51 protein-coding genes, 1 pseudogene and 1 CRISPR repeat array are annotated in these 55767 nt (G+C 57.5%); of the genes and pseudogenes, 47 read left to right on the forward strand and 5 right to left on the reverse strand.

Translation table 11 applies throughout. From position 1 onward, the window contains the following. Positions 1-55 precede the first annotated feature (55 nt). The 20 genes from F599_RS0108505 to F599_RS0108600 all read left to right on the forward strand — a co-directional run bounded on the left by F599_RS0108505 (position 56) and on the right by F599_RS0108600 (position 23318). Positions 56-619, forward strand: a complete 564-nt coding sequence (locus F599_RS0108505; protein ID WP_019543100.1) for an N-acetylmuramoyl-L-alanine amidase family protein — start codon at positions 56-58, stop codon at positions 617-619. 226 nt (positions 620-845) lie between these two features. After that, positions 846-1139, forward strand: coding sequence for a hypothetical protein (locus tag F599_RS0108510; protein ID WP_019543101.1), 294 nt, complete (start codon positions 846-848; stop codon positions 1137-1139). 396 nt (positions 1140-1535) lie between these two features. Beyond that, a complete protein-coding gene (locus F599_RS0108515; protein ID WP_019543102.1) occupies positions 1536-2504 on the forward strand; it encodes a malate dehydrogenase in 969 nt (322 codons plus the stop codon). 150 nt (positions 2505-2654) lie between these two features. After that, on the forward strand, positions 2655-3161 hold the full coding sequence (tadA, locus tag F599_RS0108520; RefSeq protein WP_019543103.1) for a tRNA adenosine(34) deaminase TadA: 507 nt from the start codon (positions 2655-2657) through the stop codon (positions 3159-3161). A 128-nt stretch (positions 3162-3289) separates the two neighbouring features. Further along, on the forward strand, positions 3290-5107 hold the full coding sequence (typA, locus tag F599_RS0108525; RefSeq protein ID WP_019543104.1) for a translational GTPase TypA: 1818 nt from the start codon (positions 3290-3292) through the stop codon (positions 5105-5107). Positions 5108-5327: 220 nt separating this feature from the next. Next, positions 5328-8198, forward strand: coding sequence for an excinuclease ABC subunit UvrA (gene uvrA / locus F599_RS0108530; RefSeq protein ID WP_019543105.1), 2871 nt, complete (start codon positions 5328-5330; stop codon positions 8196-8198). Between the two features lie 231 nt (positions 8199-8429). Continuing rightward, positions 8430-9143, forward strand: coding sequence for an acyloxyacyl hydrolase (locus F599_RS0108535; RefSeq protein WP_156021979.1), 714 nt, complete (start codon positions 8430-8432; stop codon positions 9141-9143). A 60-nt stretch (positions 9144-9203) separates the two neighbouring features. Next, entirely contained in the window at positions 9204-10223 is a 1020-nt protein-coding gene (gene cas1f / locus F599_RS0108540) for a type I-F CRISPR-associated endonuclease Cas1f (protein ID WP_019543107.1), read from the forward strand. Beyond that, complete coding sequence (cas3f, locus tag F599_RS0108545) at positions 10180-13458, forward strand: type I-F CRISPR-associated helicase Cas3f (RefSeq protein ID WP_019543108.1); 3279 nt, start codon at positions 10180-10182, stop codon at positions 13456-13458. The genes cas1f and cas3f overlap by 44 nt, the downstream gene beginning before the upstream one ends. A gap of 14 nt (positions 13459-13472) precedes the next feature. Beyond that, on the forward strand, positions 13473-14675 hold the full coding sequence (locus tag F599_RS0108550) for a type I-F CRISPR-associated protein Csy1 (RefSeq protein WP_019543109.1): 1203 nt from the start codon (positions 13473-13475) through the stop codon (positions 14673-14675). Further along, on the forward strand, positions 14675-15589 hold the full coding sequence (gene csy2 / locus F599_RS0108555) for a type I-F CRISPR-associated protein Csy2 (protein ID WP_019543110.1): 915 nt from the start codon (positions 14675-14677) through the stop codon (positions 15587-15589). Before F599_RS0108550 ends, csy2 begins: the two co-directional genes overlap by 1 nt. A 50-nt stretch (positions 15590-15639) precedes the next feature. Further along, the gene (csy3, locus tag F599_RS0108560; protein ID WP_019543111.1) at positions 15640-16695 is read left to right on the forward strand and encodes a type I-F CRISPR-associated protein Csy3; all 1056 of its coding nucleotides are present in this window, start codon (positions 15640-15642) and stop codon (positions 16693-16695) included. Further along, a complete protein-coding gene (cas6f, locus tag F599_RS0108565; protein WP_081626365.1) occupies positions 16692-17264 on the forward strand; it encodes a type I-F CRISPR-associated endoribonuclease Cas6/Csy4 in 573 nt (190 codons plus the stop codon). Before csy3 ends, cas6f begins: the two co-directional genes overlap by 4 nt. Before the next feature lie 210 nt (positions 17265-17474). After that, a CRISPR array of direct repeats spans positions 17475-18343; the repeat unit is 29 nt; unit sequence GTGAACCGCCGTGTAGGCGGCTTAGAAAT. A gap of 371 nt (positions 18344-18714) precedes the next feature. Further along, positions 18715-19773 carry a PhoH family protein gene (locus F599_RS13985; protein ID WP_020700551.1) on the forward strand — a complete coding sequence of 353 codons (1059 nt, stop codon included), beginning with the start codon at positions 18715-18717 and terminating at the stop codon, positions 19771-19773. After that, entirely contained in the window at positions 19770-20243 is a 474-nt protein-coding gene (gene ybeY, locus F599_RS0108575; RefSeq protein ID WP_019543114.1) for an rRNA maturation RNase YbeY, read from the forward strand. Before F599_RS13985 ends, ybeY begins: the two co-directional genes overlap by 4 nt. A gap of 4 nt (positions 20244-20247) precedes the next feature. Next, on the forward strand, positions 20248-21150 hold the full coding sequence (era, locus tag F599_RS0108580) for a GTPase Era (protein WP_019543115.1): 903 nt from the start codon (positions 20248-20250) through the stop codon (positions 21148-21150). Further along, positions 21140-21895, forward strand: a complete 756-nt coding sequence (locus tag F599_RS13990; protein ID WP_051081683.1) for a DUF502 domain-containing protein — start codon at positions 21140-21142, stop codon at positions 21893-21895. The genes era and F599_RS13990 overlap by 11 nt, the downstream gene beginning before the upstream one ends. Beyond that, complete coding sequence (gene recO, locus F599_RS0108590) at positions 21895-22626, forward strand: DNA repair protein RecO (protein WP_019543117.1); 732 nt, start codon at positions 21895-21897, stop codon at positions 22624-22626. Before F599_RS13990 ends, recO begins: the two co-directional genes overlap by 1 nt. A gap of 62 nt (positions 22627-22688) precedes the next feature. After that, a complete protein-coding gene (locus F599_RS0108595) occupies positions 22689-22919 on the forward strand; it encodes a DUF4405 domain-containing protein (RefSeq protein WP_019543118.1) in 231 nt (76 codons plus the stop codon). A gap of 108 nt (positions 22920-23027) precedes the next feature. After that, positions 23028-23318, forward strand: a complete 291-nt coding sequence (locus F599_RS0108600; RefSeq protein ID WP_019543119.1) for a hypothetical protein — start codon at positions 23028-23030, stop codon at positions 23316-23318. Positions 23319-23672: 354 nt separating this feature from the next. Here the strand turns inward: F599_RS0108600 and F599_RS0108605 are convergent, their stop codons facing one another. Continuing rightward, positions 23673-25055: a pyruvate carboxylase subunit B gene (locus F599_RS0108605; RefSeq protein WP_019543120.1), complete on the reverse strand. Its 1383-nt coding sequence runs from the start codon at positions 25053-25055 to the stop codon at positions 23673-23675. A 403-nt stretch (positions 25056-25458) separates the two neighbouring features. On the opposite strand from F599_RS0108605, the gene F599_RS0108610 reads away from it, so the two are divergent. The 6 genes from F599_RS0108610 (at position 25459) to arsA (ending at position 31715) form a co-directional block, all read left to right on the forward strand. Further along, on the forward strand, positions 25459-26250 hold the full coding sequence (locus F599_RS0108610) for an electron transfer flavoprotein subunit beta/FixA family protein (protein ID WP_019543121.1): 792 nt from the start codon (positions 25459-25461) through the stop codon (positions 26248-26250). Between the two features lie 18 nt (positions 26251-26268). Then, entirely contained in the window at positions 26269-27468 is a 1200-nt protein-coding gene (locus tag F599_RS0108615) for an electron transfer flavoprotein subunit alpha (RefSeq protein ID WP_019543122.1), read from the forward strand. A gap of 2 nt (positions 27469-27470) precedes the next feature. Beyond that, a complete protein-coding gene (locus tag F599_RS0108620) occupies positions 27471-28871 on the forward strand; it encodes an FAD-binding oxidoreductase (RefSeq protein ID WP_019543123.1) in 1401 nt (466 codons plus the stop codon). Positions 28872-29126: 255 nt separating this feature from the next. Continuing rightward, positions 29127-29444 carry an ArsR/SmtB family transcription factor gene (locus tag F599_RS16180; RefSeq protein WP_019543124.1) on the forward strand — a complete coding sequence of 106 codons (318 nt, stop codon included), beginning with the start codon at positions 29127-29129 and terminating at the stop codon, positions 29442-29444. A gap of 83 nt (positions 29445-29527) precedes the next feature. After that, positions 29528-29992 (forward strand): arsenite efflux transporter metallochaperone ArsD, encoded by a 465-nt coding sequence (gene arsD, locus F599_RS13995; protein WP_019543125.1) that lies wholly within the window; start codon positions 29528-29530, stop codon positions 29990-29992. Then, positions 29979-31715: an arsenical pump-driving ATPase gene (arsA, locus tag F599_RS0108635; RefSeq protein WP_019543126.1), complete on the forward strand. Its 1737-nt coding sequence runs from the start codon at positions 29979-29981 to the stop codon at positions 31713-31715. Before arsD ends, arsA begins: the two co-directional genes overlap by 14 nt. 33 nt (positions 31716-31748) lie before the next feature. On the opposite strand, the gene F599_RS0108640 is transcribed toward arsA, so the two are convergent. Then, complete coding sequence (locus F599_RS0108640; protein ID WP_019543127.1) at positions 31749-32936, reverse strand: MFS transporter; 1188 nt, start codon at positions 32934-32936, stop codon at positions 31749-31751. Positions 32937-33162: 226 nt separating this feature from the next. Between F599_RS0108640 and F599_RS0108645 the strand changes: the two genes are divergently transcribed. The 5 genes from F599_RS0108645 to F599_RS14000 all read left to right on the forward strand — a co-directional run bounded on the left by F599_RS0108645 (position 33163) and on the right by F599_RS14000 (position 37306). Next, the gene (locus F599_RS0108645) at positions 33163-33435 is read left to right on the forward strand and encodes an ACT domain-containing protein (RefSeq protein ID WP_019543128.1); all 273 of its coding nucleotides are present in this window, start codon (positions 33163-33165) and stop codon (positions 33433-33435) included. A 14-nt stretch (positions 33436-33449) separates the two neighbouring features. After that, positions 33450-34811: a PFL family protein gene (locus F599_RS0108650; protein ID WP_019543129.1), complete on the forward strand. Its 1362-nt coding sequence runs from the start codon at positions 33450-33452 to the stop codon at positions 34809-34811. A 1-nt stretch (position 34812) separates the two neighbouring features. Beyond that, entirely contained in the window at positions 34813-35451 is a 639-nt protein-coding gene (gene nth, locus F599_RS0108655; RefSeq protein ID WP_019543130.1) for an endonuclease III, read from the forward strand. 60 nt (positions 35452-35511) lie between these two features. After that, positions 35512-35994: an N-acetyltransferase gene (locus F599_RS0108660; protein ID WP_019543131.1), complete on the forward strand. Its 483-nt coding sequence runs from the start codon at positions 35512-35514 to the stop codon at positions 35992-35994. Between the two features lie 100 nt (positions 35995-36094). Next, positions 36095-37306 (forward strand): DUF438 domain-containing protein, encoded by a 1212-nt coding sequence (locus tag F599_RS14000; protein ID WP_019543132.1) that lies wholly within the window; start codon positions 36095-36097, stop codon positions 37304-37306. A gap of 69 nt (positions 37307-37375) precedes the next feature. Here the strand turns inward: F599_RS14000 and F599_RS0108670 are convergent, their stop codons facing one another. Beyond that, positions 37376-37582 carry a hypothetical protein gene (locus F599_RS0108670; RefSeq protein ID WP_019543133.1) on the reverse strand — a complete coding sequence of 69 codons (207 nt, stop codon included), beginning with the start codon at positions 37580-37582 and terminating at the stop codon, positions 37376-37378. An 831-nt stretch (positions 37583-38413) separates the two neighbouring features. Between F599_RS0108670 and F599_RS14005 the strand changes: the two genes are divergently transcribed. The 5 genes from F599_RS14005 (at position 38414) to trpA (ending at position 43119) form a co-directional block, all read left to right on the forward strand. After that, the gene (locus F599_RS14005) at positions 38414-39094 is read left to right on the forward strand and encodes a hypothetical protein (protein ID WP_019543134.1); all 681 of its coding nucleotides are present in this window, start codon (positions 38414-38416) and stop codon (positions 39092-39094) included. Positions 39095-39640: 546 nt separating this feature from the next. Beyond that, the gene (locus tag F599_RS0108680) at positions 39641-40267 is read left to right on the forward strand and encodes a phosphoribosylanthranilate isomerase (protein WP_019543135.1); all 627 of its coding nucleotides are present in this window, start codon (positions 39641-39643) and stop codon (positions 40265-40267) included. A gap of 9 nt (positions 40268-40276) precedes the next feature. Next, positions 40277-41071, forward strand: a complete 795-nt coding sequence (trpC, locus tag F599_RS0108685) for an indole-3-glycerol phosphate synthase TrpC (protein WP_026327914.1) — start codon at positions 40277-40279, stop codon at positions 41069-41071. A 33-nt stretch (positions 41072-41104) separates the two neighbouring features. Further along, the gene (trpB, locus tag F599_RS0108690; RefSeq protein ID WP_026327915.1) at positions 41105-42292 is read left to right on the forward strand and encodes a tryptophan synthase subunit beta; all 1188 of its coding nucleotides are present in this window, start codon (positions 41105-41107) and stop codon (positions 42290-42292) included. A gap of 26 nt (positions 42293-42318) precedes the next feature. Then, positions 42319-43119, forward strand: a complete 801-nt coding sequence (gene trpA, locus F599_RS0108695) for a tryptophan synthase subunit alpha (protein WP_026327916.1) — start codon at positions 42319-42321, stop codon at positions 43117-43119. Here trpA and F599_RS0108700 read toward each other — a convergent pair. Further along, positions 43070-43639 carry a DNA-deoxyinosine glycosylase gene (locus F599_RS0108700; protein WP_019543139.1) on the reverse strand — a complete coding sequence of 190 codons (570 nt, stop codon included), beginning with the start codon at positions 43637-43639 and terminating at the stop codon, positions 43070-43072. The two genes, trpA and F599_RS0108700, sit on opposite strands and share 50 nt — an antisense overlap. 161 nt (positions 43640-43800) lie before the next feature. Between F599_RS0108700 and trpE the strand changes: the two genes are divergently transcribed. Together trpE and F599_RS0108710 are read left to right on the forward strand one after the other, a co-directional pair. Further along, positions 43801-45300: an anthranilate synthase component I gene (gene trpE / locus F599_RS0108705; RefSeq protein WP_019543140.1), complete on the forward strand. Its 1500-nt coding sequence runs from the start codon at positions 43801-43803 to the stop codon at positions 45298-45300. Next, positions 45281-45850, forward strand: coding sequence for an anthranilate synthase component II (locus F599_RS0108710; RefSeq protein WP_019543141.1), 570 nt, complete (start codon positions 45281-45283; stop codon positions 45848-45850). Before trpE ends, F599_RS0108710 begins: the two co-directional genes overlap by 20 nt. A gap of 113 nt (positions 45851-45963) precedes the next feature. On the opposite strand, the gene F599_RS0108715 is transcribed toward F599_RS0108710, so the two are convergent. Then, a complete protein-coding gene (locus tag F599_RS0108715) occupies positions 45964-46866 on the reverse strand; it encodes a LysR family transcriptional regulator (protein WP_019543142.1) in 903 nt (300 codons plus the stop codon). Between the two features lie 202 nt (positions 46867-47068). On the opposite strand from F599_RS0108715, the gene motA reads away from it, so the two are divergent. From motA to F599_RS16265, 9 genes and pseudogenes are all read left to right on the forward strand, one after another. Beyond that, positions 47069-47842: a flagellar motor stator protein MotA gene (gene motA, locus F599_RS0108720; protein ID WP_026327917.1), complete on the forward strand. Its 774-nt coding sequence runs from the start codon at positions 47069-47071 to the stop codon at positions 47840-47842. A gap of 4 nt (positions 47843-47846) precedes the next feature. Beyond that, positions 47847-48713 carry a flagellar motor protein MotB gene (locus F599_RS0108725; protein ID WP_019543144.1) on the forward strand — a complete coding sequence of 289 codons (867 nt, stop codon included), beginning with the start codon at positions 47847-47849 and terminating at the stop codon, positions 48711-48713. A gap of 216 nt (positions 48714-48929) precedes the next feature. Beyond that, positions 48930-49307: a holo-ACP synthase gene (gene acpS, locus F599_RS0108730; protein WP_019543145.1), complete on the forward strand. Its 378-nt coding sequence runs from the start codon at positions 48930-48932 to the stop codon at positions 49305-49307. Then, positions 49304-50878, forward strand: a complete 1575-nt coding sequence (locus F599_RS0108735; protein ID WP_026327918.1) for a bifunctional ADP-dependent NAD(P)H-hydrate dehydratase/NAD(P)H-hydrate epimerase — start codon at positions 49304-49306, stop codon at positions 50876-50878. Before acpS ends, F599_RS0108735 begins: the two co-directional genes overlap by 4 nt. 203 nt (positions 50879-51081) lie before the next feature. Beyond that, positions 51082-52107 carry a branched-chain amino acid aminotransferase gene (locus F599_RS0108740; RefSeq protein ID WP_019543147.1) on the forward strand — a complete coding sequence of 342 codons (1026 nt, stop codon included), beginning with the start codon at positions 51082-51084 and terminating at the stop codon, positions 52105-52107. Positions 52108-52297: 190 nt separating this feature from the next. Further along, positions 52298-53146: a diadenylate cyclase CdaA gene (gene cdaA / locus F599_RS0108745; protein ID WP_019543148.1), complete on the forward strand. Its 849-nt coding sequence runs from the start codon at positions 52298-52300 to the stop codon at positions 53144-53146. Further along, positions 53143-54078 (forward strand): CdaR family protein, encoded by a 936-nt coding sequence (locus F599_RS0108750; RefSeq protein ID WP_026327919.1) that lies wholly within the window; start codon positions 53143-53145, stop codon positions 54076-54078. The genes cdaA and F599_RS0108750 overlap by 4 nt, the downstream gene beginning before the upstream one ends. A gap of 142 nt (positions 54079-54220) precedes the next feature. Next, positions 54221-55465, forward strand: a complete 1245-nt coding sequence (locus F599_RS0108755) for an aminotransferase class I/II-fold pyridoxal phosphate-dependent enzyme (RefSeq protein WP_019543150.1) — start codon at positions 54221-54223, stop codon at positions 55463-55465. Positions 55466-55596: 131 nt separating this feature from the next. Continuing rightward, positions 55597-55767, forward strand: a pseudogene (locus F599_RS16265) (IS5/IS1182 family transposase); the annotation flags it as partial.

Genomic DNA, 55767 nt, shown 5'->3' on the forward strand with positions numbered 1-55767 from the left:
AGATGGAAAAATCCGTTTACAAGATGTCACCATATCAGAGAAAGGAAGATGTGAAATGAAGGTATTTATTAACCCGGGGCACGACCAGAAGTACGACTCCGGCGCCGTCCATCCGAACAGCGGCCTGCGCGAGTGCGATGTAGCGGCCGAGGTCGGCGCGCTCGTCGTTGACTATCTCGAAGCGGCAGGCTGCGAGTGCCGTATCTTGCAGAGTGACAACCTTGCGGGGGAGTCAGAGTACTCCGACCGCCAGGGGAATACCGTTTGCGGCGAAGCGAACAACTGGGGAGCAGACGTATTCGTAAGCATCCATTGCAATGCTGCGAACTGCGTAGCGCGCGGGACGGAGGTCGAATGCTACGACGCAGACAGCGGCAACAACGGCGCGCAGCTCGCGCAGTGCATTCAATCGCAGATCGTCGATGCGCTAGGCACAACAGATCGTGGCATCAAGAGCCGCCCAGGCCTGCTCGTCCTGCGGCAGACAGATATGCCCGCCGTGCTCGTCGAGATGGCGTTTATCGATAATGATGAGGACGCGGCGCTCTTGACGGGTAAGACGGATGAGTTTGCGCGGGCAATCGCGCGCGGCGTGACAGACTACGAGCAGACGCTTTGATGTGCATCAAAACGTTATAAAATCAAGGGATTTTATAAATTTTGATGCGCAACCGTTATAAAATCAAGGGATTTTATAAACGGGCAGACGCTTTGACGTGCAAATCGACTCGTGCGAAAATCGTACGATTCTAAAAAGCGGCATGAAATTAGACTGATGAATGGGTGTAGTCTAAAAAGCAGCATGAAATTAGACTGAATGTAGGTTTCAGAAAGGATGATTCATTATGAGTAAGTGGACAGATATCAGAGACGGCGCGCTCGACGCGATGAAGCAGGGCGCACTCGATGTCGCCGAGGAGACGAAGCAGCAGTTTCTCACGAACTTTCTCGAGGCGGGCGTGCCAGTCATTGAAGAGTACGCGGCGCAGTTCTCCGCAAAAGTCAGGGAACAGTCAGCAGGCGAAGAGGGATGGTCGAAGATTCGCGACGCCATCGTGATTCCGTTCGCGGTGCAGATCGGACTCTACATCGGCAAGCAAATCTTGCAGACGGTGCAGACGCAGACGGCAGCGGCATAAGGGTTTCATAGTGGTTCGATTCTGATTGCAGAATAGGCGGCGGGGAGAAATCCTTGCCGCCTATTTTTATTTTTGTCTGCATTTTGTCTGCAATAGATACGGATGTCGTAAAAATATGATGAGGTACAAAAGACACTGCTTTCCTTTAATATATGGGCGTTCTAAGTGGTGAAAAGACATTTACGGAGAATATAATAATAGGTAAACTATAATTGCGGTTAATGATAAAATATGAAAATCGCGTTGTTTGTCGTTGATTTTCTGACTATTTTTTGTTATAATCAAGGCGTAGCAAGTCCTAAGTATGTCCCGCAGCGGATGGTATCTGGGACAAGGAGATGAAGCGTTCTCTCGATAGGGATGCGTCGTCTAGTTCATAAGGAGGCTGTTTATATTATGAAGGTAACAGTTGTTGGTGCAGGTAATGTCGGTGCAACGGTCGCGAATGTGCTCGCACAGAAGAACTTCGCGAGCGAGGTCGTCCTCGTCGATATCAAGGAAGGCGTTTCCGAGGGCAAGGCGATGGACATCATGCAGACGGCTCATCTGCTGAACTTCGACACGACGGTCACGGGTGTCACGGCGAAAATCGGCGATGAGGAAGGCTACGCTCCGACGGCTGGCTCCGACGTTGTCGTCGTCACGTCCGGCATGCCGCGCAAGCCGGGCATGAGCCGTGAGGATCTCATCGGCGTCAACGCGAAGATCGTCAAGAGCGTTGTCGACCAGGCCCTCAAGTATTCCCCGAATGCCATCTTCATCATCATCTCGAACCCGATGGACGCTATGACGTTCCTCACGCTGAAGGATTCCAAGCTGCCACGCAACCGCGTCATCGGCCAGGGCGGCATGCTCGACAGCAGCCGTTTCCGTTATTTCCTCAGCAAGGCACTCCAGAAAGCTGGCTATCCGGCTACGCCGACGGACATCGACGGCATGGTCATCGGCGGCCACAGCGACAAGACGATGGTGCCTCTGACGAGCGTTGCAACGTATCGCGGCATCCCTGTCAAGGAGCTCCTCACGAAAGAGCAGCTTGATGAGGCTGTTGCTCAGACGAAGGTCGGCGGCGCTACGCTCACGAAGCTCCTCGGCACCTCCGCTTGGTACGCTCCGGGCGCTGCTGCTGCTGCGATGGTCGAGGCGATCGCGCTCGATGCTAAGAAGCTCATCCCGTGCTGCGTCTACCTCGATGGCGAGTATGGCGAGAAAGACCTCTGCATCGGTGTGCCGGTTCTGCTCGGCAAAGACGGCGCAGAGAAGATCGTCGAGTACAAGCTCGAGGGTGACGAGAAGGCGAAGTTCGACGAGAGCGTCCAGGCTGCGCGCAACACGAACTCCAAGCTCGGCGACGCACTGAAATAAGCGTTTTGCACAAAGTGCAGCTCGGCTGCATGCGATAGAGGGTATCGCAGACACATTTCGTGCCTGCGGTATCGGACAAAGGGAGACCTCGCACGTCATGCGTGCGGGGTCTTTCTGTGTGGATATAGAAAAGGAGACGAGGAGGTATCTATGAAGCAGGAAGATGCGTTCTATATGCGCGCGGCGCTCGCGGAGGCGGTTCAGGCGTATGCGCTCGGCGAAGTCCCCATCGGAGCGGTGCTCGTCGATGAGACGGGAGAGATCGTCGCGCGCGGGCACAACCTGCGCGAGCGCGACCACGACGCGACAGCGCACGCGGAGATGATCGCGATCCGCGCGGCCTGCGAGCGCCTCGGGCGCTGGCGCCTCTCGGGGCTCACGCTCTATGTGACCATCGAGCCGTGTCCGATGTGTGCGGGCGCCATCGTCATGAGCCGCGTGGACCGCGTCGTGTACGGCGGCACGGACTACAAGGCGGGCGCCTGCGAATCGCTCTTCAATATCCCCGGCCATCCCGCGCTCAACCACCATCCGGAGGTGACGGCCGGCGTGCTCGCGGAGGAATGTGCGGGCATCATGAAGCGCTTCTTCCGTGAACGGCGGGCGAGGAAGAAGGCAGCGCAAAAAAATATTGACAAGAGTACCTGCCACGATTAGAATGAATAGTGTTGCTTCATCGAAGTATGGATGAAGCATGGATTGGAAGATTCGGATACCGGTGCGTATCCATTTTTTTTAAGGAACCGCTGATGAGGTTCCTTCCTAGGAGGCAGGTCTTAACAGATATGAGTACGAACGAGAAACTGAGAAACATCGCTATCATCGCGCACGTCGACCACGGCAAGACGACGCTCGTCGATGCCATGCTCAAGCAGAGCCATGTGTTCCGCTCGAACGAGCAGGTGGCGGAGCGCGTCATGGACTCCGGCGACATCGAGCGCGAGCGAGGCATCACGATTCTCTCGAAGAATACGTCCATCATGTACAACGGCATCAAGATCAACATCGTTGATACCCCGGGCCATGCGGACTTCGGCGGCGAGGTCGAGCGCGTGCTCAACATGGTCGACGGCGTGCTGCTGCTCGTCGACGCGTTCGAGGGGCCGATGCCGCAGACGAAGTACGTCCTGCGCAAGGCGCTCGAGCAGAAGCTCAAGCCGATCGTCGTCATCAACAAGATCGACAAGCCGAACCAGCGCGTCGACGATGTCTACGACGAAGTGCTCGAGCTCTTCATGGAGCTCGATGCCGATGACGATCAGCTCGATTTCCCGGTCATCTACGCGACGGCGCGCGACGGCATAGCGAAGTACAAGATGGAGGACGAGAGCGACAACCTCGAGCCGCTCATGGAGACGATCGTCAAGGAGATTCCCGCGCCGCGCGGCGATGCGGACGGCCCGCTCCAGATGATGGTCACGACGCTCGAGGCGGACGACTATGTCGGCCGCGTTGCGGTCGGCCGCGTGAGCCGCGGCAAGGCGCGCCCAAACCAGAACGTCGTGCTCATCAACGGTGACCAGGAGACGCGCGCGAAGATCGGCAAGGTCTTCGTCTATCAGGGCATGCAGCGCGTCGAGGTGCCGGAAGCGCCGATGGGTGAGATCGTGGCGCTCACGGGTCTCGGCGATGTGAGCATCGGCTATACGGTCGCGGACGCAGAGCAGCCGGAGGCGCTGCCGGCCATCCGCATCGACGAGCCGACGCTCTCGATGACGTTCGGTGTCAACACGAGCCCGTTCGCGGGCCGCGAGGGCCAGTTCGTCACGAGCCGTCATCTGCGTGACCGCCTGTTCAAGGAGGTCGAGACGAATGTCGCGATGAAGGTCGAGGAGACGGACTCGCCGGATGTCTTCAAGGTCTCGGGCCGCGGCGAGCTGCATCTCTCCATCCTCATCGAGGAGATGCGCCGCGAGGGCTACGAGCTCCAGGTCGGCAAGCCGGAGGTTGTCTACAAGACCATCAACGGTCAGCTCTGCGAGCCGATCGAGAACCTCACGGTCGAGGTGCCACAGGAGTACATGGGCGCTGTCATGGAGGGCCTCGGCACGCGCAAGGCGGAGCTCACGAACATGACGGAGACGGCGGGCTATATGCGTCTCGAGTTCACGATTCCGGCGCGCGGCCTCATCGGCTTCCGTTCCGAGCTCCTCACGAGTACGAAGGGCAACGGCATCATGAACCATGTGTTCCATGGCTATGCGCCGTACAAGGGCGATATCCCGGGCCGCACGCGCGGCTCGCTCGTGGCGTTCGAGCAGGGCGAGACGACGGGCTATGGCATCTATACGCTGCAGGATCGCGGCACGATGTTCATCTCCCCGGGCCAGCAGGTGTACGAGGGCATGATTGTTGGCGAGAACTCCCGCGAGAACGACATCGACATCAACCCGTGCAAGAAGAAGAACGTCTCGAACATGCGTACGTCCTCCTCGGATGAGGCCATCCGCCTCACGCCGCCGCGCATCCTCTCCCTCGAGCAGGCCATCGAGTACATCAACAACGATGAGCTCGTCGAGGTGACGCCGGAGAACATCCGTCTGCGCAAGGCGATTCTCGACCGCACGATCCGCGGCCGCAATGCAAAGAACGCGCGCAAGTAAATACCAAATACATACGATTTTCCAAGGGCTGTCGGCTGCGGCAGCCCTTTTGTGTTCCGCAGGATGAGCAAGGGGCGCAATCAGAGCGTTCATCCTCTATGCAGCGTTTTTGGTGGTTTATTAATAGCTCCTGCCTATCTGCCAAAAATGTTCTCGGCGCAGAGGGAAATATGGTATGATATTTCTTGAGTTCTGCATGAATAAATGAGAGGAATCTATCATGGAAAACAGTATCAAGATCAAGGGCGCACGCGCCCATAATCTAAAGAATATCAATGTGGAAATCCCGCGCGACAAGCTCGTCGTCATCACGGGGCTTTCCGGCTCGGGGAAATCTTCGCTCGCGTTCGATACGATCTACGCGGAGGGACAGCGTCGCTACGTGGAGTCGCTGTCGTCCTACGCGCGGCAGTTTCTCGGGCAGATGGACAAGCCGGATGTGGACAGCATCGACGGCCTGTCGCCGGCCATCTCCATCGACCAGAAGACGACGAGTCACAATCCGCGCTCGACGGTCGGCACGGTGACGGAGATCTACGACTACCTGCGCCTGCTCTTCGCACGCGCGGGACGGCCGCACTGCCCAAAGTGCGGCAAGCCGATCACGCAGCAGACGGTCGATCAGATGGTCGACCGCATCCTCGCGCTGCCGGAGCGCACGAAGCTGCTCATCATGGCGCAGGTCGTGCGCGGGAAGAAGGGCGAGCATAAGAAGACGCTCGCGCATATCCGTCACGAAGGCTACGTGCGCGTGCGCATCGACGGCGACATCTACGATGTCAATGAGGACATCGTGCTCGAGAAGAATAAGAAACACACCATCGAGGTCGTCGTGGACCGCCTCGTCGTGCGTGAGGGCATTGACACGCGGCTCGCCGACTCGCTCGAGACAGCGCTCAAGCTCGGCGAGGGCGTCGTCTATGTGCAGGTCGTCGGCGGCGAGCTTTTGATGTTCAGCGAGAATTTCGCCTGCGTGGATTGCGGCATCAGTCTGCCGGAGATCACGCCGCGCATGTTTTCTTTCAACAACCCCTACGGTGCCTGCCCTGTCTGCATGGGGCTCGGCAGCCACATGGAGTTCGACGAGGAGCTCGTGCTGCCGGACCCTGCGCTCTCCGTCGCGGCGGGCGTCTTTGCGCCGCTCTCGAAGAACCCGCACTCCTACGCGATGTGCGCCATGAGCTCGCTGCTCAAGGCGGCCGGCTACACGCTGGATACGCCGTGGCAGGACATCGACAAGAAGACGCAGAAAGCGCTGCTCTACGGTTCGGGGGAGACATGCTACAAGTTCGGCTACACGAATATGTTCGGCGAGCGCAAGGAATACAATGTGCCGTTCGAGGGCGTGATGCCGCTGCTCTCGCGCCGCTACCGCGAGACGGACAGCGACGAGATGCGCGAGTCGTATGAGAACTACATGACGCAGATCCCTTGCAAGGCCTGCCATGGTGCGCGCCTGCGCCCGGAGACGCTCGCCGTCACCGTCGGCGGCAAGAACATCTATGAGGTCACGGAGATGAATATCCGCGAAGCGGACGCCTTCCTCGGCAGCGTGGAACTTACGCCGCGTGAGGCGAAGATTGCCGCGCAGATCCTGAAGGAAATCCACGCGCGCCTCACGTTCCTGCTCAACGTCGGGCTCGACTATCTCACGCTTTCACGCGCGGCGGGGACGCTCTCGGGCGGCGAAGCGCAGCGCATCCGGCTTGCCACACAGATCGGCTCGGGGCTCACGGGCGTGCTCTATGTGCTCGATGAGCCGAGCATCGGCCTGCATCAGCGCGACAACAACCGCCTGCTCGCGACGCTCAAGAAACTGCGCGACCTCGGCAATACGCTCATCGTCGTCGAGCATGACGAGGACACCATGCGCGCGGCGGACTGCATCATCGACATCGGCCCGGGCGCGGGCGCGCAGGGCGGCCACGTCGTCGCGCAGGGGACGGCCGAGGAAATCGAGCAGGTGCCTGCATCCATTACGGGCGCCTATCTCTCGCGCCGCCGCTACATCCCCGTGCCCGCGAAGCGGCGGCCCGGCAACGGGAAATTCCTCGAGGTCGTCGGTGCGCAGGAGAACAACCTCAAGAATCTCCGCGTGAAATTCCCGCTCGGCACGCTCACGCTCGTGACCGGCGTCTCAGGCTCCGGCAAATCGACGCTCGTCAATGAGATCCTCTACAAGGGCATCGCCTCGCGCCTCTACCACGCGAAGGGGAAGCCTGGCAAGCACAAGGCCATCCGGGGGCTCGAGAACATCGACAAGATCATCGACATCGACCAGCAGCCCATCGGGCGCACGCCGCGCTCGAACCCCGCGACCTACACGGGCGTATTCGATGCCATCCGCGACCTCTTCAGCCAGACGAGCGAAGCGAAGATGCGCGGCTACAAGGCCGGGCGGTTCAGCTTCAACGTCAAGGGTGGACGCTGCGAGGCATGCCGCGGGGATGGCATCCTCAAGATCGAGATGCACTTCCTGCCGGACGTCTACGTGCCCTGCGAGGTCTGCAAGGGCGCGCGCTACAACCGCGAGACCCTCGAGGTGCGCTACAAGGGAAAGAACATCTCCGAAGTCCTCGACATGACCATCGACGAAGCGGTCGAGTTCTTCAAGAATGTGCCGCGCATCGCGCGCAAGCTCCAGGTCATCCAGGACGTCGGCCTCGGCTACATCAAGCTCGGCCAGAGCGCGACGACGCTCTCCGGCGGCGAGGCGCAGCGCGTCAAGCTCGCGACCGAGCTCTCGCGCCGCTCGACCGGGCGCACGCTCTATATCCTCGATGAGCCGACGACGGGACTGCACACCGCCGACATCCACAAGCTCCTCGACATCCTGCAGCGCCTCGTCGACGGCGGCGATACCGTCGTCGTCATCGAGCACAACCTAGACGTTATCAAGACGGCCGACTACATCATCGACCTCGGCCCCGAGGGCGGCAGCGGCGGCGGCACCATCGTCGCGACCGGCAGGCCGGAGGACATCGTGAAGGTTCCAGCATCCTACACGGGGAAATTCCTCAAGCCGCTGCTCGAGGAGGCAGCGCAGCAGGAAGGGAACAAAGATCACGACGGATCCCTCACGAAGGAATGAAAATCAAGGCTTAGGGAACCACTGATTCATTCAGCACTCCGTCTTCACGCGTCTGCACTGTCCTCTCGCCCTTGACAATCCTCAGCACAAAACGCGATGGAGCGTTTTGCCGCTACGCCTGCGGTTTGTCTCCTAGAGAGATACAATGCATCCACGTAAATCCGGAGTACTTCATTTCATCAGCGGTTCTTTAGACCTGGCACAGAAGTATGGAAAGGAAGCGTTTGCTTTATGAGGAAGAATACAATGCGTATGGCGGGAATCCTGGCAGTGGAGATGCTTTTTGCCACAGGGATGGCAGGTGCGGCGGCTCCCGTGAGCGCAGCAGATCATACGACTGCCGCATCAGGTGCAACAGCGGCCGCAACACCGCAGACGTCCACTGCGCCTGCCGCCGCTGAGGCGGGGGAATCCCAGCAGGTGCCGTCGCAGGAAAAGGAGCAGGCGGCATCGCAGGGAAGAGCGCGTGCCATCGACATCCAGATGGATTATTTCGAGGGGCGCTTTTTCAAGGAACGCAACATCGACCTCTACAACCTCCACGTCTTTTGGCAAAACCGCACGGTGCATCACCTCAAGACCTACTACGGGCTGACTGTTGAGCGCGCCGTCGGCTGCACGACGAAAGACGGCATCTACCGCGACTCCGAGGCCGTCGGCCTCGGCCCGGCCGTCCAGCTGCGCTGGGAGCGCCCGCTCGGCGGAAAATTCACAGGCAGCATCGACGGCACCGGCTCGTTGCTTCTCTACAATCACGCCCATCCCGCCGACGGACGCGCCTACGGCTTCCTCTGGCGCATCGGCCCGCGCCTCACATATCACTATACATCTCGCGATGCCGTCAGCCTCGCCTACATGTTCCATCACTCCTCGAACGGTATGAAGGACCATAACCCCGGCTACAACGGCGTCGGGTTCTCTCTGGGGTACGAGCATCGTTTCTGATGGCTGGGCGACGTAGATCACGCAAGCATGCGTGCGTTCGATGAGAAAGGAGTTTTGTTTATGGTTAGGGAACAAAGGGAATATTTAACGCCGACAGACTTGAAACATATTCTTTTTTCTAAACGTGCGAATCTATATTATCTCGAGAAATGCCGCGTCATGCAGAAAGACGGTCGTGTCCTATATCTGACGCAGGGCAAGAAGGAAAACTGCTATTACAATATCCCCATTGCGAATACGACAACCATTCTGCTGGGGACTGGAACATCAATCACACAAGCGGCTGTGCGGATGCTTTCCGCCGCGGGAGTCTTGATTGGCTTCTGCGGCGGAGGCGGCACGCCGCTTTTTGCTAGCACGGAAATCGAGTGGCTGAGTCCGCAGAATGAATATCGCCCCACTCAGTATGTACAAGGCTGGCTGGCCGGCTGGTGGGAGGAGGACAAGCGGCTTGCCGCGGCGAAAAAGTTCCAGCTTGCGCGGTGTAGTTTTCTCGAAACTGTTTGGAACCGAGATGCCGATCTGGCGGAAAATGGCATCGACGGAGAGGACGAGGCGGTGGAAAGCGCCTTGGAAACGTACCGCCATAATATCCAAAGAGCGCAGGATGTCCAGCATCTGCTTACCCATGAGGCGCATTTCGCCAAATCCCTGTATGCCTATGTAGCGGAAACTATGGATGTAGAGGATTTTGTGCGCAATCCGCGTGGCGGCGATCAGGCCAATAGGAATCTCGATCAGGGGAATTATCTCGCCTATGGTCTGGCGGCTTCGGCCCTCTGGGTACTTGGTATCCCGCATGGCTTTGCGCTCATGCATGGCAAGACGCGGCGCGGCGCGCTGGTATTTGATGTCGCAGATCTCGTGAAAGATACGCTGGTGCTGCCATTTGCCTTTATCGCGGCGAGCGAGGGACTGAGTGGACAGGAATTTCGGGAGATGTGCCTCAACAAGCTTGTCGAGCATAAAGCCTTGGACTATATGTATGAAAAAGTCAAAGCGCAAAGCCTGGCATGGAAGGAGGAAAAGGAACATCATGATGATCCTCATCGTCAGTCAGAGTACGAAGAAGGCAATTAAGACCACGCGCTGGATTCTCGATGCTTTCGCCGAGCGCGTTGGCACGGATGTCTGGCGGACTGTGATTACAGAGGAAGGCCTCCGTCAGGTGAAATCCCTTTTGCGCCAACATGCTACGAAAGATATGGCTGTGGCCTGTCATTGGCTCCGATCCCGGCATCAGAGCGAGCTTCTCTGGATCGTTGGCAACCGCAGTCGCTTCCGTGCAGATGGATGCGTTCCTGTGAATCAGACGGCAAAGGATCCGCGTCATCTCGACTGGGAAAACCAATGGGAGCGCATGCCGTTGCTGCAGGCACTCGTCGGCGTAGCGGGCCTTCTGCATGACTGGGGGAAAGCCAACGACACCTTTCAGGGAAAATTGACCGACAGAAGTGTCACGGATCCATATCGGCATGAGTGGCTTTCTTGCTGCCTGATCCGCGCACTTGTCCAGATGTCTGCTGATACAGGGGAAGATCAGGGATGGCTGGAACTCCTGGAGCAGGAGCATCTGCCGGAAGAAGAGCTGATCGCAGGTGTGACAGCACATCATACGGAAAAGCTGACGGGTCTGCCGCCAGCTGCACGGCTGATCTGCTGGCTCATCCTTTCGCATCACCGTCTGCCCACGCTTGATGAGGAAACAGCCAAAAATTATCGCGGTGCAGAAAAATTGGGGGATGAAGCAATCATATCCCTGCTCGATGCCTCCTGGAGCTATCGGAAGAAAACAGAGGCAGACGCCGTCTCCTTTTCGCATGGTCTGCTGGATGACTCGAAACTCTGGCATGCGAAGCTTCGCAAGTGGTGCAGCCGTTTGCAGGAAAATCTGTCTGCGCTTGAAAAATGCCGCGAGGAGAACGCCTTGCGCCCCTTGATGATTTATGCGCGGCTTTCCCTCATGTTGGGGGACTACACCTGCTCGTCGCAGCCGGCGGCAGCAGAATGGACGGGACAGACACGGCTTTTTGCCAACACATGGCAGGGGCAGAAGAAACAGAAACTGGATGAGCATCTCATCGGCGTTGCCCGCACGGCCGTACATAGTGCCTACGCTCTTCCGCGCCTGCCGCAGGAGGCTGAGCGCGTGCATCATGTTACGGCCCTGCGGCGCAAAAGCCCGAAGCGTTTTGTCTGGCAAGATAGAGCGGCTGCCAGACTGTCCCTGCTGCGGGAGAAGGAGCAGAAAGAGAGTGGCAATGCCCCGCACTGGTTCATCGTGAACATGGCCAGTACTGGCTGCGGTAAGACTTTTGCCAATGCCAAGATCATGCAGGCCATCTCTGAGGACGGCGATTCCCTGCGATATAGTCTGGCCCTCGGACTGCGCACCCTCACTTTACAGACCGGCGATGAGTATCGCCAGCGTGTCCACCTCGAGCCGGATGAGATGGCAGTACTCATTGGCTCTGAGGCGGTAAAGGAATTGCACGTGAAAGAACAAATGCAGGAAGAGCCCAGCCTTCATACTGAGGCGCAGGATTCCCTGGTACAGGGAGAACTCAACGGTATCTTCCCACAACAGGATGAGTTCTTGCAGGTGCTCTTTCCTGCTGGCAGCAGAAAAGAGCGCGCGCTCCTCTATGCGCCGGTTCTCGTATCGACCATTGACCACCTCATGCCGGCGGTAGAATGTACGCGCGGCGGGCGTTATCTTCTGCCCATGCTCCGCCTGCTTTCTACTGACCTCGTCATCGATGAGGTCGACGACTTTGCCGTACCAGACATGTATGCGATTGCGCGTCTCGTGCATCTTTCGGGAATGTTCGGCAGGAACGTGCTGATTTCCTCGGCTACCATTCCGCCTGATCTGGCGCAGGCACTCTTTTCTGCCTATCAGAGCGGTCTTGCCTGTTGGCAGGCCTTTTTCAGGCAGCCCGCGTCGCTTGCCTGCGGTTTCGTCGATGAGTTTTCTGCGCAGGATGCCCTGCTGTCTGCCAGCGGACAGACCTTTGAGATGGTTCAGCAGGGATTCCTCAAAAAGCGCATCAGCCATCTCCAAAAAGTACCTGCCAAGAGGAAGGGCGTTCTCGTTGATTGCGAGGAAGCCGCCAAAAAGGAGAGCGGAAAAGAAAAGCAGGAGGCTTATTTTGCTGCTATCAAAGGGGCAATCCTCTCCCTGCATGAACAGCACGGTTGGAAGGATAAAGAAACGGGCAAAAAAATCTCCATTGGTATGGTGCGGCTGGCAAATATCACGCCATGTGCGGCGCTTGGTAAATATCTGCTCCAGACACCTTTTCCCAAAGATATTGCACCACGCTTCATGGTCTATCACAGTCGGCAGGTTCTGCTCCTGCGCCACGAGCAGGAAGCCTATCTGGACCGGGTACTGAAGCGGAAGGAAAAGGCGGCGACTGAGTACGAGGTCAAAGACCCTATGATGCGGCACTGCATCGATCAGGCGAAAGAAAAGGAACTCATCTTTTTGGTGATTGCCTCGCCGGTCGAGGAACTTGGCCGTGACCATGATTTCGACTGGGCGGTCGTCGAGCCTTCCTCCTACAGGTCCTTTATCCAGCTTTCCGGGCGTGTTTTGCGTCATCGGCAGATTTCTGCAGCGATTCGTCTTCCCAATGTCGCCATTATGAGATATAATTTAAAAGGAATTGAAAATTCGCAGAAAAACTCCTTTGCCCGACCGGGCTATGAGGAGGGAGATTATTTGCTGCATACGCATGATCTCGCCGCACTCGTAGATACGGAAGCACTGGCATCCGGAATCGATGCGGTTCCGCGCATTTGGAAACGTGAGCCACTGCATCCCAAAGACAGTCTCATCGACCTTGAGCAGCAGGTTATGGCTGATTTTCGTAATCTGACGGAGCTCGGCCCGGCTTGCCTTCATGGTTGGCAGCAGGAAGACTGGTGGATGACAGGTCTACCGCAGCGGCTGCATCCCTTCCGCAAGGGGGAGGAGGATTTAGAGCTTTATCTGAGGCTCAACAACAAGAGGATTGTTTTTTACCAAAAGGGAGAGCGGGGAAATCCCGATCAGGAAATAGAAAAAATCTATCGCATCCAGCAGGAGGAAGACCCGCCTTCCGACCGTTTCTGGCTGGCGCGCAGCTATGAAAAGAGCCTCCGTGCGCTGGTCGAGCAGGAGATGGCAGAGGAACTCACCGAGGAAGATCTGAAGCGGGCTGCACGGAAATATGGTGTCATCGCCTATCCGGCGTATTGGGAGAACAGTTCCCGGATTTGCCGCTATTCCGATCAGTTTGGCCTTTATCAGGACAGGCCTGAGATGTAAAGGAGGAAAGATGCATGAGTATATTTCTGGATTTTTTGCAGGAAAAGGCAGACAAGAAGAAAAAAACAAAGGAGGAATGGCTGCAGGCAACGGCCCAAAATGCTGATAAGTGCCTTTTTGCGACACATATCGGTCGCTTTACTCATCCGAGCATTGACACAAAAGTGTCTTTTAGTGCGGGTACCCCATTAGTGCGTGTGACGGGGGTTGTTTCCTCCGCCGGCACCTGCATGGAAAAAGACGTAGCAACTGGGGCAAATTATCTGAGTACGGCGGATCTGGCATCTCTCGTACTGGAAAATGGCAAGACTGTATATGAGAATCTTCAGGAAGACAATCCAAACCTAAAAGACGATTTTTCGGCGCTTGCTGTTGACTATGATGAGATACGGGAAAAACTGCTTCAGATACCTGAGCATCATGTTCCGGAGGCAACCGATAATCGGCTGAAGCAGGTTTATTTCCCTGTTGATGGGGAAGGACAGTATCATCTGCTTTCCGTGCTGCCGCCGTCCAGTCTGACGGCGGAGCTGCAAAAGCGGATCAGGCAGGAGGACACCGCAGCGCGGGAGACCAAGGACAGCAAATCAGAAAATTACGGCCGCCCATATGACTTTGTGGCGGAACGAGTGGAATATAGTGTCGGCGGTACAAAGCCGCAAAACATTTCCCGGCTCAACAACTTACTGCATGGAACATTTTCTGCCTTGCTTTCTCTGCCTCCCCAGTTGAGCTCGGATGCGGTCAGAAAACCCCATCGGGATTTCTTTCAGGAAACGCTTCGGGATCTATACTATGATTCGTCGTTCTCCGATCATATTTTTGCGGTACACGACCTGCTCTTAGTGGATCGGAACAATAAAGATATTCGTCTGACATTGCGCCGACGGGAGGATGAGCTGATCGATGCGGTCATCTGGCAGGCTATGGCACTTCAGCAACTGCCGGGAGGCTGGACTGGAGCAGCAGAGAATCAGCTTCCGAAAGAACAGAAAATTTGGCTCGACCAGGCCTATGAAGAGGAGCGGCAGCAGGGCGGCTGGGAAGATATCATTGCCGGACAGATCGCCAGCTGGCTGTTGCGGGCCTATCGCCGCAAGTGTCAGGACAAGGCTGTGGTACTCGACGATGAAGTATGGAAAAATCTGCGTAAAAATGCCTTGTCGGCATTGCGGGACGATCTCGCAGACAACGCAGGAGAAAGGGGAATGATCTGATGAGCAGACAATATATCCTGCTCCCGCATATCGTCGTCCATAACGCCAATGCCATGAGCAGCACCTATACGGTCGGCTTTCCCGCTATGACAGCCTGGCTCGGCGCGTTTCACAGGATGGAGCGTGAGTTGAGGCGGAAAGACTGTCCAGCCTTGCGAATTACCGGCGTGGCCGTTGCCTGTGAGCACTTTCATCTGCAGCAGTATCAAAAAAATAAATTTGCGCCGATCAATTTGGCTATGACGGCCAATCCACTAAAAAAGAGTAAAAAAACAGGAGCCTATGAACGTCCGCCTTTTATCGCTGAAGCTCGCTGCGACATAAGGGTATCCTTTATCTTGAGGACAGAAGGGATAGAAGCAGAACAGTCGGATGATCTGAAAGAACGGATGCTTTCCCTTTTGGCGAGGCAGAAGCTGGCCGGCGGTGATATTGTATCCTTGCCAGAGAAGAAGCAGATACAGATGAAGCATCTGGAGGGCAGTGCAGAGGAGAGGAAGTTTATGCGGCGTCTCATGCCGGGCTTTGTCCTTGTTGAGCGAAAGGATCTTTTTGAAGCTTTAGAAGGCGATGATCTCGACAAACTGCTGACGGCGGTTTCTCTCCACGCTGAGCCTGTTTTAGATGAAACAACCGGCAAGATTGAAAAGTGGATGTATAGAAAGAACCTCGCGCAGGGCTGGGTGGTGCCGATTGCCGTTGGCTATCGGGATCTCTCCGGGGATAAGGCTCTGCACGTTGCAAATCAGCGCGATCCGCAGACAGAGCATCATTTCGTCGAACCTCTGGTCACCTTAGGAGAGTTCAAAATGCCCTACCGCTTTGAGCGGATCGAGGAGATTCTCTGGACCTATCACTATGGTCAGAGCCGCGGGCTCTATGAATGTGTCAATGACATATCAAAGGAAAGCTGAGTTCATCCGTGCTTCCCTGCGTATCAAGTAAAATAAAAGGAGAAATTATCATGGCAAAAGCAAAAAACAACATTCCTTCCGTACTGGCTTTCGAGAAAAAACTCGTCCCCTCAGATGGCTTTTTCTATGGCACGACTTGGGAGAATCGTCTGGACGCCGCCAGCAGCCGTCCTCTTTCCCTGGTAGAAAAGGCCGTGCGTGGCACGATTTCCAACCGCCTTTCTGCGAAGGACGCCGATCCGGCTAAACTCAATGCTAAGATGGAAGTGCCGAACTTGCAGCGCGTGGATTCCTGTGCCCTTGGTATGGAGCAGGATACGTTGCGCCTTTCCTTCACGCTCAAGGTCCTGAGCGGCATCGCGCATCCATCGGCATGCAATTTGCCGGAGTTCCAGGAAAGCTACGAAAAGACTGTCAAGGCCTATATGGAGCAGTACGGCTTTCGCGAAATTGCCCACCGCTATGCCATCAACCTGGCCAACGGCCGTTATCTTTGGCGCAATCGTCTGAGCGCGGAAGAAATCGAGGTTCATGTCACAGACGATGTGCATACATGGATCTTTTCCGCCTATGACTTTCCATGGAAAGATTTTGAGGAAGACGATCTTACGGATGAAGAAAAGCAAGGCGTCAAAGAGCTTGCGGCAGAGATTGCTGATGCTCTGTGCGGCAAAAAGAGCAGTGCCTTCTTCCACATCGATGCCTATGCTCGGGTAGGGGAAGGGCAGGAAGTTTATCCCAGTCAGGAACTCGTACTCGATACTAACAGCCGGAAAAATGAAAAGGGGAAAAAGAGCAAGATCCTTTATCAGGTGGACGGCATCGCGGCCATGCACAGCCAGAAGATTGGCAATGCCCTGCGCACCATTGATACCTGGTATCCTGCCTATGAGAAAAAACTCGGTCCGATTGCGGTCGAACCGTATGGTGCCGTGACTAGCCGGAGTCAAGCGTTCCGTACTTCAAAAGAAAAGGCTGATTTCTATACCCTGTTCGATTCGTATGCTTTGGGGAATCAGCTTTCCACCGAAGAAGATGAACACTACGTCATGGCCATGCTCGTGCGCGGCGGTGTCTTTGGACAAGGGTCAAAGGAGAATGAATGATGAAATATTATCAAGAGCTGACTCTGCTGCCAGACTCCGAAATACCTCTCTTTGCCCTTTGGAGCAAAGTCTATGAAACTGTCCACATCGCTTTGGCGGAAGACGGCAGCGGCGAGATAGGCATCTCTTTTCCGGATTATGGAGATACGGCGTTCCCTTTGGGAGATAAAATAAGGATCATTGCTTTCTCGGCGGAAACTTTGGAACAGCTGCAGTTGAAAAAGAAGCTGAACCGGTTGCAGGATTACTTGCACATGAAAAGCGTCAAACCGGTGCCAGAGAAAAAAGTCCATTCCTATGCCAGTTACAGCCGCTGGCACAAAGAGAATACGAAAGAGCAGAAAGTGCGCCGCTACCTGAAGCGCCACAGCGATGTGACTGAAAAGGAGGCAAGGGACCTGTTCCCAGGGAATCAATACGGCAAGGAACCGCCGTTTGTCCAGATGAAGAGTTGCTCTAACCATCACCGCTATCAACTATATATCAAAAGAACGGAGAAGCAAGAAGAGGTGAATGGTCTGTATACTACCTTTGGTTTGTCCATGGATGCGACGGTCCCTGAGTGGTAAAATACCAAAATTTTTTAGGTAGTAGGAAGCCCGTGAAATATAGAGGCTTGTCAACGATGAAAAATTTTTGGTAAAATAAAAAGGTCGGTTGCAATACCCTGTAATGATGGGCTTTTTTGCTTGTGTATATGCAGTGAACAGCCGTGTAGAGTGAACCGCCGATTACTGTTACCTCTAGGTACATCTGCTGTTCGTGAACCGCCGTGTAGGGTGAACCGCCGTGTAGGCGGCTTAGAAAATTATACCACGTTTTCAGTCAGCCATCGATTAGTGAACCGCCGTGTAGGCGGCTTAGAAAATTGCATACATTGCCTTTCTGTATGCAACCCTGTGAACCGCCGTGTAGGCGGCTTAGAAAATGCCGTCGATATTGTCTGCCGCTTCGCCGTGGTGAACCGCCGTGTAGGCGGCTTAGAAAAGAAACAGGTTCAGAACTTCGAGTGGTACGTTGTGAACCGCCGTGTAGGCGGCTTAGAAAAGCATCCCGGGCGGAAAGCCCAATCGCCGAACGTGAACCGCCGTGTAGGCGGCTTAGAAATTTCGCGTGATCTTCCACAAACTCGCCGTTCTGTGAACCGCCGTGTAGGCGGCTTAGAAATAAAGGATGTAGCCGAGTATCTTGAGTACGAGGTGAACCGCCGTGTAGGCGGCTTAGAAATTCGCCGCCTTAGTCACTTCCTGCGGCTTCCCGTGAACCGCCGTGTAGGCGGCTTAGAAAGTCTGGACGGCCTGCACGACACGGAACTTGATGTGAACCGCCGTGTAGGCGGCTTAGAAAGCAACGAGTGCAGAATTTGATAGCCATGATAAGTGAACCGCCGTGTAGGCGGCTTAGAAATTCAGCACTGCGGCGCGCTTGCTCTCTTCCGCGTGAACCGCCGTGTAGGCGGCTTAGAAATGTGAGACTTGTACGGCGTGATGTCCTCCCACGTGAACCGCCGTGTAGGCGGCTTAGAAATGTCAAGCAAGCGGCAAAGAAAGCCGCAAGCAGTGAACCGCCGTGTAGGCGGCTTAGAAATATCATGGGAAACGCCCTTTTTCTTTCGCCTAGTGAACCGCCGTGTAGGCGGCTTAGAAATGCGACATCTCCTCCTCGGCGTAGAGAAAGAGGTGAACCGCTCGAAAAGCGTCCAGGCGTGAACGGTGAGTTTCCTCGGCGTAGAGAAAGAGGTGAACCGCCGTGTAGGCGGCTTAAAAAAGGGAGAACTTCCTTCGTACGACATCCTGCGTCGTAAAAGTCAGGAAGCTCTCCATCGGCCTTTGCTGTAATAGAACTCTTGACATGCGTCATGGACCGACAGGGAATTTTTATGTCTCGTGTAGGTTCACCATGCATATGTGAAAACCAACCTCTGTAAGTCTGTCCGTATTCTTGCACACATAGCAGAAACGGTTTATAATTCCATATAGTAGTTTCTTTCCTATATGTTGCGTGAAGGTGGTTTGTTTTTTGCGAGAGAAAGAGCCTGTGGAGAAGGTCATTTATTTTGAGGATCAGAAGGAAGCGTACAGTCTGCTCGGGGGGCGGGATGAGTTCATCCGCGTCTTTCAGGAGAATTTCGATTGTCAGATGGTGAGCCGGGGAGACAGGCTCGAGATTCTCGGCGCGCCGGAGGAGGCGGGGGCTGCCGCGCATGTGCTCGAGGAGCTCCAGTATCTCTATCGGCAGGGAACGCAGATTACGATGCATGAGGTACGCTATGGCATCCAGCTGGAGAAGCGGGGCGAGGGGGAGGCGCTGCACAAGCTCTTTAGCGACACCATCCTCGTGACGGCCAAGGGACGTCATGTGCGGCCGAAGACGCTCGGCCAGCGCGTCTATCTCGAGGCCATTCGCAGGAACAGTATCACGTTTGGCATCGGGCCGGCGGGCACGGGCAAGACGTATCTCGCCGTCGTCATGGCGGTGGCGGCGCTGCGCACGAAGGAAGTCAACAAGATCATCCTCACGCGCCCGGCGGTCGAGGCAGGGGAGCGGCTAGGCTTCCTCCCCGGCGACCTGCAGGATAAGGTGGATCCGTATCTGCGCCCGCTCTACGATGCGCTTCAGGATATCCTCGGGCTCGACATGTACCAGAAATTCATGGCGCGCGGCATCATCGAGATTGCGCCGCTTGCCTATATGCGCGGACGTACGCTCGAGGATGCTTTCATCATCCTCGATGAGGCGCAGAATACGACGGATAAGCAGATGAAGATGTTCCTCACGCGTCTCGGCTTCGGCTCGCGCATGGTCGTCACAGGCGATCTCGGTCAGGTGGATCTGCCGCGCGGCGTGACGAGCGGCCTGCGGCAGGCGAGCGAGATCTTGGATGGCGTCGAGGGCATCGGCATCGTGCGCCTCGCGCCGCTCGATGTGATCCGTCATGATGTCGTCACGCGCATTGTCAAGGCGTACGGCGCCTATGAGGAGCAGCAGAAAAAGCAGCGCGAGCAGCGTCAGGCGAGGCGGCGACGCCAGTATGGCGAGCGGGCGGAGGCTGCGGCAGAAAGCGAGGTGAAGGCATGAAGGTCATCATCAGCAATTATCCGGAGGAGCTCAGCTTCCCGACGGAGATCGAGGAGAATGTGCGGGCAGCTGCCGAGAAGGTCGGGGAGCTCTACGGCGTCGAGAACGGCGAGGTCAGCGTGACGCTCACGAACAACGACTACATCCACCAGCTCAACCGAAAGTATCGGCAGATTGACCGGCCGACGGACGTGCTGTCCTTTGCGCTCAACGAGAGCGAGGAGCCTGACATCGAGAATGGGCCGGATATCAACGTGCTAGGGGATATCATTCTTTCCGTCGAGCGTGCCGAGGAACAGGCGGCGGACTATGGGCACAGCCTGCGGCGGGAGATCGCCTTCCTGACAGTGCACGGCATGCTGCATCTCCTGGGCTACGATCATATGGAGGAGGCGGATCGCCTCGAGATGGAGAAGGAACAGCGCTACGTCATGGAGCAGCTGGGCATCTCAAGAAATGAAGGAGCGTGATGCTATGAAAGAGAAACAGCATAAATCGGGATTCATCGCCGTCATCGGTCGGCCGAACGTCGGCAAATCGACACTCATCAACAGCCTGATCGGGCAGAAGATCGCCATCATGAGCGACAAGCCGCAGACGACGCGCAACAGGATTCTCTGCATTCTCACGCGGCCAGAGGCGCAGATTGTCTTTCTCGATACGCCGGGCATCCACAAGCCGAAGCACAAGCTCGGCGAGTATATGGTCAAGGCCGCCGAGGGCACGCTCAAGGAGGTCGACGCCATCTTCTTCGTCGTCGATGCCACGGAGAAGATGGGGCCGGGGGAATATTATATTCTCGAGCGCCTGCAGGCGACGGCAAAGCCGGTCATCCTCGTCGTCAACAAGCTCGACCTCATCGAGAAGGAGCAGGTGCTGCCCATCATTTCTCATTATACCGACAAGTATCCCTTTGTCGGTGTCGTGCCCATCTCGGCGAAAGAAGAGACGAACCTCGACGCGCTCATCGAGGAAGTGGAGAAATACCTGCCCGAGGGGCCGCAGTACTATCCGGAGGACATGGTCACGGATCAGCCGGAGCGGCTCATCGTCGCGGAGCTCGTGCGCGAGAAGGCGCTCCAGCTCACGCGCGACGAGGTCCCGCATGCCATCGCCGTCGACGTCGACGAGATGAAGGCGCGGGACAACGGCGACACCTACATCCGCGCGACCATCTATGTCGAGCGCGATTCGCAGAAGGGTATCCTCATCGGCGCGAAGGGCTCCATGCTCAAGGAGATCGGCAAGCTCGCGCGCGCGGACATCGAGATGCTCCTCGGCACGCGCGTCTTCCTCGACCTCTGGGTCAAGGTGAAAAAGGACTGGCGCGACCGTGACAGTGTCTTGAGAGGGTTTGGGTTCGGCAATGAACAATGAGAAACGCAGGGCATTGCGGCGGGTGATATCCCGCCGCTTCATCAATGGCCTGATTCTGCTCGTTCCCATCGCGATCACGCTTTTCGTCGTAGCGGAGACGCTGCAGTTCACGGAAGGCGTGCTGGGGAAGCACCTCCCGTTCTATTTCCCCGGCATGGGCATCATCACGCTCGTCCTGTTCATCTACTTTGTCGGCTGGCTCTCTTCCTACTGGTTCATGCGGCGCTGCATCCGCATGGGCGAGCGCCTGCTCGGGAAGATTCCCGTCGTGAAATTCATCTACAACAGCGTCAAGCATCTTTCGACGGCTGTCTTCGAGTCGAACAGCATGTTCGACCGCGTCGTGCTCGTCCCCTTTCATCAGTCAAAGGCGCTCGGTTTCATCATGGCGGATGTGCCGCAGGCGCTCAAGGAGAAGCTCGGCGATGACTATGTCTGCGTCTTCGTCCCTTGGAGTCTCAACATGACCTCGGGAACGAATCTCTTCGTCAAGGAGAGCGATGTCATCTACCTCGATATCAGCAGCGAATCCGCACTGCAATATATGCTCACAGCTGGGGCCGTCATGCCAAAGAAGATCGGGCAGCCTCCTCTGTCGCAGCGGGATAATGGGGAGCAGATTTCTTTGGAGAATCACGGCGCGCAGGATGAGAAAGAGAGCAATAAGCAGACCGCGCCGGAGCAGGAAGAGGGCGCGGCATTTGCGTCTGACGCGCGGACAGGAACAAAAGGGGAGCATCGCTGATGGCGCGCTACACGGCATCTGCACTGGTTCTCGGCGTGCACAACTGGGGCGATGCGGATAAGATCGTCACGCTCTTCACACGGGAGCGCGGACTCATCCGGGCCGCGGCCTTCGGCGCGCGCCGCCCGAAAAGTCCGCTTGCAGCGGGACTGCAGATGTTCAACGAGATCGAGGCGGAGCTCACGGAGGGACAGCGGCTTGATACGGTGCGGACGGCCTCACTGCTCCATCATCCGAAGAAGCTCAGCGAGGATCTTGCGGCGATGTCCTACGGCTCGTTCGTCGCGGAGCTCGTGCGCGAGTTCCTGCCGGAGAAACAGCCGGAGCCCGCGATCTACACACTGCTCGGCAAGGTGTTCGCGGCGTTCGAGACGCGCAACGCACGCATTGTCGCACTCGTGGCCGCGTATCAGCTCATGGAGCATACGGGGCTGCAACTCTCCTATGAGCGCTGCGCACATTGCGGGAAATTGCTGGAGGGGGACGCTTTTTTCAGCGAACAGGCGGGCGGCGCGCTCTGCGCGGAGGATAGGGCCGCGGATGCCGTGCCCTATCCGGCGCAGTTGCGGGAGTTCCTCGCGCGCATCTTTGCCTATGACTGGCGACCAAATGCGTCGTCCACGGTCACGCGGGACAATCTCCTCGCGGCGGAACAGATGCTCATCGGCTACTTGCAGCGGCTCTTAGGGCATCCACTCAAATCGCTCGTCTTCATCCATCAGCTGGGGTGATGGTGCTGTGACAGCTGGAGGGAACTGCCTTAGGGGGGTGCGAATAGAGAGGTTACACCACCATGAAGAGAAATTTCATACTGGACATACTGCTCGTAGTGAGCACCTTACTCTGTGCTGTAACAGGCATCGTATTGGATTTTCATCTCTTTTCCGGCGGCCGCAGCGTCAAGATGCTTTTGTTTACGATTCATAAGTGGAGCGGGTACGGCATGGCCATTCTTGTGGCTTTGCATTTTGCTTGGCATTGGAACTGGTTGCGGTATGCGGCGAGGACTTTGTGGAAACGCTGAGGATCGGGGTGCGTTGTTTGTCAGTATGGAGGCCGTTTGGAGATGGTAATGGACGGCATTCCTGCTGCGCCCATGCGGGCGATGGATCGCGAGAGGGAGAGAAGAACTATGGTTAGATGCGCACATTGCGGCAAGTCTCTGGATGAGAAGGAAGCGCTCCGCCACAAAAAGAAGGACGGCGGGGAGGAGATCATCTGCAGGGATTGTTTCAAGGAAATCACGGGGATTGATTATCAGACGTTTGCTTATCGGCGGGAAAATGCGAAACAGACCATCTTTGCTGTCGTGTTCTGTCTCGCGGCGACGGTCTATGCCTTTGTCGAGAAGGGCGCGCTCTGGGGCGTGCTCGGTCTGGTGCTGACGGTGCTTGTGTATCTCTTCGCAAGCAAGGCGCGTTGATGGCCGAAAAATATACGAATATAATGGATAACGAACGAGGCGCTGATTCTTTCGTCACTTTTTCTAAAAAGATGAGCCGTCGCTTTCCCTTGGAGGAGAGCGGCGGCTCGTCTTTATCTTCTTTACTGCAAGGGCGGGCGCACAATGTCCACAAAGTGGACGTTTGTGCGTTGAGTTTACTACGTAAATCCCCAAGAACGCAAGCCGCAGGCGCAGCGCGATTGGTTGGATTTACTGCAAGGGCGGGCGCACAATGTCCACAAAGTGGACGTTTGTGCGTTGAGTTTGTTATGGAGAGAAAACGAGGGCAGTGCGCCGTGCACTGCCCTCGCTGTGTTTCGTATATGGGAACTTTTAACGGCGATATGCCGTGATGGACTGATAATGCTTCTTGAAGAACTCCTCTGCGACCTGCGGGAAGAGCGCGTAGGAAAGCACGTCCTCATCCGTCGGGTTCAGGAAGCCCTTGCCGATGAGCTCCGCCTTAAACTGGTCGAACGTCTCTGCCTTTGCATCCTCGACGGAGCAATCCTCGATGATATCGCTCTCGGCGATGTGGAGCGTCTTCGTGAGGAAGTCGTGATCCACAGGCACCGGCGTGCGGCCGAACTTGCCGCGTGCGAGATCCTTGAATTCGTTCGGTACCATCTTGTAGCGCTCGCCGCTCATGACGTTGAACGTTGCCATCGTGCCGACGATCTGGGAGGACGGCGTGACGAGCGGCGGATAGCCGATATCCTTGCGGACGCGCGGCATCTCGTCGAGCAGATCCTGATACTTGTCCTCCATGCCGGCTTCCTTGAGCTGGTTCGCGAGGTTCGAGAGCATACCGCCCGGAATCTGGAAGTCGAGAACGTTCGGATTGATATCGAAATAGCCCTTGAGGTTGAACTCTTTGATGAGGCGTTTCTTGACCTCGAGGAAGTGTTTGGAAATCGGCGTGAGTTGCTGGACGTCGATGCCCGTATCATGTTCCGTGCCCTCGAGCATGCGGATCATCGTCTCCGTGCAGGGCTGGGACGTATCGGAGGAGAACGGCGCGAGAGCGCAGTCGATGATATCGACGCCGGCCTCGACGGCCTTGAGGTACGTCGCGTGGCCGAAGCCGGACGTGCAGTGCGTATGGAGCTCCACAGGGATGTCGAGTTCGCTCTTGAGCTTCTTGACGAGATCCTCTGCAACGTACGGTTTTAGCAGGCCGGACATATCCTTGATGCAGATGGAGTGGCAGCCCATCTCCTGCAGCTCCTTGGCGAGCTTGACGAACGTATCATTGGTATGCACCGGGCTGATGGTATAGACGAGGCAACCCTGGACCTCCGGTTTCTCTGGGCAGTTCAGCGCCGCATTGATAGCGACCTTGAGATTGCGGACATCGTTGAGCGCATCGAAGATGCGGAAGACACCGATGCCGTGCTGGGATGCCTTCTGGACGAATTTCTCGACGACATCATTGGAGTAATGATTGTAGCCGAGGAGGTTCTGGCCGCGCAGGAGCATCTGGATCGGCGTCTTGAGTTTCGACTTCAGCGTATCGAGACGCTCCCACGGGTCCTCATCGAGGAAGCGCAGGCAGGTATCGAAGGTGGCACCACCCCATGCCTCGAGAGCCTTGTAGCCGACCTGGTCAAGCGCAGCGAGCTGCGGCAGCATATCAGAGAGGTGCATGCGCGTCGCACAGAGCGACTGATGGCCATCGCGCAAGACGGTTTCCATGATTTTCACAGGTTTTGCCATAATAAAACACTCCAATGCTTTAATAATCCTAGATTATCCCTTGTGGCACAAAAGAGGACGAACGCAAAGCTCTGAACAAGACGTGTCGTATTGTTTCTTTTTTGCGTCCGGGCCAGTCCAATTTCGCAGCACACCTTTAGTATAGGTACTAAATTGGGATGTGTCAATCAAAAAATTTCCCCTCGATTGTGAAAAACGATATGGAAAAATAGCAAATAAGTTAATATCTTCACTTTGTAGACAAATCGGAGAAAATTTTATACAATATGAATCAGGAAAAAACACACTGCAACAAGTAGTGAAATGAAAGCTAATAATAAAAGTGACGTGGGCAAAGGAAGGTTCGCCACAGCGCGGTACCGCGGAATCTTTTCCTGATGTCACAAAGTAGGAGGGGCGATTTATGGAAATTCTTGTTTGCATCAAACAGGTACCTGGCTCGAACAAGGTTGAGGTCGATCCGGTGACGGGCGTGCTGAAGCGCGATGGCGCGGACAGCAAGATGAATCCTTACGATCTTTATGCGCTCGAGGTCGGCATGGAGCTCAAGGAGCAGTACGGCGGCCGGGTGACGGTGCTGACGATGGGGCCGCCGCAGGCGAAGGCGGTGCTCTACGAGGCGTTCTCGATGGGTGCTGACGAGGGCGCGCTCGTCACGGACCGGAAGTTCGGCGGCGCGGACGTGCTCGCGACGAGCTACACGCTCTCGCAGGGTATCCGCCGTCTGGGCAAGTTCGACCTCATCCTCTGCGGCCTGCAGACGACGGACGGCGATACGGCACAGGTCGGCCCGGAGGTATCCGAGATGCTTGGGATTCCCTGCGTCTGCAACGTGAATGCCATCGGCGCGGTCAAGGCGGGCGGCATCACTGTGACGATGGAGATGTCGGAGGACATCGAGGAGCTCGATGTCTCGTTCCCCTGCCTGCTGACAGTGCAGAAGGACATCATGCAGCCGCGGCTTCCTTCCTATAAACTCAAGCAGGCGACGAAGGATCGCAAGATCACCGTCTATACCTTCCAGGATATGGAGGATCAGGACGAGCACCATTACGGACTGAACGGTTCGGCAACGCAGGTGCAGCGCATTTTCCCGCCGACGTCTGATAAGGAGCAGAGGACGATCGAAGGGACGAGTGCAGAGACGGCACAGCAGGTGCTGGATCTTTTGAAGCAGAAGAAATTCATCGCGTGAGAGCAGGGGGAAAGAACGATGGCAAAATTAGTTGTTCATCAGGACAAGATTGATGATGTGCAGAAATTGATTTCCATCTGCCCGTTCGGCGCGATGGTGGAACATAACGGCAAGGTAGAGGTGACGGCAGCATGCCGCATGTGCCGCCTCTGCGTCAAGAAGGGCCCGAAGGGCGCGATGGAATACGTCGAGGACGAGCCTGTGCCGCAGGTCGACAAGAGCGCATGGCGCGGCATCGCCGTCTACGTCGATCATGTCGAGGGGAACATCCATCCCGTGACGTTCGAGCTCCTCGGCAAGGCGCGGGAACTTGCGGACAAGATTCATCATCCTGTTTACGCGCTCTTCCTCGGCAATGAGATTGAGGAGCGGGCGGGGGAGCTTCTCCACTATGGGGCGGACAAGGTGTTTGTCTGCGACAAGGAGGAATTGCAGGATTTCAGCATCGAGACGTATACGACGGCGTTCGAGCAGTTCATCCATGATGTGAAGCCGACGGCCATCCTCGTCGGTGCGACGCCTGTGGGACGCCAGCTGGCACCGCGTGTCGCCGCGCGCTTCCGTACGGGCCTCACGGCAGACTGTACGATCCTCGACATGCACGAGAATACCGATCTCGTGCAGATCCGTCCGGCGTTCGGCGGCAACATCATGGCGGAGATCCTCACGCCGAACAGTCGCCCGCAGCTTGCGACCGTGCGCTACAAGGTCATGGACGCGCCAGAGCGCAGCGAAGAGGCAAAGGGAGAAATCGTGCCGTTCGATGTACCGACAGAGAAGCTTGGCAGCCGCGTCACAGTCATTGGTATGAAAAAGAAGCCGAAGGAAAAGAGCATCGAGATGGCGGATGTGCTCGTGGTCGCAGGGCGCGGCGTGAAGAAAAAGGAAGACCTCTCGTTGCTGCGGGAGCTTGCCGATGCCTTGGGCGGCGAACTCGCCTGCACGCGCCCCCTGGTTGAGGCGGGCTGGCTCGACGCAAAGCACCAGATCGGTCTCTCCGGGCGCACGGTTCGACCGAAACTCATCATTACTTGCGGCGTTTCCGGCGCGATCCAGTTCGTCGCGGGCATGGATCATTCCGATACGATTTTCGCCATCAATACAGACCCGAAAGCCTCGATTTTCAAGGCGGCGAATTATGCAGTCATCGGCGATCTCTATGAAATCGTTCCGCAGCTTCTGGCAGGAATCCGCGCGGGGAAAGGAAAAAGGGGATAAGTATGTTTCAGAGAGTGACAGAAAACGACTACAAAGCGATTGCCGCCATCATTGGCGATGAGGAGCGGGTTCTTTTTGCAGAAACCATCCATGAGGAATACAGCCATGACGAGCTTTCGAGCGAGCATATCTATCCTGACATCGTCGTGCGCGTCCAGTCCGCAGAGGAAGTCTCGAAGGTTATGGCCTATGCGTCGGAGCATCATATCGCTGTGACGCCGCGCGGCGCCGGCACGGGACTTGTCGGCGCGTCCGTGGCAGTCGAGCATGGCATCATGATCGATATGACGCTCATGAACCATATCCTTGAGCTCGATGAGGACAACCTGACGCTGACGGTGGAGCCGGGTGTCCTGCTCATGGAGATCGCAGCATACGTTGAGGAGCGCGGCTTCCTCTATCCGCCGGATCCCGGTGAGAAATCGGCGACCATCGGCGGCAACATCAGCACGAACGCAGGCGGCATGCGCGCCGTGAAATACGGCGTGACGCGCGACTATGTCCGCGGACTGGAGGTTGTGCTCGCAGATGGTACGATCCTGCATCTCGGCGGCAAGGTTGTCAAAAACAGCTCCGGCTATGACCTCAAGGATATGATCGTTGGCTCGGAGGGCACGCTCGCCATCGTGACGAAGGCCATCCTCAAGCTCATGCCACTGCCGCGCAAGCGCGTGAGCCTGCTCATCCCGTTCCCCACGCTTGCGCAGGCCATTGGCACAGTGCCGCGCATCATCCGCTCAAAGGCCATCCCGACGGCCATCGAGTTCATGGAGCGCGATGTCATCCTCGACTCCGAACAGTATCTCGGCAGGAAGTTCCCGGACAACCAGGCGGATGCCTACCTGCTGCTACAGTTCGACGGCAATACGATGGAGGAGATCGCCTCCTACTATGATGAGACGGCGCAGATCTGCCTCGAACAGGGCGCCATCGATATCCTCATTGCGGACACGGAGGAGCGCAACGAGCCGGTATGGAAATCGCGTGGCGCCTTCCTCGAGGCCATCAAGAGCTCGACGTCCGCGATGGATGAGGTCGACGTCGTCGTGCCGCGCAACCGCGTGCATGAGTTCGTCGAGTTCGCGCATGCGCTGCCGAAGGAAATCGGCGCGCGCATCAAGCTCTTTGGTCATGCCGGCGACGGCAATCTGCACGTCTATGTGCTGCGCGACAAGCTCTCTGATGAGGAGTGGCAGAAGGTCCTCGACCTCGCCATGGAGAAGATGTACGCGAAAGCCCGCGCACTCGACGGACAAGTTTCCGGCGAGCACGGCATCGGTCTTGCGAAGCGTTCCTATCTCAAACAGTCGCTGCCGCCGGAGCAGATTGCCCTGATGCAGCGCGTCAAGAAGGCCTTCGATCCGCAGGGTATCCTGAATCCTCATAAGGTCTGCGAGGACTGAGAAGAAATCACGGTGATAGCTTAAAACCATCTGTTGCAAAGCGTATGCTTTCCACAGGTGGTTTTTTGTGCCGCATACGATGGAGCGCTGCAAAGCGGATTGCCGTCTTATTTTCCATCAGCACAGACGGGAGAAAACGATAGATTGACATATATCAATGTATATGCTAGAATAAATGCATTGATGATCATCAATACAAAAGAATGCGGGCTGATCCGGCGTTCTTCAGCATCATGTCAAGGGAGGACGATCTGTATGCAGGGACAGCAGCATGATTTCGTCAAAATCGCGAAAGCGCTTTCGGATGACAATCGTCTCCGTATCCTGACTTCCTTGCGGGAGGGGGAGAAGTGTGCCTGCGAGCTGTTGACGGATTTGCGCATCTCGCAGCCGACGCTGTCGCATCACATGAAGATCCTCTGCGATGCGGGATTGGTCACCTGCCGTCGGGATCGCCGCTGGGCGTATTACTCGACGGACGCGCGGGAGATCGACGCCGTCGCCGAGGAGTTTCAGGCGAGGTTCCGTCCCGTGGCGCAGGCTGCGTGCGCTCGCTGTGATGGGAGGGTGTAGCGGTAAAAAGAAGCGCTTTGCGCGTTTTCTTTTTGGCCTACACATTCATATATATCAATATATAAATCAATGGAGGAATCGTCATGAAGAATATCCGTATTTTTGAACCTGCGATGTGCTGCGCGACGGGGCTTTGCGGGCCATCCATCGATCCCGAGCTCCTGCGCATTTCTACGCTGCTTTCCTCGTTGAAGGAAAAGGGAATTGTCGTGGAACGGTATAATCTCACGAGCCATCCGCAGGTATTCGCGCAGAACGAGGCGGTCAAAGAGCTTTTGTCAAAGCATGGGACGGCGATTCTACCCGTGACCACCAGTGGGGATGATGTCGTGCTGACGGGCCGCTATCCGACGAATCAGGAAGTGCTTGCTTGGCTGCAGGTCGATGCGCAGGCCATCGGGCTCAAAGAGGAGCCGGCATGCTGTGCGGCAGAGACGGCATCTGGCTGCTCTTGCAGCGCAGCGGGATGCGCTGCGGATGAGGATGTAGCAGCGGGCACAGGTTGCTGCTGTTCCGCAGAGGAGGGAGACCATCATGGAACGATTTGATCCCGCAAACGTCGTCCAGACGAAATATCTGTTTTTCACTGGGAAAGGCGGCGTGGGCAAGACGTCCACTGCGTGCGCCACAGCCGTCTATCTCGCGGATCACGGCAAACGCGTCTTGCTGGTGAGTACGGATCCGGCTTCCAACCTGCAGGATGTGTTTTCTCTGGCCCTGGATCGCAAGGGAACGGAGATACCACAGGCACCGGGCCTTTTCGTTGCCAACCTCGATCCCATCAAGGCAGCGGAGGAGTATCGTGAGAGCGTCGTCGCGGCGTACCGCGGCGTGCTGCCCGAGGCAGCCATCGAGAATATGCGGGAGCAGCTTTCTGGCTCCTGTACAACGGAAATCGCGGCATTCAACGAGTTCTCCAGCTTCCTGACCGACGAGGCGCTGAACAGGCGATACGATCATATCATCTTCGATACCGCGCCGACAGGACATACGCTGCGCCTGCTGCAGCTGCCGTCCGCCTGGAGCGGCTTCATCGAGCAGAGCAAGCATGGAGCTTCCTGCCTCGGACAGCTCTCCGGACTGGCGGACAAAAGAAAGCTCTATGAGACGGCTGTCCGCACCTTGTCGGACGGAGGCAAGACGACGCTGCTGCTCGTAGCGCGGCTGGAAGAAACGCCGCTGAAAGAAGCGGAGCGTGCGGCTGAGGAATTGCGAGGGCTGGGCATCTTGCGCCAGGTACTCATCCTCAATGCCGTGGCGCCTCCGGGAGATGATGCGGTTTCGGCGGCGCTCTATAAGAAGCAGAGACAGGCGCTCGCACACATGCCGGAAGGGCTGCGCCGTATGGCTTCGTATGAGATTCCGCTGCGGGCCTACAATATCACGGGTATCGCACATGTGCGGGATATGCTGCGGACGGATCATCTGGAGGACGCGCAGGCGGCCGTTCGGGCAAGGGAAGGCCATCGGCTGTCCGATCTTGTTGACGATTTGGTGAGACATCGGAGGAAGGTCATTTTCACGATGGGCAAAGGCGGTGTCGGCAAGACGACGATTGCCGCTGCCATCGCGCTGGCACTCGCGGAGAGAGGAGAGTGCGTACATCTCGCGACGACGGACCCGGCCGCACATCTGAAATTCGTCCTCGATGAGGGAAGCGGCATTCGTACGAGCTATATCGACGAAAAGAAGGAACTGAAGAAATATCAGGAGGATGTCATCCGGGAAGCGATGGCAGGCGGCATCGCACCGGCAGATCTCGACTATATCAAGGAGGATCTGCGGTCTCCCTGTACGCAGGAGATTGCCGTCTTTCGTGCGTTTGCGGAGATCGTCGCGCAGGCGGAGGACGAGATCGTCGTCATCGATACGGCGCCGACAGGTCATACGCTGCTGCTGCTGGAGTCAACAGCGGCATACGACCGCGAACTGAAGCGCTCGCAGGGGAAGACGCCGGCATCGGTCAAGAAACTGTTGCCGCGTCTGAAGAGCGAGGAGACGGAGACTGTGATCGTCACGCTGCCGGAGGCGACGCCTGTCTACGAGGCGGAGCGGCTGCGCGAGGATTTGCAGCGCGCGCAGCTGCAGGTGAGATGGTGGGTGGTCAACCGCTCTTTCCTGGGACTGGAGACAAAAAATCCGCTTCTGCGCGCACGAGCTGCGCAGGAAGCGGCGTGGATTGATGAAGTGAATCGCAAAACCAGCGGACGGGAAGTGCTCATCCCCTGGAAAGCGGAATCGCTGAAGGGTGCGGCGCTGCTGTCGCTCTGAGCGGTGGCAGATTGATAGCGGAGACAGCGTGCGTCAGGCAGCGGTCTCTGCTTTTTGCGTGCGCGCATTTTCTGGATAAGGCGTTGCTGCGGCGACAAAGATGGAGAGGATGAGCGGCAGCGTCGTGAGGAGCAGGGCCGGGGCGAGGCCGATCTGGTCGGCGATGGCTGCCGTGAGGGCGGCGCCGAGGCTGCCGAAGCCGAAGGAGAGGCCCATCATCATGCCCGAGGCCATGCCGGCGCTGCCGGGCATCGCGCGCTGTGCCCAGACGATGGAGCTCGGCTGGGAGGCGATGAGGAAAGCGCCGGAGAGGAAGAGCGCGAGCAGCGAAAGCGGTGCTGTCCCCGCGTGCGTGAAGAAATAAGCGGTCGGCGCGACGGCGAGGATGAGTGCGCCGAGGATGATGCGCTTGTGGCCGAAGCGGTCGCCGAGCATGCCGCCCGTGATGCCGCCGCACGCGCAGCCGGCGAGGAAGAGCGTGAGGAGCGTGCCGGAGATCATCGCGGAGTAGCCGGCGCTCACGAGCAGCAGCGGCAGGAAGGTCGAGACGGCGACATGCGTCCAGCAGCGCAGTCCCATTGCGATGTTGAGACGGACAACGGAAGGATTCCGCAGCATCTTGCGAAGCGGCAGGCGGTCAGAGGGAGATGTCTCCTGTATCGTCGAGAAGCGGGCGAGCCCGGAATACGCGTAAAGTCCCATCATGCAGAGGCTCGGCAGGATGAGCCAGGGAAGTGCGGAGAGCGGCAGGGCCTGCGTATAGGCGACGATGACGACGGGCGCGAACGCGAAGCCGATGTTGCCGCCTGCCACATAGAGTGACATGGACTGTCCCTGTCGGCCGGCAGGCGCGACCTTGGCGACGAGCGAGGAGCCGAGCGGGTGGAAGGCGGAGACAGAGAGCCCCGTGAGCGCGATCAGCAGGAAGAGCATCGCCTTCGTCGTGAGAAAACCGATCGTGCAGATGCAGATGGCGCCGAACGGGATGACGGGGATAAGCAGCCAGCTCATGCGGTGGCGATCCATGAGAAAGCCGAACACCGGCTGCATCATGTTGCTCGCGATGCTCATGACCATGACGAGCAGCCCGGAGAGCGTGAGCGAGAGGTCGAGCCGCGGCATGATGATGGGCAGCAGCACCGGCAGGAAGTTGCAGTAGAAATCGTTGAAGAGATGGCCAAGTGCCAGTAAGACAACAGAAACACGGGCGGAAAACCGCATGAAATATCGCATCCTTTCTTTACGATCAATCGTTAAGATGGTTTCATCATTATAGAAAGAATGCGAATTTCTGTCAAATTCTCGGAAATCTTCCAGAAACGCGGGTGTGGGCTATTGGTTTTTCCTGCTGGTCTTGCTATAATAATAGATACATCTTTGTATCTGTGCATTGTCTCCATGACTTTTGGGAGTGCACAAAGTGTCGCTGTGAAGGAGAAATGTCTCAATGAAATTAGTCGTTACCATCGTCGGCAAGGACCGCGTCGGCATCATCGCCACGGTGAGCTCCGTCCTTGCGGAGAACAATGTCAACATCCTCAATATCAACCAGAACATCATGGAAGGCTTCTTCAACATGGTCATGATCGCCGAGATGAGCGAGGACAGCAAGCTGAAGCTCGGCGAGCTGCAGAAGGTCCTCAAGGACAAGGGCGAGGAAATGGGGCTTGACATCAAGGCCCAGCACATGGACATCTTCAATGTCACGCACAACGTCTGAGGAGGCTTCTTCATTTGATTACCATTGATGATATTTTTGAAACGAATCGGATGATTACGGAGAACAAGCTCGACGTGCGCACGATCACGATGGGCATTTCCCTGCGCGACTGCGCGCATCCGAACATCACGAAGTTCTGCCAGAACATCTATGACAAGATCACGAAGTCGGCGGAATTCCTCGTGAAGACAGGCGAGGACATCGAGGCGGAGTACGGCATCCCCATCATCCATAAGCGCATCTCGGTCACGCCGATCGCCATCGCGGCGGATGCCTGCGAGACGGATACCTATGTGCCGGTGGCGGAGGCGCTCGACCGTGCGGGCAAGGAGGTCGGCGTCAATTTCATCGGCGGTTTCTCCGCACTCGTGGAGAAGGGCTACACGAAGGGTGACCGCACGCTCATCCAGTCGATCCCACAGGCGCTCGCGACGACGGATATCGTCTGTTCCTCTGTCAATCTCGGCTCGACGAAGGCCGGCATCAACATGGACTGCGTGCGCGAGATGGGTGAGGTCATCAAGCGCACGGCGGAGCTCACGCGGGAGCAGGAGGCGCTCGGCTGCGCGAAGCTCGTCGTGTTCTGCAATGCGCCGGGAGACAACCCGTTCATGGCGGGGGCGTTCCACGGCGTCAGCGAGGGCGACAAGGTCGTGAGCGTCGGCGTCAGCGGTCCGGGCGTCGTGAAGCACGCGCTCGAGGGCATGAAGGGCGCGGATTTCACCGAGGTCGCGGAGACCATCAAGAAGACGGCGTTCAAGATTACGCGCGTGGGCCAGATGGTCGCGCGCGAGGCGAGCAAGCGCCTCGGCGTACCGTTCGGCATCATCGACCTCTCCCTCGCGCCGACGCCGGCCGTCGGTGACAGCGTCGCGCGCATCCTCGAGGAGATGGGACTGGAGGCGTGCGGTGCGCCGGGTACGACGGCGGCGCTGGCGATGCTCAACGATGCCGTGAAGAAGGGCGGCCTCATGGCGTCCTCCCATGTCGGCGGCCTCTCGGGCGCATTCATCCCCGTGAGCGAGGACGAGGGTATGATCCACGCCGTCTCGCAGGGCAGCCTCTCCATCGAGAAGCTCGAGGCCATGACCTGCGTCTGCTCCGTCGGTCTCGACATGATCGCCATCGAGGGCGATACGACGGCGGCGACGATCTCCGGCATCATCGCGGACGAGGCGGCCATCGGCATGATCAACAACAAGACGACGGCTGTGCGCGTCATCCCTGTGCCGGGCAAGAAGGTCGGCGATACGGTCGAGTTCGGCGGCCTGCTCGGCTATTGCCCGATCGTGCCCGTGCGCAACCAGTACAGCTCAGCGGCGTTCATCGCGCGCGGCGGACGCATCCCGGCACCGGTGCGCAGCCTCACGAACTGATATGCGCGTCACGAAGAAAATCAAGGAGGAGCAGATCCGCATCCTCGAGCAGACGTATCTCGGCGCCAAGCCGGCGCTCAAGTTTCGCAATCCGTTCGAGCTGCTCATCGCAGTCATCCTCTCGGCGCAATGCACGGATAAGCGCGTCAACGTCACGACCGCGCGGCTCTTCGCCAAGGCGCCGACGCCTGCGGCCATCGTCGCGCTCGGCCTGCCGCAGCTCGAGGAGGAGATCCGTGACTGCGGGCTCTTCCGCAACAAGGCGAAGAATATCATGGCGACCTGTGTGACGCTCTGCGAGCAGTACGGCGGCGAGGTGCCGGAGGACTACGACGCGCTCCTGAAGCTTCCGGGCGTCGGCCGCAAGACGGCGAACGTCGTGACTTCCATCGCGTTCCACCGCCCGGCCATCGCTGTCGACACGCATGTCTTCCGCGTGGCGAACCGGCTGCATCTCGCGGTGGGGGAGACGCCGCTCGCGGTTGAGCGCGGCCTCCAGCGCGCCATTCCTAAGGAAAAGTGGTCGGACGCGCATCACTGGCTCATCTGGCATGGGCGGCGCGTCTGCAAGGCGCGTCGGCCGCTCTGCGAGACGTGTCCGCTCGCGCCCGTCTGCCCGAGCGCGGGCCATGCGGAATGAGGCGGAGCGCGGCGGATTCCTGCCGCCGAGGCAGACTATCTTTTCTCAGAGGTGTTCAGTATGAAATATCGCAAGGCGACATTTGCCGACATTGAGGCAATCTTTGCCCTGGTCAATGATTATGCGGGGGACGGCGTGATGCTCGCGCGTTCGCGCAATACGCTCTATGAGACGCTGCGAGACATGATCGTTGCGGAGGACGACGCGGGCGAGATTGTCGGCGTGGGCGGGCTGCATATCCTCTGGGACAGACTGGCGGAGATCCGGACGATGGCCGTCTCGCCCCGGCTGACGCGCCACGGCATCGGCGGGGAAATCGTCCGCCGCCTCATGGCGGAGGGAAGGACGCTCGGCGTAGAAAAGTTCTTTACGCTCACATATAAGCCGGGATTCTTCCAGACGCTCGGCTTCCATACGGTGACGAAGGATGCCCTGCCGCAGAAGGTCTGGAAAGACTGCATCGACTGCCCGAAGTTCCCGAACTGCGATGAGATCGCTATGGTGAAACTCGATGGTGCGGCAGAGGATACCAGCGGCCAGTAACAAATGAAACAGCATTGACGAAGAAAATTCCGTATCATATTCATCAGAGAATGTGATACGGAATTTTGTTTCAGATAAACATGGAGAAAGTGAGGAAAACATGATGAAGGAGACGAAAAAAGAAGTTTTGCGCGGCTATCTCGATCGCCTGCAGCAGGGAGAGGAACTCGCCTCTGTGCGCCGCGATTTCGTGCGGTCGTTCGTGGATGTCCAGCCGGAGGAGATCATGGAGGCGGAGCAGTCGTTGCTGCGTGACGGTGTCGCGCCCCAGAAACTCCAGAAGCTCTGCGACCTCCATTCCGCGCTCTTCTGCGGGAGCAGTGAGGAGGAGATTGCCGCCCAGCGGGCGGCGACCGAGCGGGCGGCACAGGCGGCCCCGGAACTCGACGGCCTGCCGGAGGGGCATCCTATCTCCATTCTGCGGCGGGAGAACGAGGCGCTCGAACATCAGCTGACGGCGCTCTTCCGTCTGCTGGGCAAGAAGGAGGACGGCACGGCCTTCGCCGCCGCGTTCCCGCGGCTCAACGCTCTGCGCGCGCATTACGCGAAGAAGGAAGAGCTCCTCATGCCCATCCTCTATCGCTATGGCGTGACGGGGCCGTCGGAAGTCATGTGGGGCGTCGATGACGAGATCAAGAAGGAGCTCGGTGTCCTCACGAAGGCGCTGAAGGAGGACGCGGAGAATGTCGTGATTTACCGCGGCCGCCTGCATGATCTCATGACGCGCATCCGGGAGATGATGGTCAAGGAGGAGCGCATTCTCTTCCCGCTCGCCGTGCGTTATTTCACGCAGGAAGAGTGGTATGCCGTCTACCGCGATGACAAGGACTTCGCCGCCGTGCCGCCAACGGACACTCAGCCCAAATGGGAAGAAGCGGAGACGTGGTGCGCCGAGCAGCAGGAAGCGCTCGCGCGTGAGGAGATCCTCGACGGCAAGGTCCAGCTCGAGACAGGGGAGCTCACCGTCCGCCAGCTGCGCGCGCTGCTTGCGCTTTTCCCTGTGGACATCACGTTCATCGACGAAGACGATGTGCTGCGCTATTTCCTCAACGAGGGCAAGATCTTCGCGCGGCCGCGCTCGGCGCTCGGCCGCAAGGTCTATGAGTGCCATCCGCCGCAGATCATCCCGGTCGTGCGTCAGATGCTCGCCGATTTCAAGGCGAAGAAGCGCGATCACATGGTTGTCTGGCGTCGCATCATGGGCAAGCCCGTCGGCGTGCGCTACCAGGCGGTATACGGAGAAGATGACACCTACCTCGGCACGGTGGAGTTCGTGCAGGACTTCACGGAGGCGCTCGCGCATTTCGCGTGATAGGCGCGAGGAGAGAATATAAAAGCGCTGCGGGAACCAGCTGGCTCCCGCAGCGCTTTTTGCTGCCGTTTATTTCTTTACGACTTCCTTGAGGATGTCTGTCATGGCCTGCTGCATGACGCGCATCACATCCTGCAGGACCGCATTGTACAGATCGCCACCGTCCGTGACGCCACGACCGTTCGCAGTGATGAAGAACTTGTGCGGATGCTCATTGGCCTTGTAGGCCTCATTGAGTTTGTCCTGGACGAGCTTTTCGAGTTCCTGTTCCGTCATTCGTGTCACCTCTTTTCGTTTAGCATACACATCCATTATACAACATCTTCCGGAATATTTCCTCGTTTTTCTTTTTGTCTCTGAGAAAATTTCTTTTTGAGGCGGAGTGAGGCGGTGATTTCAAGAAATACGTTGCTGCGTTGGACCTCCGGATTTCATGAAACTAAGGAAGCATTGATTACTTCGGCACTCCGTCTTCACACGACTGCACGGTCCTCCCGCCCTTGACAATCCTCAGCACAAAACGCGATGGAGCGTTTTGCCGCTACGCCTCCGGTGTATCTCCCAGGGAGATACAGGGTATCCGCGTAAATCCGGAGCACCTCATTGCATCAGTGCTTCCCTAAGGAAAATGGTGCGCAGGTATGATTTCATTTGAAGTCACTTCTAACAACGAGCTAAAAAGGGTCTAATTGTATATCTTTATACTGTGAGAATGGAAATATGTTATAGGAGAGGATATTCTTCCTGTATGTATTTCGAGATGTTTGATTTTATCCAGCTCTTCGACCCGATGGGAGGAGATTGTGCTTCTCGCGTCGTGTGCCTGCGTGCGGTTGTTTGTTGTGGTGACATTATGTGTCACTATTGTACGAAAATTTTTAATCGCCTGTGGCCTGTGCAGGTGCTTCTTGATTCATCATGGAGTGCGTGTGGTGGGCGACAATGGAGGGGAAGGCGGGTACGCGAGGACGGGGACTGGATGGAATCGACGATCATTTGGGCCGTTGCAGGGGACTGTTGCGCAAGTGGCAGGTATCGGTCCAAGAGGATGGATAACCGAGGGATGGAAAGGGATAGTGCGATATGAGGAGCAATAGGAAGAAAGTGTTGATCGGTATGGCTGTTGGCTTGCTGCTGGTTGGCGGAGGAGCGTTTGGCTACGTTCATACCGTAGGCCAGGTCAGAGCGGAAGCGGAGGCGTGGCAGGGACAGCCGCCGCCGGTGATGCAGGTGGATCCAGAGAAAGCTGCGAAGCATATTGCCGAGGCATTCTGTATCGATGAAAGCGAAGTCCGTGCAGCCATTGAAGCCAAGCGCGATTTCCGCGACATCGGTCATGCGGCGATGCTGGCGAAGATCAGCGGCGAGTCATTCAAAGATGTTTTGGCGTTGAAACGAGATGGCAAAGACTGGCGTGAGGTGGACGGGGAACTCCACATCACGCGTGAACAGATACGCGGCGTGATGATGGAAATAGAAGCGCGTCATCTTGCGGTTAGGAGTAACATTTCGGAAGGAAAAGCGTTGGCATTGTTGCGTGATGGCTACCGTAGCTTTGACGTATTCGAAGCGGCGGAGATTGCCAATGCCTCTGGGAAAGATATCCAGTCGGTGCTCGATAGGAAGAAGATCAATAATCATTGGGAAGATGTGGCGCGGGGATTCGACGTCGATCCGGAGTTGCTGCGCGAGCATCGCGGTACAGCGTTGGAATTCCTGCCATGTGCCACTGCACAGAGAGAGTCGGATGCTATGGTGCCACCGCCATTGCCGGATGATCTGCCATGAAAGCTGAGGAAAATGCTAAGCTCATCGCGACGGCATTTTCTTTTTTTTTGAGGAAAAGGGTTGACAATATTACATGTGCGGTTTATGATAAGAGCCATCAAGTGAATAGCTCAGTAAATCAGAGAGCGGGAAATAGTAGTGCAGTCAACCACTGTCAAGCGAGCCGATGTCCGGGAATCCGGAGGTGAGATGGTCGGCCAGGGGTACTGTGTGAATGGTCCTGTGAGAGTCCACCGAAACGTTGCGTATCAGCGGAGTAGGCTGGAACGGCTGCCTCCGTTAGCAGGCTAGGGTATCGGATGTGTTCCCGTACCTGAAATGAGGTGTATTTTTCATACATGAACTGGGTGGCACCGCGAGTATATCGCCCCGGCAGGAGGAATCCTGTCGGGGCTTTTTCATGTGATGTTTTCGGAAGATATTCCAGAAAAAGGCTGTGGAAAAAGCAATGTAGGGCATCGCACGTTGCAACTGTTGCAAGTGTTCAAGATAAACATTTGTGCATTTGCACGAATGATAGAGCGTGGCAAGAAAGGAGTGCTGGCAATGAAAGCAAAGCTGTGCGGTATGAAAACGCGTGAGGCGGCCGAGACGGCCGAGGCGGCGGGGGCGGATCTCGTCGGCTTCATCTTCTGGGCGAAGAGCCGCCGCGCGGTGACGCCGGAGCAGGCGGCAGCCATCGGCGCTAGCCTGCGGCGCGCGAAGAAGGTCGGCGTCTTCGTCGATGCGCCGGTCGCGCGCGTCAACGAGATCGCCGCCGCCTGCAAGCTGGATTTCGTCCAGCTGCACGGACATGAGGACGCCGACTACGCGCGGCAGGTGCGGGTGCCGGTCATCAAGGCGTATCGCTTCGGCGATGGTTTCGACGCGCGCGCGGCGGCGGCGTTCCCCGCGGAGCTCATCCTGCTCGACAGCGGGACGGCGGCGCTCCCCGGCGGCACGGGCCGGCGGTTCGCCTGGCGCGAGGCGGCGGAGGCCGTCCGCACAGCCGGAATCCGCGAGCGCCTGCTCGTCGCGGGCGGCGTTGCGGCGGAGAACTTGCCGGAGCTTTACGAGACATTCCATCCCTACGGTGTGGATGTCTCGGGAAGCCTCGAGGTGCATGGGGAAAAATCCATCGGGAAGATCAAGGAATTCATGCAGGCCGTGCAACGGCTCGCGCAGGAAGCATAGGAGGATATGATGAGGGATATACTTGCTGAGATCGTGGAGAAGAAAAAAGACATCGTGCGCGAGGCGAAAGAACGTCTGCCGCTCGCGGAGGTGAAGGCGCGCCTGCGCCCCGGGACGTTCCGCATGGCGGAGCGGTTCCGCGCGGAGCCGTGGAGCCTCATCGCCGAGTGCAAGCTGCAGTCGCCCGCGAAGGGACGGCTCAACCGCACGCATACGGTCGACCAGCTTGCGCGCATCTACGAGGCGAACGGCGCGAGCATGCTCTCGGTGCATACGGATCCGCATTTTCTCGGGTGCAATGAGGATTTCGTCCGCGTGCGCAAGGAGGTCGCGCTGCCGCTTTTGCGTAAGGATTTCGTCATTGACGAGTACCAGCTCTACGAGGCGCGGCTGCTCGGTGCGGATGCCGTGCTGCTCATCGCGCGCATCCTCACGCCGGCGCAGCTCAAGGAGTATCTCTATACGACCTGGAGCCTCGGCATGGACGCGCTCATCGAGGTGCATGATGAGCGCGATATGGCGGCGGCACTCGCGACACCGGCGGAGTTCATCGGCATCAACAACCGGAATCTCGTGACATTCACGACGAGCATCGAGAACACGCTCGCGTTGCTGCCGTTCGCCGACAGAAGCCGGACGCTCATCAGCGAGAGCGGCGTCTTCACGCACGAGGACGCGGAGAAGCTGCGCGATGCGGGCTGCGATGGCATCCTCGTCGGCGAGGGCCTCGTGCGGGCGGAGGACATCGCGGCACAGACGCGGGCGTTCGTCGGCGTCGGCAAGGAACAGGAAGCAACCGCCTGAGCACAGGCAGAAATGGATAAAGGAGAGGTTTTCATGAATACCAAGGGAAGATTCGGCAAGTTCGGCGGGCAGTATGTACCGGAAATCGTCATGCCGGCACTCAACGAGCTTGAGGAAAATTACGCGAAATACAAGGAAGATCCGGAGTTCCAGCAGGAGTTTCGCACGTATCTGCGCGAGTATGCGGGCCGTCCGACGAATCTCTACTACGCGAAGAAACTCACGGAACATTACGGCAGGGCGCGCATCTTCCTCAAACGGGAGGACCTCTTGCATACGGGCGCGCATAAGATCAACAATGCGCTCGGGCAGGCGCTGCTCGCGAAGCGCATGGGCAAGAAGCGTATTGTCGCCGAGACAGGCGCGGGCCAGCATGGCGTCGCTTCGGCGACGGTCGCGGCGCTCTTCGGCATGGAATGCCACGTCTTCATGGGCGCCGTCGATGTCGAGCGGCAGAAGCTCAACGTATTCCGCATGAAGCTCCTCGGCGCGAAGGTCATCCCCGTATCCTCTGGCACGGGTACGCTCAAGGACGCGACGAGCGAGGCCATCCGCTACTGGGCGACGAATATCACGGATACGCACTATATCATCGGCTCCGCCGTCGGGCCGCATCCCTATCCGACCATCGTGCGCGATTTCCAGAAGGTCATCAGCGAAGAGATCCGCGCGCAGGCGCAGGAGAAGATCGGCGGCCTGCCGAACTACGTCGTCGCCTGCGTCGGCGGCGGCAGCAACGCCATTGGCACATTCTACGATTTCCGCAATGACAAGGCGGTCGTGAAAATCGGCGTCGAGGCGGGCGGCCGCGGCGCGGCGACGGGGGAGAACGCGCGCACGCTCTCAGGTGCGGGCGAGCCGGGCATCCTGCACGGGGCTTACAGCTATCTGCTGCAGACGCCGGACGGGCAGGTCGTTGAGGCGTACAGTATCTCCGCCGGTCTTGACTACCCGGGCGTCGGCCCGGAGCACTCCTTCTTCAAGGACACGGGCATCGCGAAATACGTCTCCGTGACGGATCGGGAGGCGCTCGACGCGTTCCAGCGTCTCTCGGAGATCGAGGGCATCATCCCCGCGATGGAGAGCTCGCACGCGCTCGCGTATCTTGAGCAGCTCATGCCGCAGACGACAAAGGATCAGAGCGTCGTCGTCTGTCTTTCCGGGCGCGGTGACAAGGACGTAGCGATGGTCGCAAAGGCGCTCGGACAGGAGATCGAATGATGGAGCAGAGAGTGGAGGCAGAAACTATGCAGACGCGTTTCGATAAAAAAATGGCCGCGCGCAAGGCAGCGGGCCGCAAGGGGATCTTCATCTATATCACGGCGGGTGCGCCCGACATCCAGACGACCCTCCGGGCCGTCAAGGAAGCGGAAAAGGCGGGGGCGGACGTCATCGAGCTCGGCCTGCCGTTCTCCGATCCGATGGCGGACGGGCCGGTCATTCAGGATGCCTCGGTCTGCGCGCTGCGCGGCGGCATGACGACGCAAAAGGAACTCGAGATCGTTCGGCAGATCCGCACGTTTTCCGACATCCCGCTCATCGGCATGGGCTACGCCAACACGATGCTGCACTACGGCTTCGAACGGTTCGTCAAGGACTTCAAGGCGGCGGGCATGGACGGCATCATCGTACCGGATGTGCCGCACGAGGAGTCGGGCGAGATGCGCCGCATCTGCGCGGAGCAGTCGTTCCATCTCGCGGAGTTCATCACGCCGGGCACGACGCCGGCGCGCATGAAAGAGACCTGCGTCGGCGCGACGGGCTTCATCTACTGTGTTTCGAACAATGGCGTCACGGGCGTCAAGAAAATCGACTACTCGACTATCGGCAAGGTCTGCGCGCAGGCGCGCTCCTTCACGGACACGCCGCTGGCCGTCGGTTTCGGCATCGGTTCGCCGGAGGCGGCGGTCGATGCGGCGGTGCATGCGGATGCCGTCATCGTCGGCAGCGCCGTGGTCGGACGTCTCATGAAGGGGCAGTTCGACGACGCCATGGCGCTCATCCGCGCGATGCGCGAGGCGCTTGACGCGGCGTACTGCGCGAACTGAGCTTGCCTGCGGGCGGCGTCCCGAGAATCGCTTCGCCCCAGACCTCGGCGAGCATCGGCAGGCGCCATTTCGCGTTGGCGGGGCTGGTCGACGGCAGCTGATGGAATGTAAGGTCGGCGCGCGTGAGGAGCGGCCGGTTGTAGCGGCGGAAGCATTGATATGATTTCGCACCGTTGAAGCAGATGGTATGGATCGCGGGATGCGCCGCGAGGAACGAGGTGAAATCGTTGCCGCGTTCCTCGTGGATGGCCGTATCGAGGCTGCCGACGCGCTCGCAGCTCGCGATCGCGTCCCAGAGCGCGATGTGATGTGAGAGCAGCAGATGGAGGCGCTCGCCGTAGTCAGCGGGCGGCTCGGCCGCTCCCGTCAGGAGCAGCGCCATGAGCGGCCAGAATCTGTTCTGCGGATGTGCGTAGTATTGCTGCGCCGCGAGGGACTTGACGCTCGGCATCGAGCCGAGCACCAGGACGCGGCAGCCGGCGTCGATGCTCGGTGGGAAACCGACGCAATGTGTGTCCATGAGGATACCTCTTTTCTTCGTGAAATATGACTTCAGCCTACCACAGAGGAGAGGAAATTACCAGATGTTCCTGATTTCCGGGATAAGGGAATCGCGGGACAGATCTGATGATCGCAGGAATGCGGGTGGCAGGCCTCGCAGCCAGACAGGGAGTGAATATGATGAAATTGACACCGAATCTTGAGGATTTCTGCTGCTTGGCGCAGGAGAAGAATCTCATTGCCGTCTCGACAGAAATCAATATGGATCTCGATACACCGGTATCGGTCTATTACAAGCTCGTCGATGAGGAGAAAGGATTCATCCTCGAGTCCGTCGATACCACGCAGCAGCAGTTCGGACGGTTTTCCTTCATCGGCGCGGAGCCCTTTGCGCGGCTCCAGGTATTCAGGGACAAGCTGATGATCAAGGAGAACGATCTCATGAAAAGCATCGACGGCGCGCCCGTCGATACCATCAAGCAGTATATGGCGCGGTTCCGCCCCGCGCTCGAGGACGCGCAGCTGCCACTCGCGAACGGCGGTCTCGTCGGCTATTTCAACTATGAGGTCGTCGCGACATTCGACCGCGTGCGCGGCATGGCGATTGGCGATGAGGAGCTGCTCGGCCAGTTTATGCTCTGCCGCGTGCTCGTCGTCATCGACGCCCTCAAGAACAGCGCGCGGCTCATCTGCCTCGTTGACACCAAGGGCAAGCCTGCTGCTGAGGCCTATGAAGAGGCGGCGGCGAAGATGGAGGCGCTCACAGGCAAGCTTTCAGCGCCGCTCGCCCCGCACGCGGCGCCGAAGACGCAGCGCAGGGTGCCGCTCGACTTCCTCAAGAAATTCGGCAAGGCGCCAGCGGATTTCATCGCCGCCATCGAAAAGGCGAAGGAGCACATCTTCGCGGGCGATATCTTCCAGGTCGTGCCCTCCCGTCAGTTCCGCGCGAAAATCACGAAGCCAAGCTTCCATTTCTACCGCCGCTTGCGCCAGGTCAATCCGTCGCCGTATATGTTTTATATCAATTTCGGCAGCGTCAAGCTCGTCGGTGCCTCGCCGGAGATGCTCGTGAAAGTCGCGGGCAAGCAGATCTTCACCTATCCGATCGCCGGCACGCGCAAGCGCGGTAAAGATGCGGCGGAGGACGCGGCGCTCGCGACAGATCTCACGGCGGACGCGAAGGAATGCGCGGAGCACTCCATGCTCGTCGATCTCGCGCGCAATGACATCGGCCGCATCAGCGATGCCGGTACCGTGCGCGTCACGAAGCTGCGCAAGGTCGAGTATTTCAGCCACGTCATGCACATGGTCTCCGAGGTCACGGGACGGCTCAGGCAGGGCTTCACGCCGATGGACGTCCTGCGGGCGACGTTCCCCGCGGGCACGGTCAGCGGCGCGCCGAAACTGCGCGCGATGGAGATCATCCACGACCTCGAGCCCGTCAAGCGCGATACCTACTCGGGCACAGTCGGCTATATGGATTTCGCCGGCAATATGGACATGTGCATCACGCTCCGCACCATGCGCATTGAAAACGACGACACCGCCGTCATCCAGTCGGGCGCGGGCATCGTCGCGGACTCCGTACCCGAGCGGGAGTATCAGGAAATCCTGCAGAAATCGAAAGCGCTCTTTGAAGTCGTCGAGGAGGTAGAGAACGATGCTGTTGCTTTTAGATAATTACGATTCCTTCACCTACAACGTATATCAGCTGCTCTCCGAACTCGGCGCGGACGTCGAGGTCGTCCGCAATGATAAGACGACAGTAGAAGAGATCGAGAAGAAAGGCTATGCCGGTATTGTGCTCTCGCCTGGGCCCGGCGTGCCGGCGGACGCGGGCATCACGGAGAGCGTCATCCGCGCGTTCGCGGGGCGCGTCCCCATCCTCGGCATCTGCCTCGGCCATCAGGCCATTGGCGAGGTCTTCGGCGGCCACGTCGTGCGCGCGGACGCCATCGTCCACGGCAAGACCTCGCCGCTGCGCCATACCGGCAAGGGCCTCTACGCAGGACTCCCGCAGGAAATCCCCGTGGGGCGCTATCATTCCCTCGTCATCGACCGCAAGACTCTGCCGGCCTCGCTCGAGGTGACGAGTGAGCTTGCTGACGGCACCATCATGGGGGTGCGCCACAGGGAGTACGACGTTGAGGGCATCCAGTTCCATCCGGAGTCCATCCTCACGCCGGGCGGCAAGAAGATGATGGAGAACTTCCTCGCGCATCTCGGCTGATTGCTGGAATGGTGAGAAGAACAACCAATCGTTCACAGATCAAAAAGCCTCTTTTCTCATGGTCGAGGGAAGAGGCTTTCGTTATATGATATCAGTATGACTGCACTGTCAGATCACTGCGCGGCGTTGTTTCCGCTTTCGCGCTTGCGCAGGGTGTCGCGGCAGAAATCGATGAACGATTGGGCGGCTTTCGAGATGTAGCGGTCTTTTTTCCAAGCGAGGCCGACGTCGACGAAGAGCGGTTCCTCGAGCGGAATGGCCTTGACGCCCGGGGCATCCTCGAGCACCATGTCGAGCAGGAACGAGATGCCGACGCCGCTCGCGACGAGACCCTTGATGGTGACGACCTGGTTGGACTCGAGTACGATATTCGGTGTGATGCTCTGTTCCTTGAGTTTGCCGAGGATGGTCTGACGCAGGAAAGAGCCTTCCTTGAGCATGATGACGTTGGCCGTGGCGATATCATCTTTCGTGAGACGTTCCTTGTCGGCAAGCGGGCTGCCCGCCGGTACGCAGGCGACAATCTGGCTCGTCGTCATAGGCAGGAGCTGCAGATTGTGCGAGGCGCCGGAGATGATGATGATGCCGAAATCGAGCTCGTCGCGCTCGAGCTGCTCGCGAATCGACATGGAGCCTTCCTCGTGTAAGTAGATGTCGAGATGGGAGTATTTCTTCTGGAAGCTCGAAAAGATTTTCGGGAAAAGATAGGCACCCATCATCGGGGGGATACCGATCTTGATCGTTCCCTTCTGGAGCTGCTTGTAGTCGTTGACCTCGAGGACGGCATCCTGGATGTTGCGCAGGGCGAGCTCGATGCGGTTGAGGAAGACGGCGCCCTCAGGCGTCAGGGCGAGCTGCTTCTGGCTGCGGTCGAAAAGCTGGATGCCGAGCTCGGCCTCGAGCTTCTTGATTGCGACCGTGATGTTTGGCTGAGAGACGCGCAGGCGCTCGGCAGCGCGTGTGATGTTACGCAGTCGGCTCGCCATCTGGAAATATTCAAGCTGACGCAATTCCATACAATCGCTTCTTTCTCTATAAATTTCACTTATCTTTTGATATTATACCATAGATTGAACTGGAATATGATAAAATAAGGGGAATTTATTGTCATGCTGAGAAATTTTTTTCACGGCGAAAGTAGGATTTTCTTTTTCGATGGGGAATGTTATACTAAGAGACAAGGGAGTATCACAAGGATGGGTATAGGGGGTCTTCTATTTGGAAATATCGACAGTCATCGGCTTGTGCTTGGGATTTTTCTGCATCTTCTTCGGCATGGTCCTGAAGGGTGCCCCGCTCAGCGCGCTGAATAACCCGGCGGCATTCCTCATCATTATCGGTGGTACGGTGGCTTGCCTTTTTAATGCGTTCCGCATGGATGAGCTCAAGACGCTGCCCAAGATCATCAAGATGACGTTTTTCAAGCCTGCGACACACGCGAAGGCGGAGCTTTTGCAGCTCTTTGTCGAGCTCTCGCAGATTGCGCGTAGGGAAGGTATCCTCGCACTTGAGAATAAGGTATCTGATATCGATGATCCGTTTTTCCGTACGGGACTCAATATGGTTATTGACGGCATGGATCCTGATTTTGTCAGCGATGTGCTTGACGCGGAGCTCGCCGTCATGCAGGAACGTCATTCCAAAGGCCGGTCGATGCTGACGCAGGCTGGTACGTATGCGCCGACGCTGGGCGTTCTCGGTGCCGTCGTCGGTTTGATTGCGGCGCTCGGCAACCTCGATGATATCAATAAGCTGGGTCACGCGGTGGCCGCGGCTTTTGTCGCCACGATCCTCGGTATTTTCACGGCGTATGTCCTCTGGCTGCCGCTTGCAAATAAGCTGAAGCTGCTCTCGGAGGAGGAGGTCAGCGAGAAGCGCATGATCATCGAGGGAATTCTTTCCCTGCAGGCTGGCGATTCTCCGACGGCAATCGAAGCGAAGCTCATGGTCTTCATCCCGCAGTCGGAACGCGAAAATGTGAAGAAGGAGTGATTGGATGGCTCGTAAGAAACGCGGCAAGCAGAAAGAGGAGGAGGCCGGCGAGGCTTGGCTGCTGCCGTATTCTGACCTCATGACGTTGCTCTTGGCGCTCTTCATATCGCTTTTCGCCATCTCGCAGACGGATCAGAAGAAGGTATCCGACCTTGCGCAAGCATTCAGTTCCGCGTTCAACATGGGTGGCCCGTCCATGTTCGACAAGATGGGTCCGAATCCGGGACGCCGTGCGGAGATGCCGTCGGATGAGGATTTCGGCAACTCGGCCTATATCCAGGAGAATCAGTCGCTCGAGCAGGCGAAACGGGAAATGGACGAGTACATCGATCAGAATCAGCTCACAGATCAGCTTTCGACGGAGCTTACAGAGGATGGACTGCTCATCCGTATCAAGGAGAAGGCGCTCTTCCCGTCAGGGTCAGCGGAACTCGGCGGCCAGGCACAGAACATCGGGCCCGTCGTTGCGGGGCTTCTCGCCGCCATCCCAGAGCGTGTCGTCATCTCCGGACATACGGACAATGTGCCGATTCACAGCGCGCAGTTCCCTTCGAACTGGGAGCTGAGTTCGCAGCGTGCGTTGAATTTCATGAAGTATCTCCTTTCGCTCAATCCAAAGCTGCAGCCGCAGCGATTCAGCGCAATCGGCTACAGCGAATACCGGCCGATTGCGGATAACAGTACGGAGGCGGGACGGATGAAGAACCGCCGTGTCGAGGTACTCATCGCGCGCAGCCTGCGCTTCAATCCGAATGAAAGCGGTAAGAACCCGAACAAGGACACAGGAGAAGCTGCACCGGCGAGCACGGGTGGGCAGGTGCCGAATGCCGCTGTGGCAGATGGATCGCATGTGACGACAACAACATTCTGAGGGATTTCGGGGGACTGCTGTATGGCCGAAGCGACCATGCACAGTCCTTTTTTGCTGTGTGGTTTCTCAAGTACGCAGGTCCGAGGGGGAGCGCAAACGGCGGAAAATGCTCTCAGAGGTGATGTACGATTTCCATGATACGGATGCCTGTGCATGTAGTTTGTTGCGCAAGAGCAAGGGCCGCTTGGCTCGTATGATATGAGAGGATGATTGCGTATGCTGGCAGGAATTGGCACGGACATTGTAGAAATAAATCGTGTAAGAAAAGCCATCGCGAACCCACGGTTTCGTGAGCGCGTCTATACGCCCGCGGAACGCGGGTACTGCGAGGGCCGCGGGGCATCGATGGCAGCTTCTTTTGCCGCGAGATTTGCTGGAAAAGAGGCCGTGCTCAAAGCGTTTGGCACAGGATTGCGCGGCGGGACCCTACAGGAAATCGAGATTCTGCCGGATGAGCTCGGCTGTCCCCAGGTGACGCTGTCGGGATTCTTTGCTGAGCTCGCGCAGAGGAAAAGGGTTACGCGCGTGGCCATCTCACTAAGCCATGCGCGGGAGTATGCAACGGCACAGTGCGTGATGGAGGGAGCAGAATGAGAATATCACTTGTAGAGGAAATGCGCGATATTGACAAAAAGGCGGCGGAGACATACGGGCTTTCGACAGCTGTCCTCATGGAGAATGCCGGTCATCGGACTGCGGAAGCTGTTGTTGAGCTCCTGGGGACCACTGTGGCTGGGAAGAGCGTCATCGTCCTTGCTGGTTCGGGGAATAACGGTGGTGATGCATTTGTCGCGGCACGTCATTTGTCGAATTTCGGCGTGCGCCTGAAGATTTTCTTCATCGGAGACGCGACGCATTTTTCACCGGCTACGGCTGCGAATTGCGAGACGGTGAAAAAGATGGGCGTTGAGATTCACGAGCTTTCGAGTGATCGGACCTGGGACAGGCTGACGGTTTCGCTGCGGCTTGCTGACGCCGTGGTAGACGGCGTACTCGGCACGGGATTTTCAGGAGAGTTGCGCAAGCCCGTGCTAAGGCTCATCGAGCTTGTCAACGGCATGGGAAAATCGGTTGTCTCCATAGATATTCCTTCTGGTGTGGCCGCGGATACGGGAGCTGTTTCGACCGTAGCGATGCAGGCAGCGGTGACGCTTACCTTCGGTTTGCCGAAGGTGGGACACTTCCTTTGCCCCGGTGCGGCGCTGACGGGGAAGCTGCTCGTCGATGATATCGGTCTGCCGCTCCAGCTGCTTGAGGAGAAATCGATACGGCAGGTATTGCTCGACGATGCGCTGGCGACGACGCTCCTGCCGCTGCGCCCGCCTGATGTACACAAGGGGAGTTGCGGGCACGTGCTCGTTGTTGCAGGTTCACGAGGCATGACGGGAGCTGCGTATCTCGCATCGCTTGCAGCGCTGCGGATCGGCGCAGGTATGGTGACGCTCGCGGTGCCGGAAAGCATCGCGGAGCTCATGGAGATGAAGACGACGGAGGTCATGACAGTGCCGGTACCGGAGTGCGCGCCGGGCGTCATGGGCGGCGATGAGGCACTCGCGAGGCTCCTCGAGCTTTCCGAGGGAAAGGATGCGGTGCTCATCGGACCTGGCCTCGGCAGGTTGGAGGCGACGGGAGAGGTCGTGCGTAAATTCGCCGCGTATCTCGAGAAGCCTTTTGTGCTAGACGCCGATGCATTGTTCGCCTTCCACGGACACCTCAAGGAACTCGCGCGATGCAAGCAGATGCCGGTGCTCACACCGCATCTCGGCGAGCTGGCTGGCCTCTTGGGCGAGACGGTGGAGGCGGTGCGCCAGGATTTGCTGAAGTGTGTCCGTGAGGCGGCAGCGCGTTTGCAGAGCGTCATCGTCGCAAAAAGCGAGTGCACGCTCGTCGCCTACCCGAACGGTGAAGTCTTTTTCACGACGAAGGGGAATCCTGGCATGGCGACGGCTGGCTGCGGCGATGTGCTTGCAGGTACGGTCGTCGGTCTCATGCAGCAGATGGAGAGCGCTTTGGCGCCGCTCGCCGGCGTCTATCTGCACGGCCTCGCGGGTGATCTCGCGGCGTCGCACAGCGGCGATGGTCTCATTGCCTCCGATGTCCTCGCGCAGTTGCCGCGCGCGCTTGTGAATCTGCGCCGTCGCCAAACGGGTGCAGATATAAAATGAGGTACGCCGCGCTTTACAACTTGACAACTCAAAAATGCTGCATTAGAATAGAAATCACTCTAGTAAGCTACATGCACAAACATCTACTTTGTGGACATTGTGCATCGCCCTTACAGTAAGTCCAGCCAATCGCGCTGCGCCTGCGGCTTGCGCTCTTGGGGATTTACATAGTAAGGTACATGAAACGAAAAGGGGCAGGATTTATGTCAAAAGTGAATGTTGATTGGTCAAAACTTGGGTTTTCGTATCAGCCGATTTCCCAGCGCTATGTGGCAAACTATAAAGACGGCAAGTGGGGCAAGGGCGGCCTGACGGACAATCCGAACGTGACGCTCAATGAATGTGCCGGTATCCTGCAGTATTGCCAAGAGGTGTTCGAGGGCCTCAAGGCGTACAAGACAAAGGATGGCCGCACGGTTACGTTCCGCCCGGATATGAATGCGAAGCGCATGATCGACTCCGCAAAGCGGCTGGAGATGCCCCCGGTTTCCGAGGAGATGTTCATGGAGGCTGTTGACCAGGTCGTCGCGGCGAACAGGGACTGGATTCCTCCGTTCGAGACGGGCGGTGCGCTCTATCTGCGTCCGTATCTCTTCGCGTCGGGCCCTGTCATCGGGGTCAAGCCGTCAGATGAGTATCAGTTCCGTCTCTTCGGTACCCCGGTCGGCTCATATTTCAAGAATGGTGTCAAGCCAATCACGATCTGCGTGAGCGACTTCGATCGCGCTGCCCCGCGCGGTACGGGCCATATCAAGGCTGGCCTCAACTATGCGATGAGCCTGCATGCCTACATCACGGCGCATACGAATGGCTTTGATGAGAACATGTTCCTCGATCCGGCGACGCGCACATATGTCGAGGAGACGGGCGGCGCGAACTTCCTCTTTGTCAAGAAGGATGGCACGCTCGTGACGCCGAAGTCAGATTCCATTCTGCCGTCCATCACGCGTCGCTCGCTCATCACGATTGCGACGGATATGCTCGGTATGAAGGTGGAACACCGTCCGGTGAAGCTCACCGAGGTCGGTGATTTCGCGGAGGCGGGTCTCTGCGGCACGGCGGCTGTCATCTGCCCGGTGGGCAAGGTCGTCGATCACGATAAGGTCTATAACATCGCGAGCGGCATGGAGAAGATGGGCCCAGTGCTCCAGAAGCTCTATGATACGCTGCGCGGCATTCAGCTCGGCACGATCGAGGGGCCGGCAGGCTGGGTGCATGAGGTCAAGTAACGAGTTTTGCACAGAAGCATCCCGGGGCAATCCGCCCCGGGATGCTTCTGACTTTTCCAGAGGAAAGTTGAGCTCACAGTCTGGAAGGGGAGTTTTTATACTATTTTTTTGTTCAGGTAACAAGGATTTTAGCAAAAGCTGCGAGAATAGAAAAAGAAAAGGTGTTTGTTCGTTCTAAGGGGTTTTGCTTATGCCGGTCGATTTCCAGATACCACAAATTCCGCTGCCGATTCGCGGCATTCTTTCGACGGTGGGACCGCTCGACATCGTCGATATCTTGATTGTTGCCATCATCCTCTACAAGATTTACGAGATGCTGCAGGATACGCGCGCCATCACGCTGGTCAAAGGACTGCTCGTGCTGCTTGGCGTCACGCTCGTCTGTAATGCGTTCGAGCTACATGTCATCTCCTGGCTGCTGCAGAAAGCGGTGACGCTGATTTTCGTGGCGCTGCCGATTGTCTTTCAACCGGAACTGCGCCGCGGGCTTGAACATCTCGGACAGGGGAGGTTCCTTGGTAACGGCACGCTGCTTGACGACGAGCAGGCGCGTTCCGTGGTGCATGAGCTCACGCGGGCTGTGCGCACGCTGTCCTCGACAAAGACGGGGGCGCTGCTCGTCATCGAACGCGAGATGGGACTCAACGACATCAGTGCGACAGGAATTCAGATCGATGGCCTTATAACAGCAGATTTCCTGCTCAATGTATTCATTCCCAATACGCCGCTGCACGATGGTGCCGCGGTGATTCGCGGCAATCGCCTCATCGCGGCTGGCTGTCTGCTGCCGCTCACGGAGAACCGGTCACTGTCGACAGAGCTTGGCACGCGCCATCGTGCGGCCATCGGCCTTTCGGAACAATGCGATGCGCTCATCGTTGTCGTGAGCGAGGAGACGGGAACGGTCTCTGTTGCAGAGAATGGCCATATCATGCGTCATCTTGATACGGAGACACTCAAGGCCATATTAGAGCCGGTATTTTCCTCCAAAAGGCAGAGTCTCCGAGAGATGTGGGAGAACTGGAGGAAAGAGAAATGATGAATCGCATCAATAGTATCTTCCGCCGCAACCTGCCGGCGAAAATCGTGGCGCTCGGCGTAGCTGTCGTGCTCTGGGTTGTTGTGATGAGCGACCAGAACCCCGCCATTGAAGGTTCGTTTACGGTACCGGTGGCTGTGGTCAACAGCCCGGAGGGCTACAAGGTCACGAAGAGCGAGGATACCGTGAAAATCAAGGTGCGCGGCGCACGCTCGCTTTTTGTCTCTGCGACGGCAGATGATTTTCGCGCTTATGTGGACTTGGGCGGCGCGGAGGCGGGGAAGCAGTCGTACAAGGTACAGACAGCGCTGCCGCAGGGGTTCGAGCTTGTCGAGGTACAGCCGGAGACAGTGGAGTTCAACCTCGATAAGATCATCCAGAGACAGGTGCGGGCAGATGTCATCGTGACAGGGAACTCTGCGCCCGGCACGACCGTTGCGAAGGTCACGCAGGCTTCGTCCATCGTGACAATCGAGGGTCCGCAGTCGGCAGTGGAGAGTGTCACGCGCGTCGTGGGCTATGTCGGGCTTTCTGGCAATAGTACGGATTTCGACCTGCAGGTGCCCCTTACAGCGCTCAATGCCGATGGCCGCGAGGTGCATGATGTGAAGGTCGTACCGTCGGCAACAGAAGTTACGGTCCAGCTCGCAAGAGGCCTCACGAAGAAAATCGTCACCATTCATCCGGTGCTTGATGGCAGCCTGCCAGACAATCTGACGCTCAGCGAGGTACGCACGGATCCCATCAAGCTCGAGATTGCAGGTGAAAGCAAGGTGCTCGCGCCATTGAGCTCTGTCGATACGGAGAAGATCGACCTCAGCAAGGTGACGGAGTCGGAGAAACTTACGGTACGGCTCGATCTGCCGAGCGGCGTCACAGTGACCAATCCGGAGATCAGCGTGAGCATCGTTGTCAAGAAAAAAGAGAAATAGTCAGGTGAAAAGAAAGCGTGGTAGAATGACTTTCTGACAGAGATAGGTGAAGAATTTTGTATACATGCGTTTGATGATATAGACAGTTGTCCTTTTATGGCGTATGATAAGACAAGTTGAGCAATTAAGGAGGAGTTATCAGATGACGAATAGTATGGCTGCATCTCATGCAAGGGACAAGAGACTCAAAGACGCGATTTTCGGTGCGAGCGCTGCCTGCCGTGAGGCTGTGGCGAAGTACGGCGCGGAGAAGGTTACGAACGCGACCATCGGCACGATGATTGACGACGATGGGAAACTTGCCTGCCTGCCGACGATGGAGCGCGTCTATCGTTCGTTGCCGATGGAGGATATCATCGCCTACGCGCCGATTTCCGGTCTGCCGGACTATCTCGATGCGGTCATCGACCTGACATTCGCCGACCACAAGCCTGAGGGGTATTGCGGGGCTGTGGCGACGGCAGGCGGCACGGGTGCCATCCATCATGCCGTTGCCAACTATGCGGAGCGTGGTACCTACGTACTGACCTCGGACTGGTTCTGGGGTACGTATAATGTCATCTGTAACGAGTGTGGCTGCAAGCTCGCGAATTATACGCTCTTCGATGAGCAGCAGCATTTCAACATCTCTGCCTATACGGCGAAGGTCGATGAGATCATGAAGGGGCAGGACAGTCTGCTCGTCATCATCAATACGCCGGCCCATAATCCGACGGGCTTCAGCCTCACGGAGGAGGACTGGGACGCTGTACTCGCGCTCACGAAGAAGTATGCCGCGCAGGGGAAGAAGATGAGCATCCTCGTAGATATCGCCTATATCGACTATGCAGGCGAGAAGAATGAGACGCGCGCATTCATGGATAAGTTCGCCGGTCTGCCGGACAATGTACTCATCATGTTCTCTTTCTCTATGTCGAAAGGCTATACGATGTATGGGCAGCGCACGGGCGCGATCATCGCTGTCTCCTCGAGCGAGGCGGTCATCGATGAGTTCAAAGAAATCAACAAGTATACGAGCCGTGCGACGTGGTCGAATATCAACCGCGGCGCGATGACGCTGCTCACGCGTATCCAACAGGATAAGGCTGCGCTTGCGCAGTTTGAGAAGGAGCGCGACGACTTCTACAAGCTCATCCAGCATCGCGGCGATATCTTCATGCAGGAAGCAAAAGCCTGCGGCCTGAAGGCTCTGCCGTACAAAGGCGGTTTCTTCCTGTCGGTACCGGCGAAGGATCCGGGAGCTGTCTGCGACGAGCTGCACAAGGATCTTGTCTTCGCTGTGCCGCTCAAGCTCGGCGTCCGTATCGCTGCGTGCTCCGTGTCGACGGCGAAGATGAAGGGCATTGCCGCGAAGGTGCTCAAGGCACAGAAGACCGTCGAGGGCTGAGAAAAAAATAGATTATCACGCATCGTGCGGGGCTGTTGCACGTATCAACAACGTGTAGCAGCCCCTTTTAGTTTGCAAAAAAATGTTGCCAAGGACTTAAAAATCCTTGGCAACAGGCGTAAAATATAGATATGCAAAATCAAATTTTACAAGGAGATTATACATCCCTCGGCGGAAGTTTTCAACTCTGCCTTCCCTTAAATTTTGAATTTCAAATTCCAAAGGATGACCCGGTCCGTCTGCTACGCCACTTTGTGGATGAAATGGATTTATCCGCACTTTACCAGACATTCTCTCAGGCC

It is taken from the genome of Selenomonas bovis DSM 23594 (genome assembly GCF_000381005.1).
GTDB classification, from domain to species: Bacteria; Bacillota; Negativicutes; order Selenomonadales; family Selenomonadaceae; genus Selenomonas_C; species Selenomonas_C bovis.

Bases quoted from the DNA above. Each gene is read 5' to 3' on its own strand.
- F599_RS0108610 (WP_019543121.1), top strand. From the start codon at position 25,459: ATGGAAATTCTTGTTTGCATCAAACAGGTACCTGGCTCGAACAAGGTT.
- F599_RS0108735 (WP_026327918.1), top strand. From the start codon at position 49,304: ATGAGAATATCACTTGTAGAGGAAATGCGCGATATTGACAAAAAGGCG.
- F599_RS0108670 (WP_019543133.1), bottom strand. From the start codon at position 37,582: ATGACGGAACAGGAACTCGAAAAGCTCGTCCAGGACAAACTCAATGAG.
- F599_RS0108505 (WP_019543100.1), top strand. From the start codon at position 56: ATGAAGGTATTTATTAACCCGGGGCACGACCAGAAGTACGACTCCGGC.
- typA (WP_019543104.1), top strand. From the start codon at position 3,290: ATGAGTACGAACGAGAAACTGAGAAACATCGCTATCATCGCGCACGTC.
- F599_RS0108620 (WP_019543123.1), top strand. From the start codon at position 27,471: ATGTTTCAGAGAGTGACAGAAAACGACTACAAAGCGATTGCCGCCATC.
- arsD (WP_019543125.1), top strand. From the start codon at position 29,528: ATGAAGAATATCCGTATTTTTGAACCTGCGATGTGCTGCGCGACGGGG.
- F599_RS0108700 (WP_019543139.1), bottom strand. From the start codon at position 43,639: ATGGACACACATTGCGTCGGTTTCCCACCGAGCATCGACGCCGGCTGC.
- acpS (WP_019543145.1), top strand. From the start codon at position 48,930: ATGCTGGCAGGAATTGGCACGGACATTGTAGAAATAAATCGTGTAAGA.
- trpC (WP_026327914.1), top strand. From the start codon at position 40,277: ATGAGGGATATACTTGCTGAGATCGTGGAGAAGAAAAAAGACATCGTG.
- cas1f (WP_019543107.1), top strand. From the start codon at position 9,204: ATGGTTAGGGAACAAAGGGAATATTTAACGCCGACAGACTTGAAACAT.
- F599_RS13990 (WP_051081683.1), top strand. From the start codon at position 21,140: ATGAACAATGAGAAACGCAGGGCATTGCGGCGGGTGATATCCCGCCGC.
- F599_RS0108680 (WP_019543135.1), top strand. From the start codon at position 39,641: ATGAAAGCAAAGCTGTGCGGTATGAAAACGCGTGAGGCGGCCGAGACG.
- F599_RS14000 (WP_019543132.1), top strand. From the start codon at position 36,095: ATGATGAAGGAGACGAAAAAAGAAGTTTTGCGCGGCTATCTCGATCGC.
- tadA (WP_019543103.1), top strand. From the start codon at position 2,655: ATGAAGCAGGAAGATGCGTTCTATATGCGCGCGGCGCTCGCGGAGGCG.
- F599_RS0108515 (WP_019543102.1), top strand. From the start codon at position 1,536: ATGAAGGTAACAGTTGTTGGTGCAGGTAATGTCGGTGCAACGGTCGCG.
- F599_RS0108615 (WP_019543122.1), top strand. From the start codon at position 26,269: ATGGCAAAATTAGTTGTTCATCAGGACAAGATTGATGATGTGCAGAAA.
- csy3 (WP_019543111.1), top strand. From the start codon at position 15,640: ATGGCAAAAGCAAAAAACAACATTCCTTCCGTACTGGCTTTCGAGAAA.
- cas3f (WP_019543108.1), top strand. From the start codon at position 10,180: ATGATGATCCTCATCGTCAGTCAGAGTACGAAGAAGGCAATTAAGACC.
- cdaA (WP_019543148.1), top strand. From the start codon at position 52,298: ATGCCGGTCGATTTCCAGATACCACAAATTCCGCTGCCGATTCGCGGC.
- cas6f (WP_081626365.1), top strand. From the start codon at position 16,692: ATGATGAAATATTATCAAGAGCTGACTCTGCTGCCAGACTCCGAAATA.
- ybeY (WP_019543114.1), top strand. From the start codon at position 19,770: ATGAAGGTCATCATCAGCAATTATCCGGAGGAGCTCAGCTTCCCGACG.
- F599_RS0108605 (WP_019543120.1), bottom strand. From the start codon at position 25,055: ATGGCAAAACCTGTGAAAATCATGGAAACCGTCTTGCGCGATGGCCAT.
- F599_RS0108510 (WP_019543101.1), top strand. From the start codon at position 846: ATGAGTAAGTGGACAGATATCAGAGACGGCGCGCTCGACGCGATGAAG.
- F599_RS0108660 (WP_019543131.1), top strand. From the start codon at position 35,512: ATGAAATATCGCAAGGCGACATTTGCCGACATTGAGGCAATCTTTGCC.
- F599_RS0108725 (WP_019543144.1), top strand. From the start codon at position 47,847: ATGGCTCGTAAGAAACGCGGCAAGCAGAAAGAGGAGGAGGCCGGCGAG.
- F599_RS0108595 (WP_019543118.1), top strand. From the start codon at position 22,689: ATGAAGAGAAATTTCATACTGGACATACTGCTCGTAGTGAGCACCTTA.
- uvrA (WP_019543105.1), top strand. From the start codon at position 5,328: ATGGAAAACAGTATCAAGATCAAGGGCGCACGCGCCCATAATCTAAAG.
- recO (WP_019543117.1), top strand. From the start codon at position 21,895: ATGGCGCGCTACACGGCATCTGCACTGGTTCTCGGCGTGCACAACTGG.
- nth (WP_019543130.1), top strand. From the start codon at position 34,813: ATGCGCGTCACGAAGAAAATCAAGGAGGAGCAGATCCGCATCCTCGAG.
- trpE (WP_019543140.1), top strand. From the start codon at position 43,801: ATGAAATTGACACCGAATCTTGAGGATTTCTGCTGCTTGGCGCAGGAG.
- era (WP_019543115.1), top strand. From the start codon at position 20,248: ATGAAAGAGAAACAGCATAAATCGGGATTCATCGCCGTCATCGGTCGG.
- F599_RS0108710 (WP_019543141.1), top strand. From the start codon at position 45,281: ATGCTGTTGCTTTTAGATAATTACGATTCCTTCACCTACAACGTATAT.
- F599_RS0108750 (WP_026327919.1), top strand. From the start codon at position 53,143: ATGATGAATCGCATCAATAGTATCTTCCGCCGCAACCTGCCGGCGAAA.
- F599_RS0108755 (WP_019543150.1), top strand. From the start codon at position 54,221: ATGACGAATAGTATGGCTGCATCTCATGCAAGGGACAAGAGACTCAAA.
- trpA (WP_026327916.1), top strand. From the start codon at position 42,319: ATGCAGACGCGTTTCGATAAAAAAATGGCCGCGCGCAAGGCAGCGGGC.
- F599_RS0108640 (WP_019543127.1), bottom strand. From the start codon at position 32,936: ATGCGGTTTTCCGCCCGTGTTTCTGTTGTCTTACTGGCACTTGGCCAT.
- csy2 (WP_019543110.1), top strand. From the start codon at position 14,675: ATGAGCAGACAATATATCCTGCTCCCGCATATCGTCGTCCATAACGCC.
- F599_RS16180 (WP_019543124.1), top strand. From the start codon at position 29,127: ATGCAGGGACAGCAGCATGATTTCGTCAAAATCGCGAAAGCGCTTTCG.
- F599_RS0108645 (WP_019543128.1), top strand. From the start codon at position 33,163: ATGAAATTAGTCGTTACCATCGTCGGCAAGGACCGCGTCGGCATCATC.
- F599_RS0108535 (WP_156021979.1), top strand. From the start codon at position 8,430: ATGAGGAAGAATACAATGCGTATGGCGGGAATCCTGGCAGTGGAGATG.
- F599_RS0108550 (WP_019543109.1), top strand. From the start codon at position 13,473: ATGAGTATATTTCTGGATTTTTTGCAGGAAAAGGCAGACAAGAAGAAA.
- trpB (WP_026327915.1), top strand. From the start codon at position 41,105: ATGAATACCAAGGGAAGATTCGGCAAGTTCGGCGGGCAGTATGTACCG.
- F599_RS0108740 (WP_019543147.1), top strand. From the start codon at position 51,082: ATGTCAAAAGTGAATGTTGATTGGTCAAAACTTGGGTTTTCGTATCAG.
- F599_RS0108715 (WP_019543142.1), bottom strand. From the start codon at position 46,866: ATGGAATTGCGTCAGCTTGAATATTTCCAGATGGCGAGCCGACTGCGT.
- F599_RS0108600 (WP_019543119.1), top strand. From the start codon at position 23,028: ATGGTTAGATGCGCACATTGCGGCAAGTCTCTGGATGAGAAGGAAGCG.
- arsA (WP_019543126.1), top strand. From the start codon at position 29,979: ATGGAACGATTTGATCCCGCAAACGTCGTCCAGACGAAATATCTGTTT.